The sequence below is a fragment of the Pseudoflavonifractor capillosus genome (genome assembly GCF_016899775.1).
Classification (GTDB): Bacteria; Bacillota; Clostridia; order Oscillospirales; family Oscillospiraceae; genus Lawsonibacter.
Window position 1 is genome coordinate 56242 of the sequence record NZ_JACJJE010000006.1, and the last position, 51091, is coordinate 107332.

Here is a 51091-nt window from a genome sequence, read left to right on the forward strand (position 1 = left end):
TCAGGTTGCATCCTCAATGATGCCGTAGTCCCCGTCATTGCGGCGGTAGACCACCGCGAAGGCCCCGCCGGCGTCCTCGTTCTTGAAAGCGAAGAAGCTGTGGCCCAGCAGATTCATCTGCAGAATGGCCTCGTCCTGGGTCATGGGCTTGATGGGGAAGGTCTTGGTCCGGACCACATGGTACTCCCCCTCCTCCGGCTCGTCGGGGACAAAGGAGGAGATCTCCGTGGAGGCGTCTACCGAGCGCTCAAAGGCGCCGGTGCGCAGCCGCTTCTCCAGACGGGTCTTGTTCTTGCGGATCTGCCGCTCCAGGGAGGCCACGGCGGCGTCGATGGAGGCGTGCATATCAGAGGTGCTCTCCGACACACGGAAGATGGTGCCGCTGGACCGGATGGTGACCTCCACCCGGTTGCGGTCCTTCTCCACGCTGAACGTCAGTGAGGCGGTGGCATCCTCCTTAAAGAAACGGTCTAACTTGCCCACTTTCTTTTCCGCGTAGTTGTGGATGTAGTTGGGCACGTTCACCTTTTTGTCTGTAAACACAAACTTCATACTTGTCCGCTCCTTTCACCCCCGAGGGGGCTTGAGTGGGAGGGAAACTCCTCCGGTGAAGGAGGGTTCTCCCCTCCGATGGTTTTATTATACCACAGGAGCGAAAAATTTCCACTGTTTTTTGTGAAAGTTTTATGAAGGGGCAAAACGGCAGGCTTGGAAACTGCTTACAGCCGTCCGTGGACCACCTTTCCGTCCATCACCACCAGCCGCATCCGGCTGAGCCAGTTGAGGGGATGGGCGCTGGTGACGGTCACATCCGCATCCTTTCCCGGGGCCAGGGAGCCCACCCGGTCGGCCACCCCCGCCAGCTCGGCGGCCCGGATGGTGACGCAGGCCAGGGCGCTCTCCGGGTCCATGCCCCCCCGGATGGCCATGGCGGCGCACAGGGGCAGATATTGGATGGGGGTCTCCGGGTGGTCGGTGCAGATGGCCACCTTTACCCCGAAGCGCTGGAGGATGGCGGGAGTCTCCAGGGACTGGTGCATCAGCTCCGGCTTGGAGCGGTCGGTGAGGCAGGGTCCGGTGATGACCCCCGCCCCCTCCTGGGCCAGCAGGTCGGGAATTAGGTGGCCTTCGGTGCCGTGGACCAGCACGTACTTCAGGCCGAACTCCTTGCAGATGCGGATGCCGGTGGCCATGTCGTCCGCCCGGTGGGCGTGGATGTGGACCGGCAGTTCCCCCCGGATCACCGGCAGAAGGGCCTCCAGCTTGGCGTCGTAGTCGGGCTTGTCCTCCTCTTCGTCCTGAGCCGCCCGCTCCAGCTTCTCCCGGTACTCCACCGCCTTGGCCAGGTTCTCCCGGATGATGGCGGCGGTGGCCATGCGGGTGGTGGGGGTCTCATGCCGCTCGTGATAGGTGAGCTTGGGGTTCTCCCCCAGGGCCAGCTTCATGGCCGCCGGGGCCTTGAGCACCATGGCGTCCACCCAGCGGCCGTTGGTTTTCAGGGCGGCGAACTGGCCGCTGATGGGGTTGGCGCTCCCCGGACCGGTGAGGACGGTGGTCACCCCCGCCTCCCGGGCCTCCTGAAAGCCCCGGTCCATGGGGTTGACGGCATCCACCGCCCGCAGGTGGGGGGTGCAGGGGTCGGTGGCCTCGTTGCCGTCGTCCCCCTCGATGCCGGTGGAGTCCCCGAACATCCCCAGGTGGCAGTGGGCGTCCACAAAGCCGGGCTGGATGTGCCCGCCCTGAGCGTCAAAGACCTCCCCCTCCCAGCTCTTGGGACACTCCTCCATGGGGCCGGTCCCGGCGATCTTGTCCCCCCGGATGTCCACGTAGCCCCCGGGGATGGTGAGGCCTTCCATGGTGTGGACGGTGCCGTTGATAATCAGCATAGCGTGTTCCTTTCCCGGAAGGCGGCGGACATTCGACAGGCCTCCCGTTGACGAGTTTGGAATTTTATGGTATTCTTTCTGGGCAGCTCAACCAATACGCATGGGGGACGTCCTTGGGGCGTCCCTTTTCCTATGGGGAGGGACGCCCCGGCTGACTGAAACCATCCGTATACGGAAAAGCGGCCGCAGGATGACCTGCGGCCGCTTCGTTTTCCAATGCGATCCGGCTTACCGGCGGCCGCCCCGGCGGTTGCCGCCCTTCTTCTCCAGATAGCGCAGCTCGGAGAGCTTGCTGTCCGAGGCCTGCATGAACTGGCGCAGCCGGTCCTCAAAGTCAGTGGGTTCCTTGGGTGCGGGCCGGGGCGCGAAGCCTCCGGAGCGGGGCGCTCCGCCGGAACGGGGAGCCCCTCCTGTACGAGCGGGGCGTCCGCCCTGTCCGCCCGCGGGGCGGGGAGGGGGATCGCTCACCTTCTTAATGGACAGGTTGATCCGGTTGGCCTGGTCGATGCCGATGACCTTCACCTTGACCTCCTGTCCCTCCTTCAGGTAATCGGACACCTCGTTGACATAGGTATAGGCGATCTCCGAGATGTGGACCAGACCGGAGCGTCCCTCCGGCAGGGCCACGAAGGCGCCAAACTTTGTGATTCCCGTTACCTTACCGTCCAAAATGGACCCAACACCAAACTCCATCACTGACTGAAATATCCTCCTTGTAAATTTCCCCCTCAAGCCGCGCCGTGCACAGGCGCGGACCGGGGCCCCGCAGCCCCGGCGGAGCCGTCAGCCGGCCACGTCGATGTACAGGGTCTCGCCCTCTTTGACGTAGCCCTTTTCCCGGGCCACCCGCTCCAGAGTTTCAGGGTCGTCGCTGTTTTCGATGGCGTCTTCCAGCTGCTGGTTGGCCAGCCGCTGTTCCTCCACCTGCTGCTCCAGCGTGTCCCGCTCCTCCTGAACGGACTGAATCTGCCCCCGCAGATCCAGCAGGGAGGTGGCCAGATACACCAGAAGCACCACGATGACCAGCTTGGTCAGCAGTCCCGCACGTTTCAGACGCATGTGACGATCCTCCCCTCTCCCGGGCCGCCCGCCGGCGGGCCGTGGACTCCATTTCCTGAGTTATCTGATTTATTCTATACCATTTTCCCGCGAAAAGGAAGATATTTTTTGCAAGTTTTTTGATTTTTTTCTGGAGGCGATTTAGTGCAAACAACGGAAGGGCCAGAATCTGAAGGATTGCTGTAATCAGGTCGGCCAGCCGGTACCCCAGCCAGAGCAGCCAGCGGCTGAACAGCCCGAAGTAGACCGCCCCGCCCAGGAACAGAAACGCCGCCCCGTACAGGCGCACCGGCCCGCCCCAGGCCCACTGGGACCAGAGGAACAGCGTCACGGTGAGCGTCAGCCAGAACAGCAGGTCCAGCGCCGGGCCCAGCAGGGGAAGGCGCACCCGCACCCGCAGGATGCGGAACAGGTCGTACAGCACCCCGGCGGCCAGCCCCAGCAGCACCGCCTGGACCAGAGCCGCCCCCTGGGCGGCCACATCCACCGTCATCCCCCCAGCAGGCGGGAGAGCAGCCCGCCCCTCCCACGGCGGTCGTCCTCATAGGTGAGGGAGTCCACGCTGCCCTCCACCTTCATGTCGCCCCCGTCCAGGGAGAGCTTCTCGATGTGCAGGTCCTCCCCCCGGACCACCAGCGTCCCCTTCACCGTGGACATGACGATGGTGTTCTCGTCAAAGCTCTCCACCTCCTCCACGCCGGAGACGGTGAGCTGCTCCCGCCCCTCCAGCAGAATGTGGTGGGCCGCCTCCGCCGGCAGACGGCTGTCGTCGTACGCCATAATCCCCACTCCTTTGTTTTTTACCATTGTATGGGACAAAGGGAGGGGGTATGACTGTTCTTCCTTCAGGGGATTTCGCCGCCGCTTTTCGCTGTAGAGGCGGCACACTGGGGCGCTCTCTTTCTCAAGTCTTCCCCCTGGGGGGAAGGTGGCTGGCCGTCAGGCCAGACGGATGAGGGGGCGATGGTCGGACTGGCTCGTTTTCTGTGAATGGCGGGCATGTGCCTCAATTTCGTAGGGCCCGATGCCCTCATCGGGCCGCTGGGTGGTTCTTTTCACAGGAAGAGTTTCGCCGCCCCGGCGGCGAGTTCCTTTCTGCACGGGCAGAAAGGAACCAAAGAGCCGCCAAAGGGTGGGCACAATCGGCAGGAACGGCTTTGCCGCACCTGCCTCCATGTTGCACGCCCCCTGGACCCCCGTTTTACGGGGGTTACCCCTTGGGCCAGGCAGAACATTTCCGGCGCGCAAAATTTGAGCGGGTGTTTAAATTTTCACCGGGCCACTGGGCCCTGGGTTTGCAAAGATTACCGCTACTGCGGTTCCACAACTGCGCCTGGCCTTGCCGAGCAAACGCTCCCGGTCCGTTTTCCGCCGTAGGGGCGACCCTTGCGGTCGCCCGGAACACGGGTCGGCCAGTGTCCAGCCCCCACAAAAAGAAGGAACCATTTCCAGTTTTGCCGTAGGGGCGGGTGTCCTCACCCGCCCACGCTAAAGGGTTTCTCCCCTTTTGTAGGGCGCGGCCTCCTGGACGCGCCGTTTCAAATCGCCGCGGAGAAACGTCGTAGGGGCGGCTATCAGCCGCCCGCAAGCCTTCGCCCTTCTAGGGAGAAGGTGCCGAGCGTATGCGAGGCGGATGAGGGTGGGCTCCGGAATGGCAGAAGTTCTTCAGCGGGCCGGCCAGTGTCCGGCCCCTACGAAAAGAAGGGTGGGCTTCTGTGTTCGCCGTAGGGGCGGCACACTGGGCCGCCCAGTTCCTAATAGTCGGCAAAAAGAACAGGCCCCGCTTTTAAAATCAAGCGGGGCCCGTACAAAATCAAATGTGGAAAAGGAAGAAAGGCAGCGATTTTTCAAGAGGCGAAACGCAGTTTCGCACAAAGTTCTTTTGCCTACTTTTCTTTCAAGAAAAGTAGGTCAGCCTTTGAGGGTCTCGGCCCAGGCGGCGTATTTGGCCACCTTCTCGTCGCACTCGGCCTTGGTGGTACCGTTGGCCAGGATATAGACCTTCACCTTGGGCTCGGTGCCGGAGGGACGGACGATGAGGCTGGTGCCGTCGGCCATCTCGTACCGCAGCACGTTGGAGCCGGAGAGCTCCATGGTCTCCTTGGAGCCGTCGGCCACATTTACCACACTGCCGTCCTGGTAGTCCTTCTGCTGCTTCACCGCCACGCCGGCAATCTCCGTGGGAGGATTCTGACGCAGGTTGGCCATCAGGTCGGCCATCTTCTTCAAACCGTCCAGGCCGGGCATGACCAGGTTCATGGTCTTCTCCCCGTAGTAGCCGTACTTCTCAAACAGGGCCTGGAGGGCATCGTACAGGGTCATGCCCTGGGAGGCATACCAGGCGGCCATTTCAGAGAGCTCCACGCTGGCGGACACGGCGTCCTTGTCCCGGACGTAGTCGCCCAGCATATAGCCGTAGGACTCCTCGTAGGAGAAGATGACCTTGCCCTCGCCGCTGTTCTCCAGCTTGTCCTTCTTTTCTGCCAGGAACTTAAAGCCGGTGAAGGTGTCATAGCACTGCAGGCCGTTCACCTCGGCCACCTTCCGGGCCATCTCGGTGGTGACGATGGTCTTCAGAGCCACGGGCTTCTCGGGCATCTTGCCGGTGCGGCGCTTGGCCCCGATCAGGTAGTCCAGCAGGAGCACGCCGGTCTGGTTGCCGGAGATGACCACAAAGTCGTCGTCCTTGGTGCGCACCATGATGCCCACCCGGTCGGCATCCGGGTCGGAGCCCAGGATAAAGTCGGCGTTGTTCTTTTTGGCCAGGTCCACCGCCAGATAGAACCCCTCGGGGTTCTCCGGGTTGGGGGAGACCACGGTGGGGAAGTTGCCGTCGATGACCATCTGCTCAGGGACGCAGATCACATGCTTCATGCCCAGGCGCTTCAGGGCCTCGGGGATGAGTTTATAGCCGGTGCCGTGGAAGGGGGTGTACACCATGGTGAAGGTGTCGGCCATCTTCTCCACCACGGCCTTGTCGTTGACCTGCTCCATGACGTTGGCCAGGAACTTCTCGTCGGTCTCCTCCCCCATGAGGGTGATGAGCCCCTTGGAGACGGCCTCGTCGTAGTCCATGGTCTTGACGCAGTCGAACACGTCCAGCTCCTTCATCTTCTTGGCCACCTGGTCGGCGTGCTTGGGGGGCAGCTGGGCGCCGTCCTCCCAGTACACCTTGTAGCCGTTATACTCCTTGGGGTTGTGGCTGGCGGTGACGTTGATGCCGGCGATGCAGTGGTACTCCCGCACGGCAAAGGACAGCTCCGGGGTGGGGCGCAGGGACTCAAACAGGCGGGCGGGGATGCCGTTGGCGGCCATGACGCAGGCGGCCTCCCGGGCAAAGACGTCCGAGTTGTTCCGGCAGTCGAAGCACACGGCCACGCCCCGGGCGGCGGCTTCGGCCCCCTCCTCCAGGATGACCTGGGCAAAGGCCTGAGTGGCGTGGCGGACCACATGGACGTTCATCCGGTACAGGCCCACACCCATGGTGCCCCGCAGGCCGGCGGTGCCGAAGGACAGCTGGTCAAAAAAGCGGCTCTCGATCTCCTTCTCGTCCCCCTGGATGGACTCCAGCTCCGCCTTCTCTGCCGCGGAGAGGGCGGGACTGTGCAACCATTTCTCGTAATTCTCCCGATAAGACATACTGAATGACCTCCTGTGTGTACATGAAGATTCGCTGGAGCTTTGCTGTTGGGGTAAGTGTACCACAGATGGCCGAAAATTTCCAGCAGATTTCCGTCATTTTTACGAAAAAAGAGGGGCGTCGGGCGGGAAAGGAGGCAAAGACCGTCTTTCCAAAATGGGAGGAACGTGCTATACTACTCTTTACGCAGAAAAGGAAGTGGTACCCTGTGGAACAGACCCGGCACAGCGACGAGATCCTGGCCACCGCCCCCATTGGGAAATTGATTTTGAAGCTGGCGGTGCCCTCTGTCGCGGCTCAAATCATCAACATGCTCTATAACATTGTGGACCGCATCTATATCGGCCACATCCCGGAGATCGGGGACGTGGCCCTCACCGGCGTGGGAGTCACGTTCCCGATCATCACCCTGATCTCCGCCTTTGCCGCCTTTGCGGGGCAGGGGGGCGCGCCTCTGGCCGCCATCCAGTTGGGAGCGAAGCGGAGGGTGGAGGCACAGCGCATCCTGGGTAACTCCCTCACCATGCTGCTGTGCGCGGCAGTGGTCTTGACCGCGGGATTCAGCATCTTTCAGGAGCCCATCCTGTACGCCTTCGGTGCGTCCGACGCCACCATCGGCTACGCCAAAGAGTATATCGGCATTTATCTGCTGGGCACCGTCTTTGTCCAGCTGGCCCTGGGCCTCAACCCCTTCATCAGCGCCCAGGGGAGGGCCACCACCGCCATGCTCAGCGTGCTCATCGGGGCCATTTTGAACATCGTCCTGGACCCCATCTTCATCTTTGTTCTGGGCATGGGCGTCCGGGGCGCCGCTCTGGCCACCATTCTGTCTCAGGCGGTGAGCGCCGCCTGGGTGGTGGCCTTCCTGTGCAGCCGCCGCAGCAGCCTGCGCCTGCACCGGGTGTTTTTGATCCCCAACAAGCGCATCATCGGCCGCATCGCCGGTCTGGGCGTGGCCCCCTTCATTATGCAGTCCACCGAGAGCCTGGTAACCGTGGTGCTCAACACAGGAATGCAGACCTACGGCGGGGACCTGTATGTGGGCTCCATCACCATTATGCAGTCCATCATGCAGATGATCGTCATGCCCGTTCAGGGCATCACCCAGGGCACCCAGCCCATTATGAGCTACAACTACGGGGCACAGAACTTCCGGCGGGTGCGCCAGACGTTCAAACGGCTGCTCACCATCACCTTGTCCGTGACCTGCGCCGCCTTTTTGGTCATCGCAGTCTTCCCCGGCCTGCTGGCCCGGATCTTTACTCCCCAGCCTGAGCTGATCGGCCTGGTCTCCCAGGTGATGCCTCTGTTTTTCGGCGGCATCTGGGCCTTTGGGGCGCAGATGGCCTGTCAGACCACCTTCATGGCCCTGGGGCAGGCCCGGACCAGCCTGTTCCTGGCCCTGCTGCGGAAGGTGATCCTGCTGGTGCCCCTGGCCCTGATCCTGCCCCGAGTCACCGGGAGCGTCTTCGGCATCTACGCCGCCGAGCCCATCGCGGACGTTCTGGCCAGCGCCACCACCCTGACCTTGTTCCTCACCCGGCGGAAGAAGCTGCTGCCGGTGGAGGAGTAAACGGCAGCCCTCTGGGGGCGGCTGAGTCTGCCGGACGGGCGGCCCCAGCAAGACCGTAAAGAAAAGCTCCGTCCCGCACAGCGGGACGGAGTTTTTGCGCGTCAACAGGCCTCTGTGGAACAAAATTCGCCTGAGTTCGAGGAAATCTTTTTTACGGCGTTTGCCCAAAGACCGCGTGGAGCATCTGGACGGTCTCCTCCCGGGTGGCAAAGGCCCGGTACCGCTTTGCTCCGTCGGGACTGCCGGTCACAATGCCGGCCCCCTCCGCCCAGGCTCTGGCCTCCTGGGACCAGCCGCTGGGGGGCAGCTGCTCCCGCTGTCTCAGGGCCTCCTCCAGCATGGCGTTGAACTGTTCCTGTGTCACGGCGTCCTCCTCCTGTTCCTCCAGCCGGTCCCGTACCGCCCGGCGAAAGTCATCCATGTCCACCCCGTGCCTGGGCCACCAGTGGAGCACGTCGGCGTGGTTACTGGCGATTCCCTGCTGGAAGCCCTCCGCGTGGCAGAGCACCACCCCTGGCTCCAGGGGGTCCAGGGCGTAGTCCCTGCACAGCCTGGCGCACAGGTCCACGGCGTTTTCATAGATTTTCTCAAAATACCTCTGGTTTTTTCCCGGGTCGTATCCCACCATGGTCCCGCCCTGATAGGTGTGGCCCGCCGGTTCGCAGCACTCAAAAGAGATGTGGGTGTTGTTGGCGCTTCCCAGTGTCCCCCTGCCCGCGTGCCAGCCCCGCCAGTTCCAGGGCAAAGTCTGGACGATCCGGTCCTCCGCCACAAAGGCGTGGACGCAGGCGTCCACACCGGGGCGGTCCCACTGGCGGCAGAACGCCTCCGGGTCGGGCTGCGCCACGCCGGTGGAGTGGACCATGATCCCCCGGGGGACGATGGTCCGGCCGGCCTGATAACAGTCGCTTTTTGTCAAAATCCACCTCTCGATGGGTACCAAAGCAGCGCCTCCTCTCTGCGGCCTGTGCCCTGTTACAGACTATGCGGCGGACCTGGTTCCGGTTCCCGGTCTGTTTTTTCCAGGAAAACCTGGTTTTTCATTGACACCGGGGACTATTTTTCGTATGATAAAAGGTACTGCATGGGTCTATTTTATGTTGAGAGAGGAAGGATTTCGGGATGGATGAAAACCAGCGCTCTGTTCGGAGCAATCCCATCGCCCTGCTCCCCATCATCGTCTTTTTGGTGCTTTACCTGGGGTGCGGGCTTTTATTTGAGTATGGACTGAACATCGAGCAGGGGTTCTATCAGACCCCGGCCATCGTGATCTTTTTGATTGCCCTGGCGGTGGCCTGCTTCCAGAATCGCAAGCTGGACTTCAATGCCAAGCTGAAGGTGATGGCCAACGGGGTGGCCGACGAGAATATCCTGACCATGTGCCTGGTGTTCCTGGCCGCCGGCGCCTTCTCCGGGGCCATCTCCGCCGCCGGAGGCGCGGACAGCACCGTGTTCCTGTTCCTGGATTTTCTCCCCAGCCAGTTTGCCGTGGCCGGCCTGTTTCTCATTGCCTGCTTCGTGTCCGTGTCCATGGGTACCTCGGTGGGTACTGTGTCCGCCCTGGCCCCCTTTGCCGTGTCTATGAGTGAGGCCACCGGCTTTGACATTGTACTGTGCATCGCCGCCGTGGTGTGCGGGGCCATGTTCGGAGACAATCTGTCCATGATCTCCGACACCACCATCGCCGCCGTGCGCACCCAGGGGTGCGAGATGAAGGATAAATTCCGCATGAACTTCCTCATCGTCCTCCCCGCCGCCATTATTACCCTGCTGATCTTCGTGGCCCTCACCTGGGGCGGCAGCGGCCAGGTGGAGGTAGAGGCGTACAGCTTCTGGAAGGTGCTGCCCTATCTGGTGGTGCTGGTGGGCGCCCTTATCGGGGTGAACGTGTTCGTCATCCTCATGCTGGGCACCGCCCTGAGCCTGGTGGTGGGTGTGGCCTCCGGGGCCTTTGCCTGGACCCAGGTGTTTGCCGTCATGGGAACTGGCGTTACCTCCATGTACGATATCACCGTCATCTCCATCATTGTGGCCTGCATCGGGGCCCTGGTGAAGGAGCACGGGGGCATCCAGTGGCTCATTGAGTTTATCCACCGCCGGGTCAAGTCCAAGAAGGGGGCCCAGCTGGGTATCGCCGGTCTGGTGGCCGCCGTGGACGTGGCTACCGCCAACAACACCGTGGCCATCGTCATGTCCGGCGCCATTGCCAAGGAGATCAGTGAGGAGTACCATATCGACGCCCGCCGGTCCGCCTCTCTGCTGGACATCTTCGCCTCGGTGATGCAGGGCATCCTGCCCTACGGGGCCCAGTTGCTGTACGCCTCCGCCGGAACCGGGGTGGCCGCGCTGGAAATTGTGCCCTATATGTTCTACTGCTATCTCATGGCGGTGTGTGCCATCGTGTTCATCCTGTTTTTCTCCGGGCGGGAGAAATAACCGCACCCATCAAACAGCGCCGGACGGCCTCTAAAAAGAGCCGTCCGGCGTTTTTGTTTTTGGGGGAAAGACGTGGGGGCGTCTCAAGGGGGAATCCTCGTCCGTATCAGTAGGGGGAGGGATTGCGGGCGGCCCCTATGGCGTTTTGTGAGTGACCGAAACGGCGCGTCCGGGAGGTCGCGCCCTACGGGCATCCGAACCCATGGGAGCCGGGCGGCCCAGTGTGCCGCCCCTACGGTTTAAACGGATTGCCCTGATCATCAGAACCGTTTCCCTCATCCGCCTCGCTTCGCTCGGCACCTTCCCCCTGGAAGGGGGAAGGCTTGCGGGCGGGTCATGGACCCGCCCCTACGGCAAATCTGAAAGTGTCCCTTCTATTCGTAGGGGCCGGTCCTAGACCGGCCCGCTGGTTAACGGATAAATTTCCGAGTGCGGCGGGAGGGGCAAATCCCTATCCCCTCTGTCTCGCTGCGCTCGACATCTCCCCTTGATAAGGGGAGTCGTCCCTTCCCCTACGGTTTTCAAGAAATTCTTCCAGGGTTGGGTAGGGGAGGCCCTTGGGCCTCCCGCCGATCCATGGAAGCCGGGCGGCCCGGTGTGCCGCCCCTGCATGTATCCTGAAGCCATCCCTTTTTATCGTAGGGGCCGGACACTGGCCGGCCCGCATACGCGGCGCGCCGAGGTCGTCGCGCCCTACACAAAAAAGCGTTCTATCATTGCCCCCTCATCCGCCCCAGTGTGCGCACTGGGGCACCTTCCCCCCAGGGGGAAGGCTTGCAGGCGGCTGATAGCCGCCCCTACAGCGGATATAGAAGCCGCTCCCTTTTCACGTAGGGGCCGGTCCCAGACCGGCCCGACAGCATACCTACCGGGAGCGTTGGTTCGGGAAACCCAGGCGCAGGTGTGGAACCGCACCAGCGGCAATTTTTGCAAACCCAGGGCCCAGCGGCCCGGGAGGAAACGCAAATCGCCACTCAGATTTTGCGCGCCGGAAATTTTTTGCCGCCTTGCAGGTACGCGTCCCCCGTAATGGGGGTTCTAGGGGGCGGGCGGCATGGAGGCAGGGAGGCTTTGCCGAACCTGCCGATTGCGCCCGCCCCCTAGCGGCTCTTTGGTGACTTTCTGGCCGTCCAGAAAGTCACTCGCCGCCCGCAGGCGGCGAAATTCCCCCTGCGGCCGCTGAATAAACAGGCGGCGGGGGCAAGCCCCCGCCCTACGGTATTCTTCTAACGATGCTTGCTCTTTAAACTGACCCCTCATCCGCCCCCTTCGGGGGCACCTTCCCCCCAGGGGGAAGGCTAAAAAAGAGCAGGCGGCGAAACGCCCCGAAAAAAGACGCTCCCCCATCCGAGGACAGGGAAGCGTCCAACAAATTATTCTCCGCTCCACCGGGGCTCCGGGTCGTCGGTGAGACCCAGGAGGTAGTCGGCGGACACGTGGTAGTGGGTGCAGATGATCACAATTTTTTCCGGAGTAGTGGATACATTCCCCTGCTCCAGTTCACTGATCTGGCTTTTTTTGACCAGGAGCAGTTCGCCCAAGTCGCTTTGAGTCTCTCCGCACTGTTTTCGGAGCTTTCGCAGTCTCTGACCAAATAAGGTTCGTGAAAACATAAAACACCTCTTGACAAAGGAATTTTAAACGAATATACTTGATTTGTCAAAAGTTCTGTAAAAATGGAATTTTGGAGATTTTAATGATGAATGAAATGTTATCTGAAATTTTTGAACTGGAATATGAGGAAATATTCCAAATCTCCCCCCAGTGTAAGGACCTGAATAATCAGGCATACCCCATGTATGAACAGATTCAGCAGGCCTTTGGAATCGACTTCGCCGACCGCTTCGGGCAGCTGAACAGCGACATGGAGGAGCTCTCCGGAAAGCTTCTGTTCCAGCGGGGCTTCTATCTGGGAGCCCGGCTGATGCTGGACGTGCTGGAGTGTGGGGAGAGGGCCTAATTTTCCTCGCCGCTGGACTGCAGGACCTCCTCGGGCAGGCTCTGGTCGGTGAGCACCTCGTCCGCCTTCATAGTCTGGTGGCTGCGGGAGTGGTAGGTGTGCCCGGCGGACTGAATCTGGACGGTGTCCACCCCCTCCACCTGGCTGAGGGTGAGCACCAGACAGTAGTCGGCCAGGGTGAGGGAGATGTCTGCCAGCCCGCCGTACTGCTCGGAAAAGTTCAGAGTGAGCAGCCCGTCCTCCAGCTCCCAGCTCTGGAGGGAGAGCCCCTGAGGGAAGGGGGAGACCAGGCCGCCCTGGGTGGGGCCGGCCAGCAGAGCGTTCACCAGCTCCTCCACCCCGGGGCCGGAGGGGCCCAGGTAGGGCTGGCTCTGGATGGCGGGGCCATGGAGCTGGCTGTGGTCATTGGGGTCGGTGCAGAAATACAGCAGCACCCCCGAATTCTCTCCCCCGGCGCCGCAGCCGGGCAGCAGGAGGGCGAGGGATACCGCCAGGGACAGCAGCAGACGCTTCACAGGTCCTCACCTCCCACCTCAGGCGTCTCACAGGGGAAGCCCACAGTGAACACGCTGCCCTCGGGCTCCCGGCGCTGGGCGGTGACCCAGCCCCCGTGGCGGCGCACCGTGTCCCGCACGATGGACAGCCCCAGGCCGGTGCCCCCCGCCGCCCGGGAGCGGGCCTTGTCCACCCGGTAGAAGCGGTTGAACACCTTGGGCAGCTCCTCCTCCGGGATGCCAATGCCCGTGTCCGCCACCTCAAAGAGCACCTGGTCCCCGTTCCGGCGGGTGGAGACGAACACCTTGCCCCCGGGGAAGTTATATTTGACGGCGTTTTCAATCAGGTTGAAGCAGATCTGATACAGGTCGTCCTCGGTGCACCGGAGGGTGCAGCCGCTCTTCCAGGTGGTCTCGATGGTCACCTGGGCGGCGTCGGCCACCGGCAGGAGCATGGAGACCGCCCTGCGGCCCACGGCGGACAGGTCCACAATATAGGTCTCGCCCACCGGCAGGCTGTCCAGCCGGGTGAGGGACAGCAGATGCTCGGTGATGCGGGTGAGGCGCTCGGCCTCCTCCCCGATGTCGCTGACAAAGTCCTGGACAGTTTCCCGGTCCATCTCCTGGTTCTGGAGGATGGAGTCGGCCAGCAGGCGGATGGAGGCCAGGGGGGTCTTCAGCTCGTGGGAGGCGTCGGAGACAAAGCGGCGGCGGACCTCCTCGGTGGTTTGAAGGCGGTCGGTGAGCTGGTTGAACTCCTCCGCCAGATGGGCCAGCTCGTCCTTTCCCGCCGGCTGGAGCCGGTGGCCGTACTCCCCCTCGCCCACGATGCGGATGGCCCGGAGCAGGGCCCCGATGCGGGAGGTGAGCACCTTGGAGAAGAAGAAGCTGACCAGCAGGGCAATGACCATCAGCACCAGGGAGATGGTGCGCAGGTTCTGCTGCAGGCTCATGAGCAGCGTCCCCTGGGTGTTGTCCCAGTCGCAGATGTAGATGCCTCCGATGGTCATGCCCCGGTACAAAATGGGGGCGGCGGCAGTGGAGAGAAACACCCCGTCCTCATAGTGGGTGTAGAGCACGTCGTTCCCCTGGAGGGCCAGGGCCACCTCCTGAAACAGGGCGTACTGATAGGACGGCTGGGCGGAGGCGGCGCCTCCGCCGGCGTCCGGAGGGGACTGGGCGGAGGACGCATCCCCCTCGCTCTCCTGGCCCTGGGTGAGGCTGTCGTACAGGATCAGCCCCGAGGGGTCGGTGACCAGAATGCGCTCCAGTCCCATGTTGTCCAGCATGTTCATCACCCGGGCCACCTGGTCGGCAGAGAGGGTCTCCAACTCCATGAGGGCGGAGGACATGACCGCGATCTGACTGCGCAGGGAGTCCTCCTTGGAGGAGATCAGCAGATTCTGGGAGGCGATCAGGGGGTAGGTGTTCAGCAGAACCAGCACCATCGCCAGCAGGGCCAGGTAGCTCAGGGCGTACTTGACCTGGAGGCGGGAGAAAAAGGGGATCTTCTGTTTTTCCTTGGATTTGGCCGACGGTTCCGGCATGGCGTGTCTCATCCTCTCTTGGAACAGGTGGTCACCGGCCGGAAGAGCCGGAGGAGCTCCCCTGACTGCTCAGGTAGTAGCCCACCCCCCACTTGGTGCGGATGTATTCCGGATTGGCCGGGTCCAGCTCCAGCTTTTCCCGCAGGCGGCGGATGTGCACGTCCACCGTACGGTAGTCCCCGATATACTCATAGCCCCATACCACATTGAGCAGGTTCTCCCGGCTGTACACCCGGCCGGGGTTGCGCATCAGCAGCTCCATCAGGTCGAACTCCTTGGCGGTCAAATCCACCGGCTTGCCGTCCTTCCAGGCGGAGCGCTCGCTGGGGTCCAGGCGGATGTGGCCCACGGTGAGGGCGCCCCGCCCCGCCTGGCGCTGGCCCGCTGCTCCGGAGCGGCGCAGCAGGGCCCGTACCCGGGCCTTCAGCTCCAGAATGTTGAAGGGCTTGGTGATATAGTCGTCCGCCCCGCACTCAAAGCCGATGATCTTGTCCGTGTCCTCGCTGCGGGCGGTGAGCATGATGATGGGCACGTTAGAGAACTCCCGGATGCGCATGCAGGCCTGGAGCCCGTCGATCTTGGGCATCATCAGGTCCAGAATGATCAGGTCGAAATTCCCCTCCCGGGCCAGCTCCACCGCTTCCTCGCCGTCGTAGCCGGTCTCCACCTGATAGCCCTCGTTTTTCAAATTGAAGGTAATTCCCTTGACCAGGACCTTCTCGTCATCTACGACTAGTATTTTTGCCATGATATAAAACTCCTTGCTTTCTTTAGGCGGTTACCTAGAACCGGCCCTCGGGCGGCTGACAGCCGCCCCTACATAAAAGGTGGGACTGCCCGTAGGGGCGGGTATTACCCGCCCGTTGCCTCCGCTGTCTCTGCCGCGCCCCCCGCCGCCACATAGGGCCGCAGGTTCTCCAGCGTGACCTCCCCGATGCCGGAGACAGAGAGCAGGTCGTCCACGCTCTGAAAGGGGCCGTGCTCCTCACGGTAGGCCAGAATGGCCTCCGCCTTGGCGGGGCCGATGCCGGGCAGCCGGTCCAGGTCATAGGCGTCGGCGGCGTTCAGGTCGATGACCTCGTCGGGCAGCAGACTGTCCGGGCGCTCCCCCTCGGCGGGGGCCTCCTCAAGGGCCGGGTCCGGGGCGGAGGGCTCCTGCGGGGCGGATACCGTGACGGTGTAGGGCTCGGAAGTATTCTGCCCGGCCAGGAACCAGCCGCCGGTGAACAGCACGAAACCGGCGGTGAGGAGAAGCACTCCTTTTTCAAACCGGGAAATTCCAGCCATTTTTCTCCCTCCTGGTGCTTGCGGGGATGGATTCGGTTTGCTATAATGAGGTTTACAGAATATTGATCCCGGCGGTGTGCCGGAGATTCTTTTCTATTATATCATACATATGGAGAATTGCCCAATGAAAAAATGCCGTTTTCCCAGCCTTCTGGCGGCGGTGATCCTTCTGGCCGCCCTGTTCCTGCCCATGTCCGCCGCCGCGGTGGAGGACCCGGGCCTCACCTGCCGCAACGCTATCCTCATCGACGCCACCTACGACGAGGTGCTCTATGACAAGGGGGCCTATGACAAGGTGTACCCCGCCAGCATCACCAAGGTGATGACCGCCCTGCTGGTGCTGGAGGCGGTGGACGCGGGGCAGCTGACCCTGGACACCCCCATCACCGCCACGGCGGAGGCCCTGGAGGTGCCCGAGGGCAGCTCCACCGCCAAAATTCAGGTGGGAGATACCTACACCCTGGAGCAGTACCTGTACTGCCTGCTCCTCCCCTCGGGCAACGAGGTGGCCCAGATCCTGGCCATTGCGGTGGACGGGAGCGTGGAGGCATTTGTGGAGCACATGAACCAGCGGGCGGAGGAGCTGGGCTGTGAGGGGACCCACTTCGCAAATCCCCACGGCTACCACGACGACAACCACTATACCACCGCCTACGACATCACCCGCTTTATGAAGGCGGCCATGGAGTACGACCTGTTCCAGACCATCCTCACCAGCCCCAACTACACCCTTCCCGCCAACGGTGTGTCGGAGGAGCGGATCATCCGCAACACCAACGCCCTCACCTCCAACTGGACCTACACCCAATATCTGTACGGCCCGGGCACCGGAGGCAAGACGGGCACCACCGACGAGGCGGGCAACTGCCTGGTGGAGACCGCCCGAAAGGGGGATATGTACCTGATCTCCGTCATCCTGGGGGCGGAAGAGGTGAAGCAGGTGGACGGCAGCACGGACGCCCGCCAGTTCAGCGAGACCATCAAGCTGCTGAACTGGGGCTTTGATAACTTTCAGCGAGTCACCCTGTCTCCGGACGAGACCCTGGTGACCAAAGTGAAGGTGAACCTGTCCACCCAGGCGGACGAGGTAAACGTAAAGCCTCTGGGCTCCATCACCCGGACCCTGCCCAAGGACATCGACCTGGAGCAGGTGGAGATGGTTCCCTCCTTATTCAGCGAGAGCGTGGACGCCCCCGTGGAGGCGGGCCAGGTGCTGGGCATCCTGACCATCCGCTATGACGGGACGGAATACGGCCGGCTGGACCTGGTGGCGGACACGGCGGTGGAGCGCTCGGATTTCCTCTATTACAAGCACCAGGTGGAGACCTTCTTCCAGAATGCGGGGGTGCGCCTGCTCCTGGTGGTGGTGCTGGTCATCGTGGTGATCGTCCTGCTGCGGGTGCTGGTGTTCCGGAAGCGCCGGCGCTACCGCTCCGGCGTAGGCATGGGCGCGGGCCGGCGGGGCCACTACAGCGGACGCCGCAGAAGATAAAAGAACAACACAGCCACCGGCGTTGCCGGTGGCTGTGTTTCAGCTTGTCAAAAAAGCCCTCCTGCAAGGAGTTCCGTCGTCCGCAGACGACGGAATAAGATCTAATCTCGTCATTTTCGAGGACATGTGCCTCGGAAATGACACCTCTCACGAAATTTTGACCGACAATTTCGCAAGAAATCGAGGTTGAAATTTCGTGCAGCCCCATTCAAAAAAGTGACTTTGCCACTTTTTTGACAGTCTGCAACACAGCCACCGGCGTTGCCGGTGGCTGTGTTTTACTGCTGAGCCGTTTTCAGGGCCTGGGCGATTTGATCCGGGCAGGAGGTGGGCTTGTTTCCGCACCGGATGCCCTCCATCCGCCGGACGGCCTCGTCCACCGGCATTCCCCGCAGCAGGCTGGAGATGCCCTGCAGGTTGCCATGACAGCCGCCGACGACCTGGACGGACTGGATGACGCCGTCCTCCACCTGAATGGTAAAGGCCCGGGAGCAGACGCCCCGGGGCGTGTACTGAATGGTCATAGTGATGATGCGCCTCCTTGCTTTTACAGGGTCTAAAAAGATGGATCGGCTTTTATTATAGAGGAAACGGGCGAAAAAAACAAGGCGGACCTGAACGCTGTTCTCTGGTCCGCCTCTTAGAATTCCTGGTACAAATTATCCTCTTTTCTGGTGCGTGCGCGGGGGTTCCGCGGGGTGGCTGGGGGAACGGGGGTGCGCTCAACCCTCCCGCTGCTGGAGCTGGAGCCGGTCGGCGATCATGGCGATGAACTCGCTGTTGGTGGGTTTTCCTTTCACGTTGGAGACGGTGTAACCGAAGTATTTTTGAAGGGTCTCCAGGTCGCCCCGGTCCCAGGCCACCTCGATGGCGTGGCGGATGGCCCGCTCCACCCGGGAGGCGGTGGTGCCGAAGCGCTTGGCAACCTCGGGATAGAGAACCTTGGTCACCGCGTTGATGACCTCCATGTCGTCCACGGCGATGAGGATGGCCTCCCGGAGATACTGGTAGCCTTTGATATGGGCGGGGACGCCCACCTCATGGATAATGGAGGTGACCAGGGTCTCCAGACTGTGGGAGCGGCTCTTGTCCTCCTCCATGGCGTCAAAAGTGGTGAGCTGCCGGATGCGGGCGCAGATGGTGCTGAATTTGCAGGGCTTGACCATGAAGTGGTCGGCCCCATTGGCGGCGGCCAGGTCGGCGATGGCCCCGTGGATGTAGCTGGACAGCACCAGAATCCGGGGACGGTGCTCCGGGGGAAGCTCCCGCAGCTGCTCCAGCACTTCGATCCCGTCCATGCTGGAGAGCACCATCTCCATGACCACTGCGTCGGGCTGGAGGGTTCGAACCATCTCCAGCAGCTGCTGGCCGTCGCCCGTCTCGCCCACTACTTCCATGTCCGATTCGTTTTGAAGCGCCTCGATCAGATGGCGCCGGAATTCGTCGCTGGTGTCCGCTACCAGCAGTCGTTTGGCATACTCCATATTTGCTCTTCTCCTCCTGGAATGATATGACCGGCCCGCCGGATACGCCCGGAGCGGCCAAGTAAAATGTATCATAATCAGACAGGATATGCAAGGCGTTTTTGCCAAAAAATGGAATAAAAAGTTTCGACAAGTTCCGACGAACCCTTCTGTTTCAGGGAATTTTCAGAAAATTCGATTTCTTCATCCAGAAAATATTTTTCAGAAAGGATTAGAATAAAACTGTCGTTTTGTTTGATCAAAAAATTGCGGCGGGGGTTGACAGGGCGGGGGAAATTGTGTATGATACAGAAAATTAAACCGTTGAAGCGGAGATAACGGCAGTCACGCCTTTACAGAGAGCCCGGGGAGCTGAGAGCTGGGTAAGAAACGAACTGTCAAATGGACCGCTGAGGGCGCAGTCAAAGGCCGGAGTTCCGGCCGAGTATTCTGCGACGTGTGGGCATACGTCAGTTGCCGGGGGTATGTTGGTACTCCGCTAAGGGCACGGCCGGTGGAAGGGCCGTGAAGCAAGGTGGCACCGCGAGCGTAAGGATACGCCCGTCCTTGACAAATTGTCAGGGACGGGCGTTTTTGCATTTCGTCCCGGAAAAAAGGAGGTCTTTCCATGTACTATCCCACGTTGAAGGAGGCCAGAACCCTGGCCGCCTCCGGACCTTACCGGGAGATTCCGGTGGCCCGGGAGCTGCTCAGCGACTTCCTCACCCCCATCCAGGCCCTGCGCATTCTCCGGGCCCGGGACAACCACTGCTTTCTGCTGGAGTCCGCCGCCGACCAGGAGGGCTGGGGCCGCTGGACCTTCCTGGGGTTTGAGCCCGAGCTGGAAATCACGGCCAAGGACGGGGTGGTGCAGCTCCGGGACGGGGAGCGGACCTCCAGCCGCATTCAGCGCCCGGGGGAGGCCCTGCGGCAGATTCTCTCCGAACACAAAAGCCCCAAGATCCCCGGCCAGCCCCCCTTCACCGGCGGACTGGTGGGCTACTTCTCCTATGACTACATGAAGTACGCCGAGCCAACCCTCCGCCTCACGGGGGAGGACCAGGAGAAGTTCAAGGATATGGATCTGATGCTGTTCCGCAGCGTCATCGCCTTTGACAACTTCCGGCAGAAGCTCATCCTGATCACCAACGCGGACGCCTCCGACCTGGATGAGACCTACCCCGCCGCCTGCGCCCAGCTGGACCGGATGGCCGAGCTCCTCCGCCACGGGGCCCCCGCCCCCCGGCTGCCGGCCTGGCTCACCACGCCGGTGGAGGCCCTGTTCAGCCGGGAGCAGTTCTGCTCCATGGTGGAGCAGGCCAAGCACTATATCCGGGAGGGGGATATCTTCCAGGTGGTGCTGTCCAACCGGCTGGAGGCCGGGTTTGAGGGGTCATTGCTGGACGTGTACCGCATCCTGCGCACCATCAATCCCTCCCCCTACCTGTTCTACTTCACCAGCGACGACATGGAGCTGGCCGGGGCGTCTCCCGAGACATTGGTGAAGCTGGAGGACGGGGTGCTCCACACCTTCCCCCTGGCGGGTACCCGGCCCCGGGGAAGGACAGCGGAGGAGGATAAGCGGCTGGAAGAAGAACTCCTGTCGGACGAAAAGGAGCTGGCCGAACACAACATGCTGGTGGACCTGGGGCGGAACGACATCGGGAAGATCAGCCGCTTCGGCTCCGTACAGGTGGAGAAGTACCTGGCCATCGAGCGCTTCTCCCACGTCATGCACATCGGCTCCACCGTCCGGGGGGAGCTGCGGGAGGACTGCGACGCGGTGGACGCCATCGACGCCATTCTCCCGGCGGGCACTTTGTCGGGAGCCCCAAAGCTGCGGGCGGCGGAGATCATCGACCAGCTGGAACACAACAAGCGGGGGGTGTACGGCGGGGCCATCGGCTACCTGGACTTTACCGGCAACCTGGACGCCTGCATCGCCATCCGCCTGGCCTTCGCAAAAAATGGGAAGGTGTTCATCCGCTCCGGAGCGGGCATTGTGGCCGACTCGGAGCCGGAGAAGGAGTACCAGGAGTGCATCAACAAGGCAAAAGCCGTGGTCCGGGCCCTGGAGCTGGCCCAGAAAGAGAGGGACCTATGATTCTGCTCATCGACAACTATGACAGCTTTTCCTACAACCTGTACCAGCTGGTGGGGAGCCTCAGCCCGGACATCCAGGTGGTGCGCAATGACCAGGTGACGGTGGCGGACATCCGGGAAAAAGCCCCAAGCCATTTAATTGTATCCCCCGGCCCCGGCCGCCCGGCGGACGCCGGGGTGTGTGAGGCGGCCATTCGGGAGCTCTCGGAGGAGCTTCCCATTTTGGGGGTGTGCCTGGGACACCAGGCCATCTGTGAGGCCTTCGGGGGCGTGGTGTCCTACGCCAAGGAGCTCATGCACGGCAAGTCCTCCCAGGTGGCGCTGGATTTGAACTGCCCCCTGTTCCGGGGGCTGCCGGACACCATCCAGGCGGCCCGGTATCATTCCCTGGCGGCGGTGGAGGACACCCTGCCGGAGTGCCTGACCGTCACCGCCCGAACCGACGACGGGGAGGTGATGGCGGTGCAATATAAGGACCGCCCCGTCTATGGATTGCAGTTCCACCCGGAGTCCATTCTCACGCCGGAGGGGCGTCAAATCGTAAAAAATTTTTTGGAGGGATAAGTCATGATTAAGGAAGCCATTGTAAAGATCGTCAGCAAGGAGGACCTGACCTACGACGAGGCCTATACCGTGATGAACGAGATCATGAGCGGCCAGACCTCCCCCACCCAGAACGCCGCCTTCCTGGCCGCCCTGTCCACCAAGAGCGCCCGGGCGGAGACCACCGACGAGATCGCCGGCTGTGCCGCCGCCATGCGCGCCCACGCCGTCCAGGTGGACACGGGCATGGAGGTCTTCGAGATCGTGGGCACCGGCGGGGACAACGCCCACAGCTTCAACATCTCCACCACCTCCGGACTGGTTGCCGCGGCGGGAGGAGTGAAGGTGGCCAAGCACGGCAACCGGGCGGCCTCCTCCCAGTGCGGCACGGCGGACTGTCTGGAGGCCCTGGGGGTGAACATCCAGCAGAGCCCCCAGCGGTGCATCCAGCTGCTGAAGGAAGTGGGCATGTGCTTCTTCTTCGCCCAGAAGTACCACACCTCCATGAAGTACGTGGGGGCCATCCGCAAGGAGCTGGGCTTCCGCACCGTATTCAACATCCTGGGTCCCCTCACCAACCCAGGGAAACCCTCCATGCAGCTGCTGGGGGTGTACGACGACTACCTGGTGGCTCCCCTGGCCCAGGTGCTCATCAACCTGGGGGTCCGGCGGGGCATGGTGGTCTACGGCCAGGATAAGCTGGACGAGATCTCCATGAGTGCCCCCACCTCCGTGTGTGAGATCAAGGACGGCTGGTTCAGGGCCTATACCATCGCCCCCGAGGACTTCGGCCTGAAACGCTGTACCCGGGAGGAGCTGCGGGGGGGCACCCCGGCGGAGAACGCCCAGATTGTCCGGGCCATTCTCTCCGGCACGGAGCGGGGGCCCAAACGGGACGCGGTGCTCCTCAATGCCGGGGCCTCCCTGTACATCGGGGGCAAGGCGGACGCCATGCAGGACGGCGTGGCCCTTGCCGGGGAGCTCATCGACTCCGGCAGGGCACTGGAGACGCTGGAGAATCTCATCGCCGTGAGCAATCTCCCCGAGGAGGCTCAGACATGACCATTTTAGACCAGCTGGCCGACCACGCCCGGGAGCGGGTGGCGGCGGACCAGGCGGAGAACAGCCTGGACGTGCTCCAGGCCCAGTGCCGCGCCCTGGGGCGGGGGAGAGGAGAGCGCTTTCGGGCTGCCCTGGAAAAGCCGGAGCTCTCGTTTATCTGCGAGGTAAAGAAGGCCTCCCCCTCCAAGGGGGTCATCGCGAAAGAATTTCCCTATCTGGACATTGCAAGGGACTATGAACGCGCCGGGGCGGACGCCATCTCCTGCCTGACAGAGCCCAAGTGGTTTTTGGGCTCCGACCAGATTTTTCGGGAGATTCGGGGGGCGGTGGACACCCCCATGCTCCGCAAGGACTTCACGGTGGACCCCTACCAGCTTTACCAGGCGAGACTCATGGGGGCGGACTGTGTGCTGCTCATCTGCGCCCTGCTGGACACGAAAACTCTGGAGCGGTATCTGACCATCTGCCACGACTTGGGCCTGTCCGCCCTGGTAGAGGCCCACGACGAGAAGGAGGTTGCCTCCGCCGTGTCCGCCGGAGCGGAGATTATCGGGGTGAACAATCGGAATTTAAAGGACTTCTCGGTGAACTTTGACAACGCCGCCCGGCTGCGGGACCAGATTCCTCCCGGGGTGCTGTATGTGGCGGAGAGCGGCGTCCATCGGCCCGAGGACATATCGGCGGTGCGCTCCATGGGGGCGGACGGGGTGCTCATCGGAGAGGCCCTCATGCGCTCGAAAGACAAGGGGGCCATGCTGGCAGCCTTCCGGGAGGCGGCCAGATGACCCGCATCAAGATCTGCGGCCTGAGCCGCCCCCAGGACGTGGCCTATGTCAATCAGGCCAAGCCCGACTGGTGCGGCTTTGTGGTGAACTTTCCCAAGAGCCGCCGCAGCGTCACCCCAGACCAGCTCCGGGCCCTGCGGCGGGAGCTGGACCCGTCGGTGGTCCCCGTAGGGGTATTTGTGGACCAGCCGGTGGAGGTAGTGACAGATCTGCTGAATCGTGGTATCATCTCCATAGCACAGCTCCACGGCGGCGAGGACGAGGATTACACAGCCGCCCTGCGGGCGGCGGCCCCGGGAAAGGAGATCTGGAAGGCCTTTCAGGTCCACGAACCCGCCGATCTGGAGCGGGCCATCGCCTTCCCGGCGGACCGGATTTTATTGGACAGCGGCCAGGGCACCGGGAGAGCCTTCGACTGGTCCCTGCTGAGACACTTTCCCCGGCCCTACCTGCTGGCGGGAGGGCTGGACCCGGAGAATTTACCCACGGCCATCCGCACCCTGCACCCCTATGGGGTGGACCTGTCCAGCGGGGTGGAGACGGACGGTTTTAAGAATTTTGCAAAAATACAGGCGGCGGTGGCCGCCGCAAGAGAGGAATGAGCACATGTCCAAGGGACGATTTGGCATCCACGGCGGTCAGTACATCCCCGAAACCCTGATGAACGCGGTCAACGAGCTGGAGGAGGCCTACAACCACTACAAAGACGACCCGGAGTTCCAGGCGGAGCTCACGGAGCTGCTGAATGAATATGCCGGGCGGCCCTCCCGGCTCTACTATGCCCGGCGCATGACCGAGGACCTGGGGGGCGCGAAGATCTACCTGAAGCGGGAGGACCTGAACCACACCGGGGCCCACAAGATCAACAACGTGCTGGGTCAGGCCCTGCTGGCCAAGAAGATGGGCAAGACCCGCCTCATCGCCGAGACGGGCGCGGGGCAGCACGGAGTGGCCACCGCCACGGCGGCGGCCCTCTTCGGTATGGAGTGCGTGGTGTTCATGGGGGAGGAGGACACCCGCCGCCAGGCCCTGAATGTATACAAAATGCGGCTGCTGGGGGCCACGGTGGTACCGGTGACCTCGGGCACCGCCACCTTGAAGGACGCCTGCTCCGCCGCCTTCCGGGAGTGGACCACCCGCATCGCGGACACCCACTACTGCCTGGGCTCCGTCATGGGGCCCCACCCCTTCCCCACCATGGTCCGGGACTTCCAGGCGGTGATCTCTAAGGAGATCAAGGAGCAGCTCCAGGAGAAGGAGGGAAAGCTCCCCGACGCGGTGCTGGCCTGCGTGGGGGGCGGCTCCAACGCCATCGGGGCCTTCTACCACTTCATTGAGGCCCCCTCTGTGCGGCTCATCGGCTGCGAGGCCGCGGGCCGGGGGGTGGACACCCCGGACACCGCCGCCACCATCGCCACGGGAAAACTGGGTATCTTCCACGGCATGAAGTCCTACTTCTGCCAGGATGAGTTCGGCCAGATCGCTCCGGTGTACTCCATCTCCGCCGGTCTGGACTACCCGGGCATCGGCCCGGAGCACGCCATGCTCCACGACACGGGGCGGGCGGAGTATGTGGCGGTCACCGACGAGGAGGCGGTCAGCGCCTTTGAGTACCTGAGCCGCACCGAGGGGATTATCCCCGCCATCGAGTCGGCCCACGCGGTGGCCCACGCCGTGAAGCTGGCCCCTGCCATGGGAAAGGACAAGATCATCGTCATCAACATTTCCGGCCGGGGGGACAAGGACTGCGCCGCCATCGCCCGGTACAGAGGGGAGGAGATTTCCGAATGAGCCGTATCACAGACGCGTTTTCCCACGGGAAGGCGTTTATTCCCTTTCACACCTGCGGGGACCCGGACCTGGAGACCACCGAGGCGGCTGTCCGGGCCATGGCAGCGGCGGGGGCCGACCTGATCGAGCTGGGCATCCCCTTCTCCGATCCCACCGCCGAGGGGCCGGTGATTCAGGCCGCCAACCAGCGGGCACTGGCCTCCGGGACCACCACCGACAAGATCTTTGAAATGGTCCGCCGCCTGCGGAAGGATGTGACCACCCCCATGGTGTTCATGACCTACGCCAACGTGGTGTTCTCCTACGGCACGGAGCGGTTTGTTTCCACGGCGGCGGAGGCCGGCATGGACGGACTCATTCTCCCAGACGTGCCCTACGAGGAGAAGGGAGAGTTCGCCCCGGTGTGCCGGAAATACGGCCTGGATTTCATCTCCCTCATTGCGCCCACCTCAGAGGGACGCATCGCTATGATTGCCCGGGAGGCGGAGGGGTTCCTCTACTGCGTCTCTTCCATGGGGGTGACCGGCGTGCGGGGGGAGATCACCACTGATGTGGGACGGATGGTCCGCCTGGCCAAGGAGGCCAACCCGGACCTCCCCTGTGCCGTAGGCTTCGGCGTCTCCACTCCGGACCAGGCGGCCGCCCTGGCCCATACGGCCGACGGAGTGATTGTGGGTTCCGCCATCGTTACGCTGGCCCAGCAGTATGGCCGGGAGGCGGTTCCCCATATCCGGGACTATGTAGCGGACATGAAGGCCGCCCTCTCCCGTCCCTGAGCGAAGCTGAAAGCCCCTGGAACGGTTCGTGTGAACCGTTCCAGGGGCTTTTCTGTTAAGATAACGTCAACTGCCCTTTGTGGACGGCGGCAGGGAGGGCGGAAGCTGGTCTTCGGAGGTCACAGAACCCCGGTGATCCGGTAACCGGCCTTTTCCACCCGCTGTTTGATCTGCCCGTCGTCCACCGGCTGGGAGTAGAGGACTGTCAGAAGGCCCCTTTTCCAGTCGGCACGGCCCGCCGCGCCGTGGATGTCGTTGACGGCCTCCTCCACCCGCACCTTGCAGTGCTCGCAGTGCATCCCCTCCACCCGGAAGGTTTTCTCTCCCGTCACATGGGACAGTTTTTTCTTCCGCGGCCGGTAGCTTCCCCCGCCGCAGCAGCCGCCTTCTCCCTTGAAGTGGCGTATGGTGTACCAGATCCCCACGGCGACGGCGGCCGTCAGGAGGACAATCAGAATGACGTTTTCCATGGTGGATCAGACTCCTCCCTGTGCGGAGGGGGATGCGGCCCAAAGGCGCGCATCCCCGTTCCGGTACAGTCTCAGTGTTTTTTTGCTTGGCGGCTGTGTCCGCCGCAGGCTCCGCCTCCGCACTGCTTGGCATAGGGGCAGCCGATGCAGGTCTCGCCCCGCTTTTTTGCCCGATAGAGGTAGAGGAGGATGCCTCCAAGAATGGCCAGGACAATGGCCGCAACGATGAAATCAATCATGACGGTTTACCGAGTGGCGGCCGTGTTAGGGGCGTCCAGGCGGTACTCCTCCTGGATGTGCCGGTTAGCACGGCGGGCCAGTGTGACGACAACGGAGATCATGACGATGATGCCGATGAGGCCGCCGATGGCGGCGCTGACATTCAGCAGGTCGGGAGCGGTGATCAGCGTGCCGATGGTGTACACCAGATAGGCCACGGTGTAGCCGGTGCACAGCTGTAGCCCGATGCCGCCCAGCAGCCATTTGCCGCTCTTCATCTCCGAATTCATGGCGCCGATGGCGGCGAAGCAGGGGGGCGTATACAGGTTGAACATGAGGTAGGCCAGGGCGGCCACCTTGGTAATGGCGATGATGCCGGCTACATCCGCACCGGCTCCCTCCATCATGGCCAGTTCGTCGGTGTCAATGAAATTCTCAAGGCCCACAAAACACACGGCCAGGGTGCCCACCACGTTCTCTTTGGCGATGAAGCCGGTGACGGCGGCGGCGGCCAGCTGCCAGCTGAGCACGCCCACAATGGGCACCAGCAGGACGGCGAAGGGGGCGGCGATGGAGGCCAGAATGGAGGAGTCGGCCGTCTCAGCCACCTGGAAGCTCCAGTCGAAGGTCTGCATGATCTGCACCACGGTGTTGCACAGCAGAATGATGGTGGCGGCCTTCACGATATAGGCCCAGCCCCGGCTGCACATGGACTTGAAGGCGAACCACAGGGAGGGGAGTTTGTACTCGGGCAGCTCGATGATGAAGAAGGACTTGCGGACCTTGTAGCCGGTGACCACATTCACCAGCAGAGCACCCAGGAAGATCAGGACGATGCCGGTGACATACATCAGGAAGCTGACCCAGCCTGCGTTGTCGAAGAACGCGCCGGCGATCAGGGTGATGACGGGGATCTTGGCGCCGCAGGGCATGAAGGTGGTCAGCATGGCGGTGGCCCGGCGCTCCCGCTCATTGCGGATGGTGCGGCAGGCCATGACGCCGGGGATGCCGCAGCCGATGCCGATGACAAAGGGGATCACCGACTTGCCGGACAGACCCACCTTTTTAAAGATGGGGTCCAGCACCACAGCCACACGGGACATGTAGCCGCAGTCCTCCAGCAGGGCGATGAGGAAGTACATGACCATGACCAGGGGCAGGAAGCCTACCACGGCGCCCACGCCGCCGATGATGCCGTCTACCAGCAGGGCGGACAGCAGCGGGTTGGCGTCGGCCACCAGCTCGCCCACCCAGCCCTGGAAATTTTCGATCTGGGCTACCAGAGCGTCGGCAATGTAGGGGCCTACCCACACCTGGGAGATCTGGAACACCAGGAACATGACCACGGCGAAGATGGGGATGCCCAGCCAGGGCTTGGTGAGAACGGTGTCGATGGAGTCGCCGCTGTTCTTGTCCTTGGTGAACACCTTTCGCTTTTCCACCTGGGCCACAATCCCGTTGACGAAATCAAAGCGCTTCCGGTCGGCGGTCTCCACAACCTTCTTGTCCGTCAGGTCGATGTCACCCTCCCGGTAGGGGGCCTCCTGCAGCCGGCCCGCCTGGGCCGCCGCGGCCTCCACCACAGCTTTCAGCCCCTCGTTGGAGGTGGAGACCGTCTGGATCACCGGGCAGCCCAGCTTGGCGGACAGGGCCTCCACGTCGATTTTGGTCTCCTTTTTCTCGTTGATGTCGCTCTTGTTCAGCGCCACCACCACGGGGATGCCCAACTCCAGCAGCTGGGTGGTGAAAAACAGGCTGCGGCTCAGGTTAGTGGCGTCCACGATGTTGATGATCACATCCGGATGTTCCTTCTTCACATAGGAGCTGGTGATGCTCTCCTCGCTGGTGAAGGGGGACATAGAGTAGGCGCCGGGCAGGTCCACGGCGATGAGCTGCTCCTCGCCGCCGTAGTAGGCCTTCTTGATGGGGTGTTCCTTTTTCTCCACCGTGACGCCCGCCCAGTTGCCGACCCGTTCATTCCGGCCGGTGAGGGCGTTGTACATGGTGGTCTTACCGGAGTTTGGATTGCCGGTCAGAGCAATTCTCATGTAAGATTCCTCCCTTGATGGATGTTTTGCTGATTTGACTCCCTCTCGGATGCACCCATCCGATTTCGATAAATTAGCTCTTGCTAACTGATGCGCCGGGAAAAGGGCAGCGCGAAGCTGCCCTGCTGCTTAGACGATGATCGCGTCGGCCAGTTGCTGGTCAAAGTTGTACCTCGCGTCCTTGATGGCGACAATACAGCCTCCCTTAATGTGAGAAATCACTGTGATTTTCTCACCGCTGTAGCAGCCCAGAGAGAACAAAAAAGCGTTCATCTCCTCATCGTCGGTGTCGATTTGGCGGATGACGTATTCCTGACCCTCTACTGCATCTGTTAACTTCATGCCTGATACCACCGTTCACGATTTGATCAAGCCAAGCGACCGGCATTTTGATTACCAAGTGCTAACTTGTCGGTGAAAAGAAAATTAGCTCTCGCTAACTTCATGGAAGATTATACGTCCTGCTCTGTGGTTTGTCAACCCTAATTTCAATCTTTTTACACATCGCACCGTCTGGAAGGGGGGAGAAGCGCAGCGGGACGCCGGCGGCCTCCTGCCGGTCATCGGGGGAAAGCCTGGAAGCAGAGAAGGGGAGGAGGCCGCCCTTGACTTTTTTCCTACTTTTGTGTATGCTATACGAAATGAGCGGCGGCCGCCGCACGGGTGTGGACCTGTCAGCGCTCCATGTTCAAATGAAATATGCGCCTGTGATGGAATTGGTAGACATGCGAGATTTAGGTGCTGTCACCTCGGTGAAAGTTGGGTCTTTATGGATACATCTATGGAAAAAATAAGAATAGGCATTCAGAAGTATTGTTCTATTATGTCTCGTCTATGTCAGACGGATGTATCTAAAGATCGGGAATTTCAGCGTTTGTTTAATGGATATTATAGGATGCGCCAACGTTCCAAAGAATTTTATAGTTGTTTCTATCGCTTTTTAGAAGAGCATAAGTTTGACACTGCACTTACATATGAACAAGTTCTGACGTATTTATTTCAAAAAACAGGTTGTATTCACGCCTCCTTTTCCAGCAAGTTATTGGCAACTGTCCGTCCGGAGATGCCGGTATGGGACAAGTATGTGCTTTCCAACCTTGGTTTGAAAGCCCCGTATTATTCTTGTAAATTTCGTTTTCAGAAAGTCCTTGACACTTATCAGAAAATCTGTGATTGGTATCGAACTTGTGAGGCGCAATCCAAAATTGCAGTATTTGATGCTAATTTCCCTGATGTAGATATTACAGATGTGAAGAAGATTGATTTTGTCTTGTGGCAAACAAGATGATTCCTTATTGGGAAGAATGTAGATAAAGAGGAATCGGCACCTCGATGCCATATGCAAATAAAGTATAACGGAAAAATTTTATATGCGCCTGTGATGGAATTGGTAGACATGCGAGATTTAGGTTCTCGTGCAGCGATGCGTGTGGGTTCGAGTCCCTTCAGGCGCACCAAAAAGAAAGACATGACCAAAGGTCATGTCTTTCTTTTTGGGTTCCGGCCGCCGGAGGCGGCCTCCACCCTCCGGGATTTCAATGCTCGGGGCGGCAAAGCCGCCCCTGCGCCGCGGCCCAGAAGGGCCATTGAATGGTTCTGTTTCTCGCTCCTGTGCGGTTCTGCCTGCCTGGGAGAACTCACCGCCGCACCCACTTGCCGAAGAAGGTCTTTTTATAGCGCCGCAGCTCCTCCTTGGCCTCGGCATGGTCGCCGGCCTTCTGGAGGTACTCCACGCCCTTTGGAATGTCCTCCGGGCCGCCCAGCCCCCGGGCGTAGAGATATCCCAGAAGGTAAAAAGCGTTTCTGCTGTCCCAGTCCACCATCTCCAAAAACTTTCGGGCCTGAACATAGTCCTGCTGGGTCCCCCGGCCGTGGGCGCAGCAGGCCCCCAGGTAGTAGGCTCCCCAGTTGCTGCTGGTGTCCTGGTCATAGGCCCACTTGAGCAGCTGGAAGGCCTTGGCATAGTCCTGCTCTACCCCATCGCCGTTGTAGTAGAAGGCCCCCAGCCGGTTGGCCGGGCCGATTTTGGACTGGATGGGGGCGGCCAGGGCACGCTGGTAGTAGTCGGCAGCCCGCCGGACGTCCTTCTCCACGCCCCTCCCCAGCTCATAGGACCAGCCCGCCATGAAAAAGGCCCGGGGCTCCCCCAGCTCCGCCGAGCGCCGGTAGAGAGGCAGCCCCTCATCATCCTTTTTTTCATTGATGAGGGTGTAACCATAGAAGTACATCGCGTCCGGATAGCCCTTTTCCGCCCCATAGCGCTCTACCTCCCGCTCCTGCTCCGGCCGGGGAGAGATCAGGCCCTGTTTCCCGTTTCGGTAAAAATTGCCCAGGTTGAGGCCGGCCAGGGAGACCCCGTTCCGATAGGCACGCCACAGCCAGTCCTCGCACTTGGCGTAGTTCTCCCGCAGATAGCTCTGAACGGCGTCGTCGCTGTCAAAATCCTCCCGAGTCCTCCCCTGGATTGCTGCAAAATCTCCCCAGAAGTACACGTTGCCGATGAGCATCTGGCAAAAAGGCTCCCCATGCTCCGCCTTGTCCTGCACGGTGTCAAAGGCCTCCTGGAGGCTCAGGGGCATGGCCTGGGCCAGCTGCCGGTCCATCACCCCGCTGCGCAGGGACAGCAGCGCCCCCATGGCGCTGCCCCCCAGCACCGAGCGGCGCATGAGCTCGTCCCCAGCCCTGTCATCCACGGGGAAGCCGTGTCCCGGCCAGGTGTACTCCGGGCCGTACAGGCACCGGGCCAGCAGACAGCAGGCGTCCGCGTCCCCCTCCTGTACCGCCTGCTGAAGCAGCTGGAAGCCCTCCCGCCCCCGGCCGGCAGCCAAGTCATAGTAGATGTATTTCAGGGCCGTCTCCACCCTGTCGCTGAAAAAACGTCCCATGGGCATGTCCTCCTGTGATGATTTTGAGTCGTTTATTGACTGAAATGTGTTTTAGCTGTGCGTTGTCAAGCCAGGCCACTCTTTTCTCAGAATGGCGTACTGATATGTGTTTTCGTAGCGGGGTGTTCCGTCAGGGTTGTTGACGAAGGAGACAAATTCCTGAAACAGGCCCTCCCGGCGCATGCCGAGCTTCTCACACAACAGCTGACTGGATTGGTTATCGTCCTCCACATAGGCATAAATACGCCTTGCGTCCTTTTGGCGGAACAGATAATCAAAGAAGGCGCGGGCAGCCTCAAACGCATAGCCCCTCCCTTGATAATCTGCGTTCAGCATCCAGCAGGGGCTGAATGTGTCGCGGACGGCAGTTTCATCTGCATGGGGCTCGCCTGCCTCCGGATATGCGTCGATCTCGCCGATCACTTTGCCCGAGTCTTTCAGCGTGATTGCAAAATAATACTCAGTTTCGCTGCTGCGTTTTTTCATTTCCTCCTTCGCTGCATCAAGCGAATTCAGCCTCATGCTGGCGAAACAGTTCACAACCGGTTCCCTCAGGTATGCGTATACATCCTCTGCGTCGCTCTCTGCAAAAGGCCGCAAAATCAATCGTTCCGTTTCAAGAATCATATCCGATCTCCTTTTGGTCCTCAGCTCCGCGTTTCTCCACATGCTCCATTCTGCACCTCCTGGAAGTCAGAGACATTCACTGGCCTGTGATCGTATGCGTCGGAGAAGTATTTTGCGGCTTCCTGCACATCCGGCACCACCCGCTCCCACAGGCAGGAACCATTGGGGGAAGAACAGTTGATCTCCACCGCGTACTTGCCCGCATCCGGACCCTGGCTGGCGACGGCGCACTGGATAAACCAGTAGTTTTCCAGGTTCTGAGGGTCCTTCTGCTCCAGAATCAAAAAACTGTCCGGGTCTGGGACCAGTTCCCGCAGCTCCTCATCAATGTCCTGCCAGGATGGATCAGCGGTGCTGCCGGCGTACCCACCCACGGTCAGGGTCCAGGGCCAGTCCGGATGGGGCTGGGGCGGAGCGGGGGAGGTGGTCCGGCCTTGACGCTCCATTACCGGCTGCCAGGTGCGGCCGGAGCGCTCCATGTGGGTCCAGCAGTCCAGAGCGGGGATCTCCCCCCGCAGCCAGCCCCGCAGCACCGTCTCCGCCTCGCCGGCGGAGAGGTCCCGGGCCCAGGCGTACTGCCCAGACACGTTTGGCGTACCAGAATACTCCTCCATCAGAATGCGGGTAGGCTGTGCCGTGCCGCCGGCCAGGCAGACCAGACGGCTGAAGGTGCGTCCCTGCCCCTGGAAGGGGACGCCGGGCACCAGCTGGAACGGAGCAGTCTCTCCGGTCTGATCGGGCTGCCGCAGCAGCTGATGGATGGTGTCCCAGGTGATGCGGGAAGTCACCGAGCCGTCGGGCAGGGTGAGCACCTGATTCTGAGCCCGCTGCTCCTGCTCCCGGCGGTTCTGCTCCTCAAACTGCGCCGCCCGATTCCGGTAGGCGCGCTCCTGGGCGTACTGCTGCTCCTCCTCCTTGGCGTAAATCAGGTCGTCGTACTCCCTGGAGTTGTATTCCCCAAAGACTGCGGCGGGGGCACGCTGGCGCAGGCAGTCCATGGCTTCCTCCACCTCCCGCTTTGACTTGAGAGAGGTGACCTGCTGCTGCCGGCGGTCATCCACGATCCGGATCTCATAGAGGTATGTAACCTGGGTGCGTTTTCCGGCATGGCGGGTGTGTCGCTCCACACGGCTGAACACGCCCCGGATGCGGGGGATGGAGGACACCTCGTCTCCCAACACCCATTCCCTGCCAACTCCCAGCCGGCCGAACCACTGGCCGTTTTGCTTCAAATCCTGATCCACCATGGCAAAGAGCTCCTTGACTGGGGGCGCCTCCTCGGGATACGGGAGCTGGCTGCGAATGGACCGGGCCAGGGCACTTTTCTCTGGAACCAGGGCGTCCCGCAGACTTCGGTAGGCCAGAAAGAGCCCCACCAGAATCGCTCCGGCCCCGACCACGGGGATCAGGTAATAGCCGAAGCTGATCTCCTCCTTGAGCCGCTCCGCCTCATAGGGCATGGTCTCGGCCACCGCGAAGAACCAGATGGCCAGACCGCCGCCCACGGCCAAGAGAGCGGCCGGGATCAGTCCGGTCAGCCGCCCCCGGGTGCGCTGGAGGCAGTAGCCCTCCTCCGGGCCGTCGGGCTGCTGCCTCCTGTTCCACCACATAATCAGGAGGATCAGGGGGATGGCAAAGATGCGCAGCACTACCACCAGAAGTATGTAGACGATGACATTCCAGGGCCATTTGAGATAAAAGCGTTTTTTGGACGTTTCCTTCGGTTCCATGAAATTGATCCCTCCATATTCCAAAATGACAGCGTTTCCCTCTGGCGTGTGACAAGGGATGCGGCTCCAACTGTCGAAAAAGACAAAAAATCCAGAAGAGGCTATAACATTTTGTCTCTTTTATTGTACCACAAGTTCCGGGGAGATGGGAATACCGCACTGTGTCATTTGGAGAGATTTTTATGTCTGCCGGGGGCTCCGCAGGACTATGGAGAGCGGGAAGCGCCTGAGGAAAATAAAAGAGATGCACAACCCTGGTCGTGCACCTCTTCGTTTTGAGGAAAATGAGCTTTGGAACGTCGAAAGACATCCTCCAGGCAGTCCGCCCCAGAAGGGGCCTGCATTTTGTCTGCTCAGTCCGGCTCCTGCGGGGCATCGCCGCTCACAGACAGCTTCAGCAGGCTGCCGGTCCGGGGAGGCAGGGTGAGCACATGCCCCTGAGCGGAGATCTGAAACCGGGCCGACCCCAGAAGGAGCTCGATGCGCTCGGCGTCCTCCAGACGCAGCTCAGCGGACTCGCCTCCGGTGTTGAAGGCGGCCAGGATGGTCTCTCCCTCCGCCGACCGGGTGAAGGCCAGCAGGGGCCCCTGGGCCGCCCGGTAGCGGATATCCCCCCGCCGCAGGGCGGGGCACTCCTGCCGCAGGTGGCCCAGGCGGGTGAACCAGCCCAGCAGTTCATAGTCCTCCCGGCCCCAGGGGAAGGTGCGGCGGTTGAAGGGGTCCTCAAAGCCCTCCATCCCCGCCTCGTCCCCGTAGTACACGGTGGGGGAGCCGGGGAAGGCGAACAGCAGGGCGGCCCCCAGCTTCAGCAGCTCCTTGCCCCGGCGGCGCTGGTCGGCCTCCATGCGGAAGCTGGCCCGCCACTCCCGGGAGCGCTCCCGGCACTCGCTGCCCACCCCCAGGAGGGTGAGGATACGGGGAGTGTCGTGGGTGCCCAGGGAGTTCATGGCCGAGTAGTAGGCGAAGGGGGGATAGTTCTCCCGCAGGGTCTCCATGGTCTCCATGAAGTCCGCCGCATCGCCCCCCCGCAGGTAGTCCAGGGCGGCCCCCCGGAAGGGATAGTTCATCAGGCCGTCGCAGTGCCCGCCCAGGATGTGCTTCCGGCGCACCCCGTAGGCTACCTTGGTGGAGCCGTCCTCCCACACCTCTCCGATGACTACCGCGTCGGGTTTCTCCGCCCGGGCGGCGGCGTGGACCCCAGCCACGAAGTCGTCGGGGAGCTCGTCGGCCACGTCCAGCCGCCAGCCGTCCGCGCCCGCCCGAAGCCACCGCCGGACCACCGAGTCCTCCCCGCCGAAGATGAATTCCCGGTAAGCGGGGTCGTGCTCGTTCATGGAGGGCAGGGAGTAGATGCCCCACCAGCTCTCGTACTGGTCTGGCCACTGATAGAAGTTGTACCAGGAGTAGTAGGGGGAGTCCTGGCTCTGGTGGGCCCCCAGCTCCGGGTAGAAGCCGTCCCCGTTGAAATAGCGGCTCACAAATCCGGTGTGGTTGAACACCCCGTCCAGCATCACCCGCATCCCCAGCCGGTGGGCCTTTTGGCACAGGCGGGAGAAGTCCTCCTCTGTCCCCAGCATGGGGTCGATGGAGCGGTAGTCGGCGGTGCCGTACCGGTGGTTCTCTGCCGCCTCAAAGATGGGGCAGAAGTACAGGGTGCGCACCCCCAGGCTATGGAGGTAGTCCAGCTTTTCCTCCACCCCCTGCAGGCTGCCCCCGAAGAAGTCCCGGTTGCGGATCTCCCCGCTGTGGTCGGGGCGGTACTCCGGCTCGTCCTGCCAGGCGGCGTGGACCCACCGCCCCCCCACCATTCCCTTGGGGTCGGGGACACGGAGACGGCGAAACCGGTCGGGGAAGATCTGATAAGTCATCCCCTCCCCAAACCAGGCAGGGACCGCCTCGCTGCCGTCGTACACAGTGAGCTGGAAGGGGCCCAGCTGCTCCCCCTTTTTGCCGTCCAGCCGCTCCAGGGTGAAGGTATACCACACCAGGCCCACATAGTCCACGGTATTCAGCACGCAGGTAAACACATCCCGGTCTCCGTCCAGGCCGGACCAGGGCATGGGAATCTCCACTGTCTCATCCGCCCGGAATTCAAAGCGGGCGGACAGGCGGGCCCAGGAGTAGCCCTCCGCCCGCGGGGGGCGCAGGTTCAGCGTTACCTTGGTCCCCGAGGCCACCGCCCCGTAGGGGGCCTTATACCGGGAGTCCCGGGAGTCAAAAATGGTTGGTCCTGTCATGGTATCACCTTAGTTTCTCGTTCTTCGTCCGGGCGGCCTGCGGCCGCCCCGGTGGCTGGCTCAGGAGTAGTGGTAGCTCCCGCCGCCGATGAACTCCCGCAGGAGGGAGTCCTTATCCACCAGCTCCGGGTCGATGGGCTCGAAGTACTGGAAGGCCTCAATGAGCTCCAGCAGCTCGGCGCGGCGCACATTCTCCTCGGGAACTGCCTGGAGGAGAGGGAGGGCGTAGTTCTTCATAACCGACACCTCATAGGGGAGGGAGGAGTCGAAAATGATGTCCGCCCGGTTCTTATAGGGGGAGATGTACAGCTTCTCCCCTCGGCGCACATTGGCCCACATCTCCAGGGTGTCCTCCACATCGGTGCCCCGGAAGTTGTAGTCCCGCACCGCCCGGCGGGTCAGGCGCATCCAGGTGCCCTTGAAGCGCAGGACGGAGCCCTCGTTCACATTGGAACGAGCGGAGATGTACAGCTTGGTGGCCTCCGGGTGGCGGCCGGCGATGTCGTCGTTGAGGGCGTGGATGCCCTCGAACACCACAATCTCATTTTTGCCCAGCTTCAGAGGAGTGGCCCGGCTGTCGTTGCGCATGTGCCGGGCAAACTCATACTTCGGAATCCAGATCTCTTCACCTTTGGACAGGGCGGTGAAGTGCCGGTCCAGCAGCTCCATATCCAGGCACAGGGGGGATTCGTAGTCGATGTCCCCCTCCGGGGTCCGGGGGGCGGTGCGGGGGTTGATGGTATGAAAGTAGTTGTCCATTGCCACCGCGTGGGTGTTGACCCCCCGGCGCTGGAGCTCCTCGGCGATCTTCATGGCGGTGGTGGTCTTTCCGGAGCCGGAGGGGCCGGAGAGGAGCACGATGGGGCTGCGTTCCAGATTGGTGAGGATTTTATCCGCGGCCAGGGACACCCGCTGGGCGTAGTTGTCGTCGCACTCGGCCAGAAACTCATGGACGTCCGTCTGGATGCGGCGGTTGATCTCCTGCAGTTGGTAAGCCATGGGAAAAACTCCTTTCTGTCAATCGGCTGTGTTCAAATCCGCGCTCTGGGCATTAAGCAGGGCCTAAGTCCGGTCCTGATAAAAGGCTGCGATTTCGTCCTTCTGGGCCAGAATCTTGTCCCGGGAGGTCAGGTAGTCGTGGGGGTACTTGGGGTTGGGCAGGCGGACGATCCGCCCGTTTTTCCGGTCCACCAGCTTGGTGACCCCGCCGCCCCCGATGGAGACCACAGTCTGCAGTTCCTCCATCATAATGATATTATAGACGCTCTCCTTGCCGGGGAGACACCAGCCTACGTTTTCCAGAGAGCCGGACATGTACTTCTGACGGTACAGGTAATAGGGCAGGTAACCTGCCCCCCGCAGGGTTTCCCGGGAGAAGTCCAGCATGCGGGCGGTCTCCTCCCCGCTGGGGAGGGCACCGCCCTCCTCCATCAGCCGGGAACCCTTTTTCAGGGCCAGGGTGTGGACGGTGACATTCTCCGGCTCCAGGGAGAGCACCCCCTCCAGGGAGCGGCGGAAGCCCTCAAAGGAGTCCCGGGGCAGGCCGGCGATCAGGTCCATATTGATGGAGTCAAAGCCCACCTCCCGGGCCAGGGCGTAGGCGTCCAGGATGTCCCGGGCGGAGTGTTTCCGTCCGATGGCGGCAAGCACCCCGTCCTCCAGGGTCTGGGGATTGATGGAGATGCGCTCCACCCCCTGGCGGCGTAAGACCTCCAGCTTCTCCCGGGTGATGGTGTCGGGACGTCCCGCCTCCACCGTATACTCTACGCAGGTTTCCAGGGGGAGATGCGCCCGGGCGGCGGAAAACAGCGCCCCCAGCTGCCCGGCGGACAGGGTGGTGGGGGTGCCGCCCCCCACATACAGGGAGTGGATGGACAGGCCGCTCTCCTTCAAAACCCGGCCGGTATATTCCACCTCCTCCAGCACTGCTTCCAGATAGGGCTCCACCAGCTTCAGGGTCCGGCCCACGTCGGCGGACACAAAAGAGCAGTAGGCGCACCGGGTGGGACAGAAGGGGATTCCGATGTACAGGGACACCTGGTCCTCCCGCACTGCCCGGTCCACCGCCAGGCTGGCCTGGGCGCAGTCCACCGCCAGCTTGGCCCGGAGAGGGGAGACCCGGTATTCCTCCTCCAGTTCCGACTGGGCCTGCTCGGGCGTACCCCCCGCCAGCATGCAGCGGGTGGGCAACTTCACCGGGCGCACCCCGGTGAGGGCCCCCCAGGGGGGCTCCTGGCCCAGCACGGCGGTCCCCGCCCGATAGAAGGACATCTTCAGGGCGTGCTGGAGGGTGTGATACACCCGCTCCGGGGCCTCGTCCAAAAGGCGGCTCTCCACCTGGGTCTCTCCCTGGGCGGTCCCCTCGGGGCGGGTCACCCGGGCGGTCACCACCGTCCGGTCCGGGCCCCGGTCCAGAGCAAAAACCGCCTCGTTGTCAGAGGGGGCGTACCCCTCCGGGTACTCCGGGCGCTCCCCGGGGAACAGCATGAGCATCATCTGTTCCACCGAGTATTTGTAGCGCTCCGGCTGCCAGTTGTAATTTTGAATTTGGAAATACAGCTTCATAACAGTACCACTTGAATTGTTTTTTGGGGAGTTTCGCCGCCTTCTTGTTTTTAAGCCTTCCCCCTTCAAGGGGGAAGGTGCCCCCGAAGGGGGCGGATGAGGGTGCTCTCTTGAGAGCTGTTACCTTCTTGGCAGGAGCCCTTTCATTTGACGCAAGGGGATTCCGCCGCCCGGCAGCGAGTGCCTGTAGGGCGCGACGACTCGGCGCGCCGCAGGTAATTTTACAGAGTTTCGCCCTGCGGGGCGAGGTACTTTCCCAGCGATGGGAAAGTACCCAAAGGATCGCCGGGGGACGGCTCAGGATGAGCGCTCCGCGCTCATATTCGCCTTACCCCCGGTCCCCCGTTTACGAGGGCCCCTCCTGAGAGGTTCAGCGAAATTTCCGGCGCGCAAAGCCAGGAGTACCTGGGTGCAGTTCCGTCCGGCCCCACAGGGGGCCTGCGTGTGCAAAATTTGTCTCTGGTGCGGTCCCGTCGCTGCGCCTGGCTTTGCCGAACCAACGCTCCGGGGCCGTTTCCCGCCGTAGGGGCGGCCCCATGTGGCCGCCCGCAAGCCTTCCCCCTTCCAGGGGGAAGGTGCCCCCGAAGGGGGCGGATGAGGGTGACCACCGGGAATTTTTTGTAGGGGCGGCACACTGGGCCGCCCGCCCACGCAGGTCCTACGGCATCCGCTCCCGGGTCTCGCTGCGGCCGGTGAGGTAATCCAGGCTCACGTCAAAAAAGTCAGCCAGGGCGATCAAATTTGCGTATTCTGGCACATGATGGCCCGATTCACAATATTGGTAGGCCCGCAGCGTCTGGTGAAGCAATTCAGCCATTTGTTTTTGTGTCAGTCCGCGCTCGGTCCGAAGCTGGCGCAGTCGGTCAGAAAGATTCGGCATAATTCTCCTTGACATGAATTTGAAGTTCATGCTATAATATGAATATAAAATTCATCTTTCGAGAGGCGATTTTATGAGCAAGCTGTTCTCTTCTCTGTTCTTTGACAATCCAGAAAGCCCAGAACAAATCTGCCAATTCTGCCAGAGCATCCCGGAATATGTCCAGGCCCGGGAGGAATATCACGCGCTGGCCCAGGAGCTGGAGGAGACCATGGGCCGACAGTGGTATTTTACCTTTGAGGACCGGCTGAATCAATACTGGGCTTGGGAAAATCAGGCGTACTACCTGTTCGGCCTGAACCTCCGGCGGGAGATTTTGGAGGGATTTCAGGGGGAGGGGTGAGGGCGGCGCGTCAAGGATACCGCGCCCTACAAAATGTGGAAACGGTTCGGCGGGCGGCCCAGGTGTGCCGCCCCTACGGAAGAGCCGGGCAATTCCCGGTGGTTACCCTCATCCGTCCCCTTCGGGGCCACCTTCCCCCTGACAGGGGGAAGGCTTGCGGGCGACCGGAAGGGTCGCCCCTACGGCGTATTTTGCACTGGGAGCGATGGCTCGGCAAAGCCAGGCGCAGGCGGTAAACCGCACCAACTGCAATTTTGGAACAGCCAGCCCCCTGTGGGGCGGTAGGAATTGCAGACCGCTACTCAGATTTTGCGCGCCGGAAATTCTGCAAAATCCAGCAGGTACGCGTCCCCCGTTATGGGGTCCGGGGAAAGGCGACTATGAGCACGAAGTGCTCATCTGGAGCCGTCCCCGGTGGCGTTTTGCCTACTTTGCCGCCGCGGGCAAAGTAGGTCGCCGCCCGCAGGCGGCGAAACTCCCCGCTTACAACGAACCTAATCTGAAATCTGCCCCCTCATCCGCCCCAGTGTGCGCACTGGGGCACCTTCCCCCCAAGGGGAAGGCTTATAAGGAGAGACGGCGAAACCCTGCAAAAAGGCTTACCCTCTCATAGCCTCCATCAAAAACGGATTATACCTCCGCTCCTGCTCCAGGGTGGAGGTCCGGTCGTGCCCGGGGCACACATGGAAGTCCCCCTCCAGCTCCCCAAGCCGCTTGAGGGAGGCCATGATCTGCTCATAGCTGCCCCCCCGCAGGTCGGTGCGGCCGCAGGAGCCGCAGAACAGGGTATCTCCGGTAAAGAGCACATCCCCCACCCGCAGGGTGACGGAGCCGGGGGAGTGGCCCGGGGTCTCCATCACCTGGATGGTGAGGGAACCCAGGGGGAGGGTGTCCCCCTCCTTGTAGTGCTTCAGACCGGCCACCTGTCCGGCCAGCGGGTACAAGGTGGACCCGGCCCCGTTGGCGTCGGCCTGGTGGATATACACTTGGGCGTCCGGGAAGCGCTTCTTCAGATCGGGCACCCCGGTGGTGTGGTCGTAGTGGCCGTGGGTGAGAAGAATATACTCCACCTCCGCCCCGTCCTTCTGGAGCACCTGGGCGATCTTGTCCGCCTCGTCGCCCGGGTCGATGACGGCGGCCTTGTTGGTCTTATCGTCCTCCAAAATATAGCAGTTGGTGCCGATGGGGCCCACCTGCATCACTTTTACCTTCATATACAATACCTCCAAATCCCTGTAGGGGCGCACACTGTGCGCCCGCATTCCTGGGCCGGTGTCTCTCAGGCGCACACTGTGCGCCCCTACTTATGGTCCGTATCAAATAAAATGGTCACTGGTCCGTCGTTGACGGAGGCCACCTGCATGTCCGCGCCGAACTCCCCGTGCTCCACCCGGAAGCCCCGGGCGCGGCAGGTCTCCATAAAGCGCTCGTACAGGGGGACGGCCAGATCGGGCTTGGCGGCCCCGGTAAAGCCCGGGCGGCGGGAGGAGGTGTCGGCGTACAGGGTGAACTGGGACACCACCAGAAGGGAGCCCCCCACCTGTTCCAGATTCAGGTTCATCTTGCCGTTCTCGTCCTCAAACACCCGGAGATTGCAAATTTTCTCCGCCAGCTTGTCGGCCACGGCCTCGGTGTCGCTGGGGCCCACCCCCAGCAGGATCAGATATCCCTTTTCAATGGCCCCCACCGTGTTTCCATCAATGGCGACGGAGGCGGAGGAAACTCTTGTGACTACTGCTCTCATGTCACTGCTCCTTCATTGACTTTTCATTTACCATGCCATCAAAGCGACGAATCCGCCGGTCATCACGGCCAGGGCCAGCCCGGCTGCAAAAGCATAAGCCTGAGAATTGCGTGGTGTTTCATCCTTGGCCTCCTGAACGGCGCGGGAAACGGCTGATACGAGACAAAAGGCAAACACAAACGGCCAAATAAACCACGTCCACGCAAATAAGACACCCAATCCATGTATGATCATACTGAGTCATCCTCCCATGGTTTGTTGTGAGCAAGCGAAGCGGGCGGCCCAGTGTGCCGCCCATGCTAGAGGGGCCGGAACCTGATTCCATATCCATCTCGGGCGACCGCGAGGGTCGCCCCTGCGTGGGAAACCGGACCGGTATCGTTGGCTCGGAAACGCCAGGCGCACTAAGGGAACCGCAACAGCGGCAATTTTTGCAAACCCAGGGCCCAGTGGCCCGGAATAAATCGCGGAGGCCACTCAGATTTTGCGCGCCGGAAATGATTTGCCCACCCCAAGGGGTATCCCCCGTAATGGGGGTTCTAGGGGACGGGCGGCATGGAGGCGGGAGGCTTTGCCGAACCGCCGATTGCGCCCGCCCCCTAGCGGTTCTTTGGTGACTTTCTGGCTGTCCAGAAAGTCACTCGCCCCGCAGGGCGAAACCCTGTAAAACGGCGCGCCCCACAAAAGGAAATCCGAAACCTGCCCCCTCATCCGCCCCCTTCGGGGGCACCTTCCCCTATCCCCTCTGGCCTTCGGCCATCTCCCCTTGACAAGGGGAGTCGGCCCCCGAGGGGAAGGCTAAAAGGCGGGTGCGGCGAAATCCCCCTGCAAAATTCATTATTTCCCTGACACCCGCGCCACATGGTAGACGCCCTGGATGTTGTTGAGCTTGTTGATGACGCCGGCCAACTCGTCCTTGTCCTTGACCTCCACCTCAATATGGACGGTGGCATGTCCATCGGGCTGGGAGCGGGCGGAGAGAGCGGTCACCTTCACCTTGGCGGCGGACAGGGCCATAGCCACGTCGATGGTCAGGCCATCCCGGTCCTTGGAGGACAGCTCCAGGGAGGTCTTGTAGTTGGGCAGGGGGCTGCTCACCCAAGCTACCCGCACCCAGCGGGAGGCCTCCTCCGGCTTGCGCCGGTCCGGGTCGGCGTTGGGGCAGTCGGCCCGGTGGACGGACACGCCGTAGCCCCGGGTGATGAAGCCCACCACCGGGTCGCCGGGGACGGGGGTGCAGCACTTTGCGAACTTCACCAGACAGTTGCCCAGCCCTTCCACGATGATGCCTGAGTCGGAGTGCTTGTTGGAGCCCTTCAGCTGCAGGGGGTCCACCTGGGCGGTAGAGCCGGGGACGATAACGCTCTCGGCGGTGGTGCGGGCGGCGGCCGCCGCCTTCTCCGCCTTCAGGCGGCCCAGGCGCAGCAGCTCGTCCTTGATCCGGGCCACGCTCTTGACGGCGGTGGTGCCCCCGTAGCCAATGGAGGCGTACAGCTCGTCCAGGGTGCCGAAGCGCACCTTGCGCAGAATGTTGGGCAGCACGTCCTCCGCTGTGATGGCGGAGAGGGGGATCTTGGCGTGTTTCAGCTCGGACTCGAACAGGGCCCGCCCGGTGGCGATGTTCTCCTCCCGGCGCTCCCGCTTGAACCACTGGCGGATCTTGTTTCGGGCCTCGTTGCTCTTGGCGATCTTCAGCCAGTCCCGGCTGGGGCCCTTGGCGGACTTGGAGGTGAGCACCTCCACAATGTCGCCGTTTTTCAGCTGGGTGTCGTAGGGGACCATCCGACCGTTTACCCGGGCTCCCACCATGCTGTTGCCGATGGCGGAGTGGATGCAGTAGGCAAAGTCGATGGGGGTAGCCCCGGCAGGCAGGCTCTTCACATCCCCGTTGGGGGTGAAGACGAACACCTCGTCGGCGAACAGATCCACCTTCAGGGTGCGGACGAACTCCTCCGCGTCGGTGTCCTGCTGGCTCTCCAGCAGCTTGCGCACCCACTCGAAGTCCCCCTCGCTGCCCAGCTTCTTGTTGGCCATCCCCTGCTTGTACTTCCAGTGGGCGGCGATGCCGTACTCCGCCGTCTGGTGCATCTCCCAGGTGCGGATCTGCACCTCGAAGGGGATGCCCTCCCGGCCAATGACGGTGGTGTGGAGGGACTGGTACATATTGGGCTTGGGGGTGCCGATATAGTCCTTAAAGCGGCCCAGCACCGGCTTGAACATGTCGTGGATACAGCCCAGGACGTTGTAGCACTCGGGGATGTCGTCCACGATCACCCGGAAGGCGTACAGGTCGAAAATCTCGTCCAGCGTCTTGTTTTGGGTAAACATTTTGCGGTAGATGGAGTAGGTGTGCTTCACCCGCCCATAGACCTTGCAGCGGATGCCCTCCTGCTCCATGCGCTGCTGGATGCGCAGCTGGATGGAGGCCAAAAACTCCTCGTGGGCGGCGGAGCGCTTGGCCATCTCGTCCTCGATCTCCTTGTACCCCACCGGGTCCAGATAGCGCAGGGACAGGTCCTCCAGCTCCCACTTCAGCTTCTGCATGCCTAAGCGGTGGGCCAGGGGGGCATAGATCTCCATGGTCTCCAGGCTCTTCTCCCGCTGTTTCTTGGGGGACTGATACTCCATGGTGCGCATGTTGTGGAGGCGGTCGCAGATTTTAATGAGAATCACCCGGATGTCATGGGCCATGGCCATGAGCATCTTCCGTAAATTCTCCATCTGCTCCTCTTCCTTGGAGACGTACTGCACCCGGGTCAGCTTGGTGACGCCCTCCACCAGATCGGCCACCGAGGTCCCGAATTTCTTGGCGATCTCCTCGTGGGTGGCGCCGGTGTCCTCAATGCAGTCGTGGAGCAGGGCGGCAATCACCGAGTCTACGTCCAGGCCCAGGTCGGCCACGATGTCGGCTACCGCCAGGGGGTGGATGATATAGGGCTCGCCGCTCTTGCGCAGCTGGCCGTGGTGCTCAGTATCCGCATAGGTAAAGGCCTCATATAGGCGCTTGGTGTCCAGATTCGGAGTATAGGAGGCCACCTTGTCCTCTAAAGCCTGATAGCGTTCCAAAATTGGGTCCATACGATCACCTTTTTCTTAAATTTAGCCGCCGACAGCGGCTAAATGCTATGTTTCCTGCATGGCCTCCCGCAGGCGGCGCAGAATGGCGGAAGCGTTCAGGTCCACCTTGTGTTCCAGCCGGTGGAGGGTGATCTGCACCCGCCCGGACTGGCGCTCCAGGGAGATGAGGCCCCGCTCCTCCATGACCTCCAGACACACCAGGGTGTGGTTGGGACGCTCGCTCTGGCCGCCGGAGCGGGCGGATTTTTGGGCGATGCGGGCCAGGGTGTCCTCCAGGAAGGTCTGCCCAGCACACTGGCGCTCCAGATAGCGCCACAGGCAGACAAATTCCGCCCGAGTGGGCAGCAGGGACTGGGCCTCCTGGGGAGAGAGGGGTTCCCCCCGGCGGTACTTCTCATAGATGGACTGCTCCAGCTGGGCCCTGGTCATGGCGTGGCGCAGGTCCACTACCTGGAGCTGGACCGAGCGCACCCCCCGGAAGTCGTTGATCTGGGGGTAGAAAGCTACGTCCACCCGGCAGCCGGGGGTCAGCCCCAGCTCGCTCCCATCCACCGAGAAGAAGATGGCGTCCAGCGGAACGCCCCGCCCCTCCAGCCGCAGCTTCAAATGACGCCCCCGGCCCACCTGAGCGGCGCTGATCACATGGACCCCGGTGAGCACCAGCACCGGCCTGGGGTTGCCCGCCCCGCAGGGTTCCAGGGCGTCCAGGGCCTCCACCGCCTCCACGGTGAGCTCCTGGGGCAGGACTGCCGCGTCGATCTCCAGCAGAGAGGGCAGCTCCTCTCCCGCGCGCTCCTCCAGCACCAGCTGCCGCAGGCGGCGCTCCAGGGCGGGGATGTTCTCCTCCCGGACGGTAAAGCCGGCGGCCATGGCGTGGCCCCCGAAGCCCTCCAGCAGGTCCTGGCACTGGGTCAACAGGTGAAACAGGTTGACCCCGCCCCAGGACCGGCAGGAGCCCTTGCCCATCCCCTGATCCAGGCAGACCATAAAGGCCGGGCAGGAGTACTTCTCCGTCAGGCGGGAGGCCACAATGCCCACCACCCCCTGGTGCCAGTGCTCGTCCGCCAAAAGAATGATGCCCGACTGGGGCCGCCGCTCCAGCCGCTGCACACACTCCTGGAAAATCTCACACTCAATGGTCTGCCGCTCCCGGTTCAGGGCGCACAGCTCCTGGGCCAGGGCGGCCGCGCGGCCCGGATCCCGGGTGAGGAGGAGCTCGGCGGCCAGATCGGCCTGTCCCATCCGCCCCGCGGCGTTGATCCGGGGAGCCAGGGTGTAGCCGATGGACACCGAGGTCACCGGCTTGTCCCCCAGGCCGGCCTCCTCCATCAGCTGGGCCAGCCCCACCCGCCTGGGGTGGGCCAGGGCGGCCAGCCCGGTCTGGACGATGGTCCGGTTCTCACCCGTCATGGGCATCACGTCGGCCACCGTGCCCACCGCCGCCAGATCGGCGTACTCCCGGAACACCAGACCGGCCCGGTCCGGTCCCGCCGCCGCCATGGCCAGCTTCAGGGCCACCCCCACGCCGGCCAGCCCCTTGAAGGGGTAGGGGCAGTCGGGACGGTGGGGGTCCACCACCGCCGCAGCCTCCGGGATGGCCTGCTTGCACTCGTGGTGGTCGGTGATGACCACATCAATTCCAAGCTCCCGGGCAAACTCCACCTCCCGGGCGGCGGTGATGCCGCAGTCCACCGTGATGATCAGTGTGACCCCCTGCTGGGCCAGGTGGAGGACCGCCTCCTCATTCAGGCCGTAGCCCTCCTCCAGCCGGTCGGGGATGTAGGAGCGCACCCGCCCTCCCAGCCGGGTGAGGCAGTCGGTGAGCAGACAGGTGGAGGTGATGCCGTCCACATCGTAATCCCCGTAGACCGCCATCAGCTCTCCCGTTTTCAGGGCACGGCCCACCCGGAGGACCGCCCTGTCCATGTCCTTGAGCAGCATGGGGTCCAGCAGCGGCTCTTCCCCGGGGGTGAGCAGCTTCCAGGCCTGCTCCGGCTCTGTCACGCCCCGGGCGGACAGGACGCAGGCCAGAAGAGAGGGGATGCCGGCCCGCTCCAGCTGGGCCCGCCCCTCCGGGGAGGGATGGGCAATTTTCCACTGCTTATACCGCATGGCCGGTCACCTCCTTCCGCTTATGTGGGACCAACAGGTATATTACGGCAGTATCAAAAGATATTATAGCATAGTTTGGTGAATTGTTACAAGTAAAAAAAGAGGGGCGGCCTGGTCCGGCCGCCCCATGGCGCTTGCACTATATGGCCCCTCTGCTCTCCCCCCAGACGGGCGTCTCCCGGCCCAGCCGGACCTCCTCCAGGGGGAGCAGATTCATAATGGACACCTCAAAGGCGGTGCGCTCCTCCACCCGGTCCCCCAGATTCTTGGTGTATGTACGGCTCTGCAGGCGGCCGTCCAGCCCCAGGGAGCTGCCCACCTCCATCTCCCCGCACAGGTGGGCCAGGCTGCCCCAGGCGATGCAGGGCAGGTAGTCGGCCCGGCCGTACCGGCGGTTCACCGCCAGAATCATGTCGCAGATGGTCCGCCCCAGGGGGGTGGAGCGCAGGCTGGGAGGCTTGCACAGGGTGCCCGAGAGCAGCAGACGGTTCTCGTCTTCCCGCTCCTCTAAAACCAGCTCCTTGGCGAACACGCTGATCACCAGGCGGCTCCCCACCCCGGAGCGGTTGTTGAAAGTGCGCACCTCCCCCCGGACGGTGACCTCCTCTCCCCGTTCCAGCCAGCCGCACCCCTCCAGAAGGGCTCGGGAAGCCATTACGTTGACCTGGTCTGCCGCTCCGGACAGGCGGCCCACCACCAGGGGAAAGGAAAAAAACTCCACCTCATGGTTGCGGTGGGAAAAGGCGGGCGGGTGGGCGGCCCGGCCGTGGAGGACCATGCGGTTGACGTCCGTCCCGGTCTGCTTCATCCTGGATCACACTCCCAAACTCGTTTGTTCCTCCTATCTATATGAGGTCTCGTCCCCCGGTATGTCCAGAATTTCCACTCCAAACAGTATTTTATATTTCGGTATATCCGTTTTATATTCTTCAAATATAAAAAGCGGACCGCACCTGAGCCCAGGCGCGGTCCGTCTTTGTGCGTATTGTGAATAAGAAAGCGACATTCCAGGGGATTACCTGCGGCCAAATCCGCCGCCCCGGGAGCCGCCCCCGAATCCGCCGCCCCGGGAGAACCCTCCTCCGCGGGCGCCGCCGCCGAAGCCGCCCCCGCGGGAACCGCCGAAGCCGCCTCCAAACCCGCCGCCCCGGGAGAAGCCCCCGCCGCGGGCGCCGCCGGAAAATCCGCCGCCCCGGCTTCCTCCCGAGCCGCCGAAGCCGCCGGGCCCCTGGAAGCCGTTGAAGCCACCTCCGCCGGGCCGGCCGCCCGGACCCCGAGGCCCTCTGGGGGGAGGCGGAGGGGGCCGCCGCCAGCGCCGCCGGTACCAGCCCCAGCCGGGGCCGTGCCAGAACAGGATGGGACGGAACACGTAGGGGGGATTGGACACGCCGTAGTACCGCTGGCGGTAGGAGGTATAGCGCATGCTGTCCAGCACGCTGGCAATCACCAAGAGAATCACCAGCAGGACCACCACCGCGCCCAGCATATCTCCGGCACTGCGGCCGCCGTAGACCTGGTCCCCGCTGTTGTCCAGGTAGCCCAGACCGTAGTTGTCCAGGTAGAACTCGTTGATCCCGTCAAAGAGGCTCAGCACCCCAACACCGAAGTTTCCAGCCATGGCGTCCTCATAGAGGTACCGGTCCAGATAGGAGGACACCTGGCTGTCCGTCATGGGGTAGTCCGCCCCCACCGCCAGATAGCAGTCCCCGTTTTCCGCATTCACCACCAGGATGCCGTCGGCGGAGGCCAGCTGGATCTCCACCCCCAGGTTATAGGCGTAGTCGCCGATGTCCTCCGACAGGGAGGACACCGTGGCCACGGCGATGAGGCTGTCGTACCGCTCCACCCAGTTGGCGTTGTACAGGGCGATCTGGTTCTCCTGGGCGTCCGAGAGCACATCCGCCCCGTCGCTGATCCAGTTCAGGTAGGTGCTGGCGGACAGAGAGGTGTCCAGCTCCGACGAGGGGGGCGGCACAGCCTCCGCCTGGGCGCCCCGCCACCGGCCGATTCCAATGGCGGCGGCGATCATCAGCACCGTGAGCAGGACGGCCACCCCTGTTTTTCGAAAAATTTTCATGGCGTCTCCATTTCTCAAGTATGACATTTCTGTAAAAGAGTTCGCTGCTCCCGGGCGGGGACCGCGGTCCAAGCACGCACCCTCGTCCCTCACGGTTTCGTCTCGTCACCTTCCCCCCTGCGGCGTTCGGTGAGCAACCGGAACGGCGCGTCCGGGAGGCCGCGCCCTACAGGCATCCGAACCCATGGGAGCCGGGCGGCCCAGTGTGCCGCCCCTACGGTTGAACAGACCGCTCTCATAACCGGGACCGTTCCCCTCATCCGCCCCAGTGTGCGCACTGGGGCACCTGTCCCTATCCCCTCTGTCGCTGCGCGACATCTCCCCTTGACAAGGGGAGTCGGCCCCCAGGGGAAGGCTTATCGGGAAGGGTAAAATCTGGCGGTCACCCTCATCCGTCACGGCTTCGCCGTGCCACCTTCCCCCTGGAAGGGGGAAGGCTTGCGGGCGGCCACATGGGGCCGCCCCTACGAAGAGATTACAAACCATCCGGGACGGGCGGGTCTGGGACCCGCCCCTACGGCGTCATTCGTACCGGGCACGTTGGTTCGGCAGAGCCAGGCGCAAAAGTTGAACTGCACCAGCCGCAATTTTTGCAAACCCAGGGCCCAGTGGCCCGGCGGGAATTCAGACCCGCCACTCAGATTTTGCGCGCCGGAAATTTTCTGTCTGACCCAAGGGGTAACCCCCGTAATGGGGGTCTGGGGGTAAGGCGAATATGAGCGCGAAGCGCTCATCCTGAGCCGTCCCCCAGCGTCTTTTGGTTCCTTTTCCACGTGGAAAAGGAACTCGCCCCGCAGGGCGAAACCCTGCAAAACGGCGCGCCGAGTCGTCGCGCCCTACAGAGTAAGCAAAAACCGAAAGAGCGGCGGGGTTCTTCTAACGAAATCCGTTCCTTCATCGCCCCCTCATCCGGCCCCTTCGGGGCCACCTTCCCCCCAGGGGGAAGGCTTTTGGAGGGGGAGCACCTCTCATCCGCCGGGGGAAGGCTTAAAAAGAGCAGACTGCAAAATCCCCGCGGTCAAAAATAGAAATCAGCCTCTCAGCTCCAGCAGCTTCTGCTTCAGCTCGCCCTCAATGCGGCCCAGCTCAACCTCGGCCTCTTTCCGCTTCTGGCTGCCCTCGTTCTGGATCTTCATCACCTCGTCCAGGGTGGAGATGAGCTGCTCGTTGGTGTGCTGGAGGGTCTTGATATCCACGATGGAGCGCTCGGCCTCCCGGGCGGTCTCCACGGTGCCAATCTTCAGCATGTCCGCGTTCTTCTGCAGCAGCTGGTTGGTCATCTCGGTGACGGCGGACTGGGCCTGGGTGGCCTGGCGGGAGTGCTCCAGCCCCAGAGCCAGCACCATCTGGCTCTTCCACAGGGGGATGGTGTTCACCAGGGAGGACTGGATCTTCTCCAGCATCAGGGTGTCGTTGTTCTGGAGCAGACGGGTCTGGGGGCCCATCTGGACGGAGATCATCCGGGTGAGCTCCAGGTCGTGGATCTTCTTCTCAAACCGGCTGCACAGGTTGGCAAAGTCGTTGTAGGCCTGGGCGTCCTCCTGGCTCCCCGACTTGGCCGCCTTCTGCTTTAAATCCTCCAAATCGTGGGTGCGTAAATACTCCAGGCGCTTCTTGCCGGCGATGATATACATGGTGAGCTCTTTGTAGTACTTGGTGTTCAGCTCGTACATCTGGTCCAGCATGGCGATGTCCTTCATGAGCACCACCTGGTGGTTCTCCAGGGCCCGGACGATCTTGTCCACGTTGACCTCCGCCTTGGCGTAGCTGGCCTTCATGGCCTCCAGCTTGTCCCGCTTCTTCTTGAAAAAGCCGAAGATGCCGCCCTCGTCCTCCTCCTGGCCGAAGCCCTTCAGCTCCACCACCAGGGAGGACAGGGCCTCTCCCACCTCGCCCAAATCCTTGGTGCGCACGCTGTTCAGGGCGTTCTCCGAGAAGGAGGCGATGTTTTTCTGGGCGGCCGCGCCGTACTGGAGCACCACGCTGGAGTCGGTGACGTCGATCTTCTGGGCGAACTCGTCCACCATCTTCCGCTCCGCCTCGGTGAGCATGGACTCGTCCAGCTTCACCGCGTTGGCGTCCCGCTGCTTCTGCCGCTCCTCCTCGGAGAGGACAGGCTCACCCTGCACCGGGGCGGCCTCCTGGGCCGCCGCGTCGGGGCTGTCTCTTATACACATCT

The 51091-nt window shown here is 62.3% G+C and carries 47 protein-coding genes, 1 tRNA gene and 1 pseudogene; 14 read left to right on the top strand and 35 right to left on the bottom strand.

Features of this window, described 5'->3' with window-relative positions; translation table 11 throughout:
• The 8 genes and pseudogenes from hpf to H6B31_RS03345 all read right to left on the bottom strand — a co-directional run bounded on the left by hpf (position 1) and on the right by H6B31_RS03345 (position 6584).
• Positions 1-552 (bottom strand): ribosome hibernation-promoting factor, HPF/YfiA family, encoded by a 552-nt coding sequence (hpf, locus tag H6B31_RS03315; RefSeq protein WP_087288985.1) that lies wholly within the window; start codon positions 550-552, stop codon positions 1-3.
• A gap of 167 nt (positions 553-719) precedes the next feature.
• The gene (locus H6B31_RS03320; RefSeq protein WP_204897198.1) at positions 720-1886 is read right to left on the bottom strand and encodes an amidohydrolase; all 1167 of its coding nucleotides are present in this window, start codon (positions 1884-1886) and stop codon (positions 720-722) included.
• Between the two features lie 228 nt (positions 1887-2114).
• The gene (locus tag H6B31_RS03325; protein ID WP_087288982.1) at positions 2115-2579 is read right to left on the bottom strand and encodes a S1 RNA-binding domain-containing protein; all 465 of its coding nucleotides are present in this window, start codon (positions 2577-2579) and stop codon (positions 2115-2117) included.
• Positions 2580-2669: 90 nt separating this feature from the next.
• The gene (locus H6B31_RS17060; protein ID WP_087288980.1) at positions 2670-2945 is read right to left on the bottom strand and encodes an FtsB family cell division protein; all 276 of its coding nucleotides are present in this window, start codon (positions 2943-2945) and stop codon (positions 2670-2672) included.
• A 232-nt stretch (positions 2946-3177) separates the two neighbouring features.
• Positions 3178-3438 (bottom strand): annotated as a pseudogene (gene yabQ / locus H6B31_RS17790) (spore cortex biosynthesis protein YabQ); the annotation flags it as partial.
• Complete coding sequence (gene yabP / locus H6B31_RS03335) at positions 3435-3752, bottom strand: sporulation protein YabP (protein ID WP_243418814.1); 318 nt, start codon at positions 3750-3752, stop codon at positions 3435-3437. The gene yabP and the pseudogene yabQ, both read right to left, overlap by 4 nt.
• A gap of 132 nt (positions 3753-3884) precedes the next feature.
• Complete coding sequence (locus H6B31_RS03340) at positions 3885-4121, bottom strand: hypothetical protein (protein WP_204897200.1); 237 nt, start codon at positions 4119-4121, stop codon at positions 3885-3887.
• A 735-nt stretch (positions 4122-4856) separates the two neighbouring features.
• Positions 4857-6584 carry a phospho-sugar mutase gene (locus tag H6B31_RS03345; protein ID WP_204897201.1) on the bottom strand — a complete coding sequence of 576 codons (1728 nt, stop codon included), beginning with the start codon at positions 6582-6584 and terminating at the stop codon, positions 4857-4859.
• A 209-nt stretch (positions 6585-6793) separates the two neighbouring features.
• On the opposite strand from H6B31_RS03345, the gene H6B31_RS03350 reads away from it, so the two are divergent.
• Positions 6794-8158: an MATE family efflux transporter gene (locus H6B31_RS03350; RefSeq protein ID WP_204897202.1), complete on the top strand. Its 1365-nt coding sequence runs from the start codon at positions 6794-6796 to the stop codon at positions 8156-8158.
• Positions 8159-8309: 151 nt separating this feature from the next.
• Here H6B31_RS03350 and H6B31_RS03355 read toward each other — a convergent pair whose 3' ends face one another.
• Positions 8310-9101, bottom strand: coding sequence for a peptidoglycan recognition protein family protein (locus H6B31_RS03355; protein ID WP_243418815.1), 792 nt, complete (start codon positions 9099-9101; stop codon positions 8310-8312).
• A 179-nt stretch (positions 9102-9280) separates the two neighbouring features.
• Between H6B31_RS03355 and H6B31_RS03360 the strand changes: the two genes are divergently transcribed.
• Entirely contained in the window at positions 9281-10594 is a 1314-nt protein-coding gene (locus H6B31_RS03360) for a Na+/H+ antiporter NhaC family protein (protein WP_204897203.1), read from the top strand.
• 1373 nt (positions 10595-11967) lie between these two features.
• On the opposite strand, the gene H6B31_RS03365 is transcribed toward H6B31_RS03360, so the two are convergent.
• Positions 11968-12207: a helix-turn-helix domain-containing protein gene (locus H6B31_RS03365; RefSeq protein ID WP_204897204.1), complete on the bottom strand. Its 240-nt coding sequence runs from the start codon at positions 12205-12207 to the stop codon at positions 11968-11970.
• Between the two features lie 95 nt (positions 12208-12302).
• Between H6B31_RS03365 and H6B31_RS03370 the strand changes: the two genes are divergently transcribed.
• Positions 12303-12554 carry a hypothetical protein gene (locus tag H6B31_RS03370; protein ID WP_204897205.1) on the top strand — a complete coding sequence of 84 codons (252 nt, stop codon included), beginning with the start codon at positions 12303-12305 and terminating at the stop codon, positions 12552-12554.
• On the opposite strand, the gene H6B31_RS03375 is transcribed toward H6B31_RS03370, so the two are convergent.
• From H6B31_RS03375 to H6B31_RS03390, 4 genes are all read right to left on the bottom strand, one after another.
• Positions 12551-13069: a GerMN domain-containing protein gene (locus H6B31_RS03375; protein ID WP_204897206.1), complete on the bottom strand. Its 519-nt coding sequence runs from the start codon at positions 13067-13069 to the stop codon at positions 12551-12553. The two genes, H6B31_RS03370 and H6B31_RS03375, sit on opposite strands and share 4 nt — an antisense overlap.
• On the bottom strand, positions 13066-14595 hold the full coding sequence (locus H6B31_RS03380; RefSeq protein WP_204897207.1) for a sensor histidine kinase: 1530 nt from the start codon (positions 14593-14595) through the stop codon (positions 13066-13068). The genes H6B31_RS03375 and H6B31_RS03380 overlap by 4 nt, the downstream gene beginning before the upstream one ends.
• A gap of 31 nt (positions 14596-14626) precedes the next feature.
• Positions 14627-15343 (bottom strand): response regulator transcription factor, encoded by a 717-nt coding sequence (locus H6B31_RS03385; protein WP_204897208.1) that lies wholly within the window; start codon positions 15341-15343, stop codon positions 14627-14629.
• 104 nt (positions 15344-15447) lie between these two features.
• The gene (locus H6B31_RS03390) at positions 15448-15882 is read right to left on the bottom strand and encodes a ComEA family DNA-binding protein (RefSeq protein ID WP_204897209.1); all 435 of its coding nucleotides are present in this window, start codon (positions 15880-15882) and stop codon (positions 15448-15450) included.
• Between the two features lie 124 nt (positions 15883-16006).
• On the opposite strand from H6B31_RS03390, the gene H6B31_RS03395 reads away from it, so the two are divergent.
• Entirely contained in the window at positions 16007-17374 is a 1368-nt protein-coding gene (locus H6B31_RS03395; RefSeq protein WP_204897210.1) for a D-alanyl-D-alanine carboxypeptidase family protein, read from the top strand.
• 278 nt (positions 17375-17652) lie between these two features.
• Here H6B31_RS03395 and H6B31_RS03400 read toward each other — a convergent pair whose 3' ends face one another.
• Positions 17653-17898 (bottom strand): TIGR03905 family TSCPD domain-containing protein, encoded by a 246-nt coding sequence (locus tag H6B31_RS03400; protein WP_204897211.1) that lies wholly within the window; start codon positions 17896-17898, stop codon positions 17653-17655.
• 198 nt (positions 17899-18096) lie between these two features.
• On the bottom strand, positions 18097-18858 hold the full coding sequence (spo0A, locus tag H6B31_RS03405; protein WP_204897212.1) for a sporulation transcription factor Spo0A: 762 nt from the start codon (positions 18856-18858) through the stop codon (positions 18097-18099).
• A gap of 607 nt (positions 18859-19465) precedes the next feature.
• Here spo0A and trpE point away from each other — a divergent pair.
• Genes trpE through trpA form a run of 7 tightly spaced genes read left to right on the top strand, consistent with a single transcriptional unit; the run spans position 19466 to position 25897 of the window.
• Complete coding sequence (gene trpE, locus H6B31_RS03410; protein WP_204897213.1) at positions 19466-20941, top strand: anthranilate synthase component I; 1476 nt, start codon at positions 19466-19468, stop codon at positions 20939-20941.
• Positions 20938-21504 (top strand): anthranilate synthase component II, encoded by a 567-nt coding sequence (locus H6B31_RS03415; protein ID WP_204897214.1) that lies wholly within the window; start codon positions 20938-20940, stop codon positions 21502-21504. Before trpE ends, H6B31_RS03415 begins: the two co-directional genes overlap by 4 nt.
• 3 nt (positions 21505-21507) lie before the next feature.
• A complete protein-coding gene (gene trpD / locus H6B31_RS03420; RefSeq protein WP_204897215.1) occupies positions 21508-22545 on the top strand; it encodes an anthranilate phosphoribosyltransferase in 1038 nt (345 codons plus the stop codon).
• Positions 22542-23330 carry an indole-3-glycerol phosphate synthase TrpC gene (trpC, locus tag H6B31_RS03425; RefSeq protein WP_204897216.1) on the top strand — a complete coding sequence of 263 codons (789 nt, stop codon included), beginning with the start codon at positions 22542-22544 and terminating at the stop codon, positions 23328-23330. Before trpD ends, trpC begins: the two co-directional genes overlap by 4 nt.
• Positions 23327-23932, top strand: coding sequence for a phosphoribosylanthranilate isomerase (locus H6B31_RS03430; RefSeq protein ID WP_204897217.1), 606 nt, complete (start codon positions 23327-23329; stop codon positions 23930-23932). Before trpC ends, H6B31_RS03430 begins: the two co-directional genes overlap by 4 nt.
• 4 nt (positions 23933-23936) lie before the next feature.
• Positions 23937-25121: a tryptophan synthase subunit beta gene (trpB, locus tag H6B31_RS03435; protein ID WP_204897218.1), complete on the top strand. Its 1185-nt coding sequence runs from the start codon at positions 23937-23939 to the stop codon at positions 25119-25121.
• Positions 25118-25897, top strand: coding sequence for a tryptophan synthase subunit alpha (trpA, locus tag H6B31_RS03440; protein WP_204897219.1), 780 nt, complete (start codon positions 25118-25120; stop codon positions 25895-25897). The genes trpB and trpA overlap by 4 nt, the downstream gene beginning before the upstream one ends.
• 119 nt (positions 25898-26016) lie before the next feature.
• Here trpA and H6B31_RS03445 read toward each other — a convergent pair whose 3' ends face one another.
• The 4 genes from H6B31_RS03445 to H6B31_RS03460 form a co-directional block, all read right to left on the bottom strand.
• The gene (locus H6B31_RS03445; RefSeq protein WP_204897220.1) at positions 26017-26367 is read right to left on the bottom strand and encodes a heavy-metal-associated domain-containing protein; all 351 of its coding nucleotides are present in this window, start codon (positions 26365-26367) and stop codon (positions 26017-26019) included.
• Positions 26368-26438: 71 nt separating this feature from the next.
• Positions 26439-26606, bottom strand: coding sequence for a FeoB-associated Cys-rich membrane protein (locus H6B31_RS03450; RefSeq protein WP_204897221.1), 168 nt, complete (start codon positions 26604-26606; stop codon positions 26439-26441).
• A 6-nt stretch (positions 26607-26612) separates the two neighbouring features.
• On the bottom strand, positions 26613-28634 hold the full coding sequence (gene feoB, locus H6B31_RS03455) for a ferrous iron transporter B (RefSeq protein ID WP_204897222.1): 2022 nt from the start codon (positions 28632-28634) through the stop codon (positions 26613-26615).
• Between the two features lie 129 nt (positions 28635-28763).
• A complete protein-coding gene (locus H6B31_RS03460) occupies positions 28764-28976 on the bottom strand; it encodes a FeoA family protein (RefSeq protein WP_087288941.1) in 213 nt (70 codons plus the stop codon).
• 439 nt (positions 28977-29415) lie between these two features.
• Between H6B31_RS03460 and H6B31_RS03465 the strand changes: the two genes are divergently transcribed.
• Positions 29416-29922 (top strand): hypothetical protein, encoded by a 507-nt coding sequence (locus H6B31_RS03465; protein WP_204897223.1) that lies wholly within the window; start codon positions 29416-29418, stop codon positions 29920-29922.
• Between the two features lie 84 nt (positions 29923-30006).
• Positions 30007-30091: transfer RNA gene (locus tag H6B31_RS03470), tRNA-Leu, on the top strand.
• Positions 30092-30271: 180 nt separating this feature from the next.
• Here the strand turns inward: H6B31_RS03470 and H6B31_RS03475 are convergent.
• The 7 genes from H6B31_RS03475 to H6B31_RS03505 form a co-directional block, all read right to left on the bottom strand.
• On the bottom strand, positions 30272-31519 hold the full coding sequence (locus H6B31_RS03475; RefSeq protein ID WP_204897224.1) for a tetratricopeptide repeat protein: 1248 nt from the start codon (positions 31517-31519) through the stop codon (positions 30272-30274).
• Between the two features lie 51 nt (positions 31520-31570).
• Positions 31571-32146, bottom strand: a complete 576-nt coding sequence (locus H6B31_RS03480) for a GNAT family N-acetyltransferase (protein ID WP_204897225.1) — start codon at positions 32144-32146, stop codon at positions 31571-31573.
• Between the two features lie 20 nt (positions 32147-32166).
• The gene (locus tag H6B31_RS03485) at positions 32167-33876 is read right to left on the bottom strand and encodes a hypothetical protein (protein WP_204897226.1); all 1710 of its coding nucleotides are present in this window, start codon (positions 33874-33876) and stop codon (positions 32167-32169) included.
• A 353-nt stretch (positions 33877-34229) separates the two neighbouring features.
• The gene (locus tag H6B31_RS03490; protein ID WP_204897227.1) at positions 34230-36113 is read right to left on the bottom strand and encodes a glycoside hydrolase family 13 protein; all 1884 of its coding nucleotides are present in this window, start codon (positions 36111-36113) and stop codon (positions 34230-34232) included.
• A 60-nt stretch (positions 36114-36173) separates the two neighbouring features.
• Positions 36174-37112 carry a uridine kinase family protein gene (locus tag H6B31_RS03495; RefSeq protein ID WP_204897228.1) on the bottom strand — a complete coding sequence of 313 codons (939 nt, stop codon included), beginning with the start codon at positions 37110-37112 and terminating at the stop codon, positions 36174-36176.
• Between the two features lie 63 nt (positions 37113-37175).
• Positions 37176-38678: a coproporphyrinogen dehydrogenase HemZ gene (gene hemZ, locus H6B31_RS03500; RefSeq protein ID WP_204897229.1), complete on the bottom strand. Its 1503-nt coding sequence runs from the start codon at positions 38676-38678 to the stop codon at positions 37176-37178.
• A 658-nt stretch (positions 38679-39336) separates the two neighbouring features.
• Positions 39337-39588, bottom strand: coding sequence for a helix-turn-helix domain-containing protein (locus H6B31_RS03505; RefSeq protein WP_243418817.1), 252 nt, complete (start codon positions 39586-39588; stop codon positions 39337-39339).
• Positions 39589-39631: 43 nt separating this feature from the next.
• Here H6B31_RS03505 and H6B31_RS03510 point away from each other — a divergent pair, with 43 nt between their 5' ends.
• Positions 39632-39901, top strand: a complete 270-nt coding sequence (locus H6B31_RS03510) for a hypothetical protein (RefSeq protein ID WP_204897230.1) — start codon at positions 39632-39634, stop codon at positions 39899-39901.
• Positions 39902-40500: 599 nt separating this feature from the next.
• On the opposite strand, the gene H6B31_RS03515 is transcribed toward H6B31_RS03510, so the two are convergent.
• The 8 genes from H6B31_RS03515 to H6B31_RS03550 form a co-directional block, all read right to left on the bottom strand.
• Complete coding sequence (locus tag H6B31_RS03515) at positions 40501-41115, bottom strand: MBL fold metallo-hydrolase (RefSeq protein WP_204897231.1); 615 nt, start codon at positions 41113-41115, stop codon at positions 40501-40503.
• Positions 41116-41201: 86 nt separating this feature from the next.
• Positions 41202-41645 carry a D-aminoacyl-tRNA deacylase gene (gene dtd, locus H6B31_RS03520; RefSeq protein ID WP_204897232.1) on the bottom strand — a complete coding sequence of 148 codons (444 nt, stop codon included), beginning with the start codon at positions 41643-41645 and terminating at the stop codon, positions 41202-41204.
• Positions 41646-41672: 27 nt separating this feature from the next.
• Positions 41673-41879, bottom strand: a complete 207-nt coding sequence (locus H6B31_RS03525; RefSeq protein WP_204897233.1) for a hypothetical protein — start codon at positions 41877-41879, stop codon at positions 41673-41675.
• Between the two features lie 603 nt (positions 41880-42482).
• Complete coding sequence (locus tag H6B31_RS03530; protein ID WP_204897234.1) at positions 42483-44723, bottom strand: RelA/SpoT family protein; 2241 nt, start codon at positions 44721-44723, stop codon at positions 42483-42485.
• Between the two features lie 45 nt (positions 44724-44768).
• Entirely contained in the window at positions 44769-46835 is a 2067-nt protein-coding gene (recJ, locus tag H6B31_RS03535; RefSeq protein WP_204897235.1) for a single-stranded-DNA-specific exonuclease RecJ, read from the bottom strand.
• Positions 46836-46974: 139 nt separating this feature from the next.
• Positions 46975-47643, bottom strand: coding sequence for a single-stranded DNA-binding protein (locus H6B31_RS03540; RefSeq protein ID WP_204897236.1), 669 nt, complete (start codon positions 47641-47643; stop codon positions 46975-46977).
• A gap of 207 nt (positions 47644-47850) precedes the next feature.
• The gene (locus H6B31_RS03545) at positions 47851-48912 is read right to left on the bottom strand and encodes a TPM domain-containing protein (protein WP_204897237.1); all 1062 of its coding nucleotides are present in this window, start codon (positions 48910-48912) and stop codon (positions 47851-47853) included.
• 1031 nt (positions 48913-49943) lie between these two features.
• Positions 49944-51089, bottom strand: coding sequence for a toxic anion resistance protein (locus H6B31_RS03550; RefSeq protein WP_243418818.1), 1146 nt, complete (start codon positions 51087-51089; stop codon positions 49944-49946).
• Positions 51090-51091: the final 2 nt, after the last annotated feature.

Excerpts from the sequence above, each read along its gene's own strand:
- hpf (WP_087288985.1), bottom strand. The coding sequence starts at position 552 with ATGAAGTTTGTGTTTACAGACAAAAAGGTGAACGTGCCCAACTACATC.
- H6B31_RS03320 (WP_204897198.1), bottom strand. The coding sequence starts at position 1,886 with ATGCTGATTATCAACGGCACCGTCCACACCATGGAAGGCCTCACCATC.
- H6B31_RS03325 (WP_087288982.1), bottom strand. The coding sequence starts at position 2,579 with ATGGAGTTTGGTGTTGGGTCCATTTTGGACGGTAAGGTAACGGGAATC.
- H6B31_RS17060 (WP_087288980.1), bottom strand. The coding sequence starts at position 2,945 with ATGCGTCTGAAACGTGCGGGACTGCTGACCAAGCTGGTCATCGTGGTG.
- yabP (WP_243418814.1), bottom strand. The coding sequence starts at position 3,752 with ATGGTAAAAAACAAAGGAGTGGGGATTATGGCGTACGACGACAGCCGT.
- H6B31_RS03340 (WP_204897200.1), bottom strand. The coding sequence starts at position 4,121 with ATGGAGGCAGGTGCGGCAAAGCCGTTCCTGCCGATTGTGCCCACCCTT.
- H6B31_RS03345 (WP_204897201.1), bottom strand. The coding sequence starts at position 6,584 with ATGTCTTATCGGGAGAATTACGAGAAATGGTTGCACAGTCCCGCCCTC.
- H6B31_RS03360 (WP_204897203.1), top strand. The coding sequence starts at position 9,281 with ATGGATGAAAACCAGCGCTCTGTTCGGAGCAATCCCATCGCCCTGCTC.
- H6B31_RS03365 (WP_204897204.1), bottom strand. The coding sequence starts at position 12,207 with ATGTTTTCACGAACCTTATTTGGTCAGAGACTGCGAAAGCTCCGAAAA.
- H6B31_RS03370 (WP_204897205.1), top strand. The coding sequence starts at position 12,303 with ATGTTATCTGAAATTTTTGAACTGGAATATGAGGAAATATTCCAAATC.
- H6B31_RS03380 (WP_204897207.1), bottom strand. The coding sequence starts at position 14,595 with ATGCCGGAACCGTCGGCCAAATCCAAGGAAAAACAGAAGATCCCCTTT.
- H6B31_RS03385 (WP_204897208.1), bottom strand. The coding sequence starts at position 15,343 with ATGGCAAAAATACTAGTCGTAGATGACGAGAAGGTCCTGGTCAAGGGA.
- H6B31_RS03390 (WP_204897209.1), bottom strand. The coding sequence starts at position 15,882 with ATGGCTGGAATTTCCCGGTTTGAAAAAGGAGTGCTTCTCCTCACCGCC.
- H6B31_RS03395 (WP_204897210.1), top strand. The coding sequence starts at position 16,007 with ATGAAAAAATGCCGTTTTCCCAGCCTTCTGGCGGCGGTGATCCTTCTG.
- H6B31_RS03400 (WP_204897211.1), bottom strand. The coding sequence starts at position 17,898 with ATGACCATTCAGTACACGCCCCGGGGCGTCTGCTCCCGGGCCTTTACC.
- spo0A (WP_204897212.1), bottom strand. The coding sequence starts at position 18,858 with ATGGAGTATGCCAAACGACTGCTGGTAGCGGACACCAGCGACGAATTC.
- trpE (WP_204897213.1), top strand. The coding sequence starts at position 19,466 with ATGTACTATCCCACGTTGAAGGAGGCCAGAACCCTGGCCGCCTCCGGA.
- H6B31_RS03415 (WP_204897214.1), top strand. The coding sequence starts at position 20,938 with ATGATTCTGCTCATCGACAACTATGACAGCTTTTCCTACAACCTGTAC.
- trpD (WP_204897215.1), top strand. The coding sequence starts at position 21,508 with ATGATTAAGGAAGCCATTGTAAAGATCGTCAGCAAGGAGGACCTGACC.
- trpC (WP_204897216.1), top strand. The coding sequence starts at position 22,542 with ATGACCATTTTAGACCAGCTGGCCGACCACGCCCGGGAGCGGGTGGCG.
- H6B31_RS03430 (WP_204897217.1), top strand. The coding sequence starts at position 23,327 with ATGACCCGCATCAAGATCTGCGGCCTGAGCCGCCCCCAGGACGTGGCC.
- trpB (WP_204897218.1), top strand. The coding sequence starts at position 23,937 with ATGTCCAAGGGACGATTTGGCATCCACGGCGGTCAGTACATCCCCGAA.
- trpA (WP_204897219.1), top strand. The coding sequence starts at position 25,118 with ATGAGCCGTATCACAGACGCGTTTTCCCACGGGAAGGCGTTTATTCCC.
- H6B31_RS03445 (WP_204897220.1), bottom strand. The coding sequence starts at position 26,367 with ATGGAAAACGTCATTCTGATTGTCCTCCTGACGGCCGCCGTCGCCGTG.
- H6B31_RS03450 (WP_204897221.1), bottom strand. The coding sequence starts at position 26,606 with ATGATTGATTTCATCGTTGCGGCCATTGTCCTGGCCATTCTTGGAGGC.
- feoB (WP_204897222.1), bottom strand. The coding sequence starts at position 28,634 with ATGAGAATTGCTCTGACCGGCAATCCAAACTCCGGTAAGACCACCATG.
- H6B31_RS03460 (WP_087288941.1), bottom strand. The coding sequence starts at position 28,976 with ATGAAGTTAACAGATGCAGTAGAGGGTCAGGAATACGTCATCCGCCAA.
- H6B31_RS03465 (WP_204897223.1), top strand. The coding sequence starts at position 29,416 with ATGGAAAAAATAAGAATAGGCATTCAGAAGTATTGTTCTATTATGTCT.
- H6B31_RS03475 (WP_204897224.1), bottom strand. The coding sequence starts at position 31,519 with ATGGGACGTTTTTTCAGCGACAGGGTGGAGACGGCCCTGAAATACATC.
- H6B31_RS03480 (WP_204897225.1), bottom strand. The coding sequence starts at position 32,146 with ATGATTCTTGAAACGGAACGATTGATTTTGCGGCCTTTTGCAGAGAGC.
- H6B31_RS03485 (WP_204897226.1), bottom strand. The coding sequence starts at position 33,876 with ATGGAACCGAAGGAAACGTCCAAAAAACGCTTTTATCTCAAATGGCCC.
- H6B31_RS03490 (WP_204897227.1), bottom strand. The coding sequence starts at position 36,113 with ATGACAGGACCAACCATTTTTGACTCCCGGGACTCCCGGTATAAGGCC.
- H6B31_RS03495 (WP_204897228.1), bottom strand. The coding sequence starts at position 37,112 with ATGGCTTACCAACTGCAGGAGATCAACCGCCGCATCCAGACGGACGTC.
- hemZ (WP_204897229.1), bottom strand. The coding sequence starts at position 38,678 with ATGAAGCTGTATTTCCAAATTCAAAATTACAACTGGCAGCCGGAGCGC.
- H6B31_RS03505 (WP_243418817.1), bottom strand. The coding sequence starts at position 39,588 with ATGAACTTCAAATTCATGTCAAGGAGAATTATGCCGAATCTTTCTGAC.
- H6B31_RS03510 (WP_204897230.1), top strand. The coding sequence starts at position 39,632 with ATGAGCAAGCTGTTCTCTTCTCTGTTCTTTGACAATCCAGAAAGCCCA.
- H6B31_RS03515 (WP_204897231.1), bottom strand. The coding sequence starts at position 41,115 with ATGAAGGTAAAAGTGATGCAGGTGGGCCCCATCGGCACCAACTGCTAT.
- dtd (WP_204897232.1), bottom strand. The coding sequence starts at position 41,645 with ATGAGAGCAGTAGTCACAAGAGTTTCCTCCGCCTCCGTCGCCATTGAT.
- H6B31_RS03525 (WP_204897233.1), bottom strand. The coding sequence starts at position 41,879 with ATGATCATACATGGATTGGGTGTCTTATTTGCGTGGACGTGGTTTATT.
- H6B31_RS03530 (WP_204897234.1), bottom strand. The coding sequence starts at position 44,723 with ATGGACCCAATTTTGGAACGCTATCAGGCTTTAGAGGACAAGGTGGCC.
- recJ (WP_204897235.1), bottom strand. The coding sequence starts at position 46,835 with ATGCGGTATAAGCAGTGGAAAATTGCCCATCCCTCCCCGGAGGGGCGG.
- H6B31_RS03540 (WP_204897236.1), bottom strand. The coding sequence starts at position 47,643 with ATGAAGCAGACCGGGACGGACGTCAACCGCATGGTCCTCCACGGCCGG.
- H6B31_RS03545 (WP_204897237.1), bottom strand. The coding sequence starts at position 48,912 with ATGAAAATTTTTCGAAAAACAGGGGTGGCCGTCCTGCTCACGGTGCTG.
- H6B31_RS03550 (WP_243418818.1), bottom strand. The coding sequence starts at position 51,089 with ATGTGTATAAGAGACAGCCCCGACGCGGCGGCCCAGGAGGCCGCCCCG.